This is a genomic window from Campylobacter estrildidarum (assembly GCF_005406205.1).
Taxonomy (GTDB): domain Bacteria; phylum Campylobacterota; class Campylobacteria; order Campylobacterales; family Campylobacteraceae; genus Campylobacter_D; species Campylobacter_D estrildidarum.
This window is the reverse complement of record NZ_NXLZ01000001.1, coordinates 115,344-173,014: the sequence shown is the minus strand read 5'-3', so window position 1 is coordinate 173,014 and position 57,671 is coordinate 115,344. Positions and strand designations below refer to the sequence as shown.

The window sequence follows — 57,671 nt, the reverse complement described above, 5'->3', positions numbered from 1 at the left end:
TTCTATACTTTCAAATTCTTTAGCGTTATTGAGTGATACTTTACATATGTTTTCTGATGTTTTTGCCTTAGGACTTAGTTTTTTTGCAATCATTGCTATTGAAAAATTTGAAGATAAACAAAAAACTTTTGGTTATTTTAGATTAGAAATTTTAGTTGCTTTTATCAATGCTTTGACGATTATTTTATCTGCAATTTTTATTATTTATGAAAGCATAGAAAAATTATTTTATCCTGTAGATATAGACGCAAAAACCATGATAATGGTTGCTATTTTAGGATTTTTAGTTAATGCTTTTAATGCTTTTTTGATGTTTAAAGGAGCAAATTTAGATAATGTCAATATCAAGTCTGCCTTTTTACATATGATGAGCGATTTGCTTGGATCTTTAGTTGTGATTGTTGGTGGAATTGTTGTTTATTACACTCAAATTGTTTATATTGATACAATTTTGGCTTTGATTTTATCTCTTTTACTTTTAAGATGGGCGATTAAGTTATTAAGAAAAAGTATTAATATTTTACTAGAAACCTCGCCTGTAGATGTAAAGAGTGTTGAAGAAATGATTTTGAAACACCATCAGGTGGGTAAAATTTTGGATTTACATATCGTAGAAATTACGAATAAAATGTTTGTAGCGACCTTACATATTGAGGTTGATATACAAAATTTATCAGAATTTGAAATTCTTTATCAAGATCTTTCAAACGAGCTTTTAAAGAATTTTAATATAGGACATATTACAATGCAACCAAGTGTAATAAAAAAGGAGAATTAATGAATTTTAAAGTAAACAATGTCAATTGTATAAATTGTGTAAATTTGATAAAAAATTCCTTACAAGATGAGTACGGTTTAATAGATATTGATTTGGAAAATAAAATTTTAAGTATTGATCTAAAAGAAGAACAATTAGAAAATTTTGAACATGATTTTAAAGAATTAGGATTTGAAATCGTAGAGCGTATATAAAAATGCAAGAATTTCGTGTAAAAATAGGAAAAATGACTTGTGTCAATTGTTCCAATGCTATAGAACGTGCTTGTAAAAAAATCGATGGCGTTGAAGATGCTAGTGTTTCTTATATTAATTCTAGTGGCATTTTTCTAATCCAAAAAGATGAAAAGCGTAAAGAAATTCTAGAAAAAATAAAAAAATTAGGTTTTGAAATTTTAGAAGACGAACAAAGCTTAGAAGAGTATAAAATAAAAAAACACATCGAGCTTAGAAAAAATTTACTTTTAAGTATAGTTTTAAGTGTTGTTGTGATGTATTTTGAAATGTTTAATCAAAGTTTTTTTTCTCAAAATATGCAAATGCTTTTAAGTTTTTTTGGAATTTTTTACTGCGGAAGAGATTTTTTTTCTCACGCTTTTTTAGGATTTAAAAATAAAAATTTAGATATGAATACTCTTATAGCTTTAGGAACTTTAAGTGCCTTTATATATTCTTGTTTGGAATATTTTAAAGTTTTTAATGGAGGATATTTATATTTTAGTGGTGCTATGATGATTATTTCTTTTGTGCTTTTAGGGAAATATCTTGAAAATAAGATTAAATTAAAGGCTGAAAATTACCAAAAAACTCTTGAAAAAATCGATACAAAAAAGGCAAGAATTTTACTTGAGAATGATGAAGTTGAAGAAATTTCTAGCGCTTTTGTTAAGGATGGAGATATTATTTTGGTTAAAGAAGGTGAAAGTATCGTTGTCGATGGGGTGATACTAAGTGGAAGTGCTGAAGTAGATATGAGTTTTTTAAATGGAGAATTTTTTCCTATTTTAAAAAAAGAAAACGATGAAGTGCAAGCTGGTGGTATTGTTTTGAATGGTATGCTAAAAATTAAAGCAAGTAAAAAAGCAATGGATAGTACCTTAGAACAAATAAAAAATCTTGTTTTTTATGCAGGAAATATTAAAACTCCATTGGAAACTTTAACTGATAAAATTTCTAAATATTTTGTAGCAAGTATCATTGCATTAGCTTTATTTGTATTTGTATTTTGGTTTTTTAAGGAGAATTTAAATACAGCTTTTTTACGCGCTTGTGCTGTACTTTTAATCTCTTGTCCTTGTGCTTTAGGACTTGCAACACCGATTGCATTGACAATAGCAAGTTCAAATGCAGCTAGAAATTTTATTTTACTTAAAAATCCTGCAGCCTTAGAAAAACTTAGTCAGATTAAACTTGCTTATTTTGATAAAACTGGAACACTGACTAAAGAAGAATTGGATATTATTAAACATAATTTAAGTCAAGAAGATTTTGAAAAATTATGTGAAATCGAGACTTTAAGTTCTCATCCTATTGCAAAAAGTTTGAGTAAAAATATCAAATCAAAATTAAAAGGCGAAGTTAATATTATTTCAGGCGAAGGTATTACTTATAAAGAAAACGATGATATGTATCTTATAGGAAGTCGGTATTTTTTAGATAGCAAAGGTGTAGATACTAAACAATGCGATCAATTTTTTAATCAATTTAAAAATTTAGGCAGTATCAAGGCGTATTTTGCAAAAAATTCTTATTGCCTAGGAGGAGTTTTGCTTGATAGTTCTTTAAAAGAGAATGCAAAAGAACTCATAGTAGGATTAAAAAAGCAGGGCATTAAAAGCATAATTTTAAGCGGAGATAATCAAGAAAGCGTTGAAAAAATAGCAAAAGAATTAAATGTAGATGGTTTTTATGCACAATTAAAACCAGAAGAAAAACTTCAAATTATTAAAAATTCCAAAGAATCTTTATTTGTAGGAGATGGCTTAAATGACGCAGCAGGATTATCGTTGGCGAGCGTGAGTATGAGTTTTTCAAAGGCTAATGAATTGGCTAAAAAAACTGGGGATTTTATTTTAATCAATGAAAATTTAGAAAATATTTTATACTCTTTTTCTCTTTCTAGAAAAATAAGAAAAATAATCAAATTAAATCTTTTTTGGGCTTTTATTTATAATACACTTTGCATTCCTATCGCAGCTGGTTTTATACCTTTTTTAACCTTGAGTCCTCATTTTGCAGCTTTGGCTATGTGTTTTAGCTCTATAACTGTAGTACTTAATTCTTTGAGACTTAGAAAAATCTAAATCTCAATTTCATTAACTGCACGATATGCTTGATCAATTGCTGAGTGCATATAAGCAGACCAGTACGAATCTGAATTGGCTATTACAATATTACCGAAAGGTTTTCTTGCTGTAAGTCTAGTTTTTTCTGCTTCTTTTGGATCATCATAAAGACTATTTTCTGTATAAGAATAGCAATGTCCCCAGCGATTTACAACAATAGCCAATATGTCTTTTTTGTGATTAAAACCTGCAGAACCTAACATTCCTTGAAGTTGATTTCTTATAATTTTTTCGTGTTCTTCAAAACTTATAGTAAATAATAAATTTCTGCCTACTCTAGCTCTATCTCTAGCATCGAGTCCTTCAAGATCAATACCTTGAATGTTTGCTAAAGCTAAAGGAGAGCAAACCATATGAACGCATATAGGCTTTTTTGGATCTCTTGGATGATGATAGCCACCCATATCTACTGGGTAATCAAGTTTTGTTCTAGCGTAAGGCATTTTTGGAGAATAAATTTCATGAACTCCAAGCTTCATAAAAGGCTCCCAATTGCTTATAATAACTTTAGTATGAAGTAAAGATGTTTTTACATTTTTACTTAAAGCTTCTTTTTGTTCTTTAGGTAAAGTAGGAATGATGTAAGGAATCATACTATTATAGTTAGCCATTACAACGTTTTTGGTTTTTACTCTGTATTTTTTTCCTTGATTGACATAGCTTACCAAAGCTCCATTTTTCGTATTTTCTACATTGATAACAGTGCTGTTTAATCGTAGGCGAACTTTATTTTTAGGGTTGTCAAGTTTTGAATAATCAAAATGAGCCAAGGTAACATCATCCATATTTTTGCCCTTTTTTGACACTTTAGGAATGAGTCTTCTTACCATCAATCTTGCAACTGTCGCATTTCCATCAGCACAATGATAAATATAAGGTTCTTCCATCTCAGCCAAAGCTTCTCCTTCGATAGGATCAAGTCCTAATTTATCAAAACCTGGCAAAAATGAAGCTCTAGCGTCTTCACAAGAAGTTGCATCTATGCCTAAGGCTAGGAAATCATCTGTCATGCCTTCGAAAAATGTTATTGCCTTTTCAGAAAGCTTTACTTTATCTTCTAGAAATTTTTTATAACTTGTTTTAGTTATATATTCTTCTTTTTCTTCTTTACTCATACCTTTAAGATAATCTTTATCGCTTTTAAAAAGCGTAATTAAATCTTTTTTATCTTTAGAATTTAGTGGAAAATCTTTGATAAAGTCTTCAATGCTTTTTCCGTTATTTTTGGATTCTGGAATATCATCGCAAATTACTTTTCTAGGATTTCCATTAACAACTTTATCTACACCGAAATTTTCTTTTGAAAAATATACACCTCTGCTGAGTTTTAAATCAGGATAAAAATTTACGTCAAAACGTTTTGCTAGATCGTCTATATTTACTCCAAGTGAATTTAAAAGTTTAACTACTTCTTTAGAGTAAAGCGCTTTTGGAGATTGAAAACTTTCACTACCTCCATAGCTTAAAATAGTTCCATCATCAAGTTTGATTTCGTTACGTCTAGCGTGACCTCCAAAATCATCGTGATTGTCAAGGATTAAAATTTTTTTGTCTTTTCCAAATTTTTCTTGATAAAAACAAGCTGCAGCTAATCCGCTAATTCCAGCTCCAACTATCACTAAATCATAATTTTCTTTAGGTTTTATACTGCTAAAATTAAATTTATCCCCATCTCTTAACATATGAGCGTATTGATAACTTTTATTATTGCTTCCTCGAAGTCCTAGCCATTGTGGAGGATAATATTCTTTCGTAAAGTCTTTTATTTTACTATCTTTGCCGTAGAGTAATTGTAATGGAGTCATACCTGCGACAATAGCTAGAGCCATTCCGTTGAGAAAATCTCTTCTTTGCATTTTGCTTCCTTATTTTTTGATAATATTTTTTAAAATACTATCAAAATAGGATTATATTAGTCTTAAATAATACTATTTTTGAATTTGAGGCTCTCCAAAACAATCTTTTAAAGCATTTTTAACATCTTCTTCAGGATCAAATTTTTTAGATCCTTGTTTGAGTTCGCTAAATGAAGAATTTAAATCTAGCTTTGAATTAGAAAGAGTACTGGGTTCTTGAGTTATGGATTGGAGTTTGCTTTCATCTATAGCAATTTCTTTTTGGACGGCAATTTTCGCATTTTGTCCCAATTTATTTTTTAAAAGTTCTTGTATGAGTTTAAAGCCTTTATTAAGCTGGGTACGATTTTCCCCTGTTGCATTAGAACTTATCGTTAAAATCTCATCTTCATAACTGATAAATCGAGTGCTTTTTTCAAAACATTCCCCAAGTTCATAATCTCTATCGTATATAGCTTCTAAAAGCAATTCATAGGCATTTTTTGCTTTTGGTTTTTCCTCAATTTTTTGTTCTAAAATCGGTGTGATTTTTGGTGCGACATTTTCTGTTTTTCTTTGATCGATTTCATTGATTTGTGTATCAATTTCTTTTAGATAACTTGCCTCCATCATCATAAAAGCCATCACACAAAGTGTAAAACTATCATCATCACAAACTATACTTTTTGCACGGGCTAAAATTCGGAAAAATCTTTCGTAGATTAAAGTTGAAAATTCAGTGCTTTTAGCAAAAAAACTTTCCTTAAGATAAAATAACATTTCATCTATAACACTAGAGGCTTCGTATTCTTTAAGTTCATCCAAAAATTCAAAAACTTTTTCTTTGTCTTTAGTCAAAATAGCATGATAAAATTCTTTGATTTTGTTTGGATCTAAAAAACCTAACATATCAGTGATTTTAAGCACGCTAATATCATTTTGACAAAAAATAATAGCTTGATCAAGCAAAGTCAGTGTATCTCTTAAAGAACCATTGCCACTTCTTGCAAGAAATTTCAAAGCTTCTTCTTCAAAATGAACATTTTCTTTGATGAGAATTTCTTTAAGATGGTTTTGAATTTCACTTTGCGGAATTTGCTTAAAGCGAAAATGTTGAGTTCTTGATAAAACAGTGGCTGGAAGTTTTAAAGGATCGGTAGTTGCAAGTATGAATTTTACATAGCTTGGCGGTTCTTCTAAGGTTTTTAAAAGAGCATTTGCAGCTTGAGGGGTAAGCATATGCACTTCATCGATAATGAAAATTTTAAAACGAGCCATAGAAGGAGCGTATTTAGTTTGTTCGATCAAAGCTTGTATATCTTCAAGCCCACGATTACTTGCTGCATCCATTTCTATAATATCGATGTGTTTTCCCTCTAAAGCCGCAATACATTGCTTACAAGTTCCACAAGGAGTATCGCTAGGTCCTTGATCACAAACTAAAGCCCGAGAAAAAATTCTAGCACTAGATGTTTTTCCACTACCTCTTAAACCTGAAAAAAGATAAGCATGGGCCAAGCGATTATTGTTGAGTGCATATTTTAAGCTGGTGCTAACAGTTTTTTGTCCTATAAGTTCATCAAAGGTTTTTGGTCTGTATTTAACAGCTAGCGCTTGAAGCATTTTTTTACTCATTCATTATAGATAAAAGCTCGACATTATCTTTAGTCTTTAACATTTTTGAATATAAAAATTTAAGAGCTTCAATGTCATCCATTTGAGAAATAGCAGAGCGTATCGCCCAAATTTTTTGAAGTTCAGCAACACCTTGTAAAAGTTCTTCTTTTCTTGTTCCTGATTTGATGATATTGATTGCAGGGTAAATTCTTCTATCAGAAATATTTCTATCAAGCACAATTTCACTATTTCCCGTTCCTTTAAATTCTTCAAAAATCACATCATCCATTCTTGAGCCCGTGTCGATTAGTGCTGTAGCTATGATGGTTAAAGATCCGCCATTTTCTATATTTCTAGCGGCACCAAAAAAGCGTTTTGGTTTATGCAGTGCGTTTGCATCCACACCACCACTTAAAACTTTTCCACTGCTAGGAGTTGCTGTATTGTAAGCTCTAGCAAGTCTTGTGATACTATCAAGTAAAATGATAACATCTTTACCTGTTTCAACCATTCTTTTTGCTTTTTCTATAACAAGTTCTGCAACGCGAACGTGGTTATAAGCAGGTAAGTCAAAAGTAGAGCTAAAAACCTCACCTTTAACACAACGTTGCATATCGGTTACTTCTTCTGGTCTTTCATCAACTAAAAGAACAATTAAATGCATTTCTGGATGATTTCTAGCAATTGCAGCTGCTAATTCTTTCATGAGTTCTGTTTTACCTGTTCTAGGTGGCGCTACGATAAGCCCACGTTGTCCTTTTCCTATAGGAGTAAAAAGATCTAAAACACGTCCTGTTAATTTCATAGCATCGTATTCAAGTTTGATTTTTTCAGTAGGGAAAATCGGGGTTAGATTGTCAAATAATGGCCTTTCTTTGGCTTCTTGTAAAGGCATATAATTGATCGCTTCGATTTTTAAAAGCGCGTAATATTTTTCTTGATCTTTAGGTTCTCTAACTTGCCCTGTGACGATATCGCCCACACGCAGTGCAAATTTACGAATTTGAGAATTAGAAACATAAGCATCATTAACACTATCACTTAAGTTAGAATCCATACCTCTTAAAAAGCCATAGCCTTCGCTTGAAATTTCTAAGATTCCTGTAAAAAGTATAAAACCACCTTTTTTAGTTTGTGCTTTTAAAATTTCAAAAATAAGCTCTTGGCGACGAAATTCGCGTGGATTTTCTATTTCGCATTCATTTGCGATTTTGACTAAATTTTCTAAATCAAGTAATTTCAAGTCTTCTATTTTATAACCCTCAACTGGAATATGGGTTCTTTGATGTTGTTTTTTTTCTTTTTCCATAAAACCTCGCAAGAAATTATGCAGTCATTTGCAGTAGTAAATTAAAATTGTGATTTTAATAAAAAAATACACTTTTTGTCAAATAATTTGCATTTATTTGTTTATAATTATAAAAAAATATTTTTTAAAGATTAATTATGAAATGTGAACATTGTAGATTAAGTTATCAAAAATCCCAAATGATTCTTTATAAAGATAAATTTTTTTGTTGTAAAGGCTGTGAGAGCGTTTGGAAAATCTTACATGAAACGGGCTTGGATGAATTTTATGAAAGATTAGGAGACCGATCTTTAAAACCTGTAAATTTAGAATTCTCAAATAAAAATTATGATGAATTTATCACTCAAACCAAAGAGGGTTTTAGTGAAATTTATCTTATGATACATGGTATTGAATGTGCAGCTTGTGTGTGGCTAAATGAAAAAATTTTGATTAAACAACAAGGAATTTTAGAACTAGATATCAATCATTTAAGTCATAAGGCAAGAATAGTTTTTGATGAAAAAAATATTTCTTTGAGTCAAATTTTAAATTTAATTGAAAGTATAGGTTATAAAGCAAGTGCGTATAATCCTGCTAAAAGTTCCAAAAAAGCTGATCTAATAAAAAGGGAGTTTTATTCTAAGCTTATAGTAGGCATTGCTTGTGTGATGAATATTATGTGGATTGCTGTAGCAAAATATGCTGGTTTTTTTAGCGGTATGGATAGAGATATAAAGGATATTTTGAATTTTTTTGAATTTGTTCTTTGCTCTCCTGTTCTTTTTTATACCGGATCTAATTTTTATAAAAGTGCTTTGAGATCTTTAAAACTCAAAAGCCTTAATATGGATACTTTAGTCATTAGCGGTGCTACTTTGGCTTATAGTTATTCTTTGTGGGCTATGTTTACAAGATCTTCCGAGGTTTATTTTGACTCGGTTGCGATGATTATTTGTTTTGTATTTATAGGAAAATATCTTGAAATGTTTAGTAAAAAACGTGCCTTAGATACTATAGACGGATTAAATGATTTTTTGCAAAATGAAGTTATGGTTTTTAATGGAAAAGATTTTAGTCCTAAAGAAGTGCAAAAAGTATGCATAGGAGATCGAATTTTACTTAAAAGCGGAGATAAAATTTTAATAGATGGAATTTGCAAAAAAGGAGAAGCAAGTGTAGATACTTCATCTTTGAGTGGAGAAAATGAGCCCTGCTTGATTGGAATAGGTGATGCTGTAAATTCGGCTTGTATTGTTCTAGATGGAAGTATAGAATATGAGGCGAGTAAAATTTATAATGATTCTAAATTGAGCCAAATTATAAAGCTTTTAGAATTTGCAAGTATGAAAAAAGCAAAACTTGAAAGTTTGGTTTCTCAAATTTCTTCTTATTTTTCTCGCGTGATTTTAAGTTTTGCTTTGATATGCTTTTTGGTGTGGTTTTTTTATTATAAGGCTGGAATTGAAATTTCTTTAATCAATGCCATTTCAGTTTTAATCATAGCTTGTCCTTGTGCTTTAGCTTTGGCTACTCCAGTTAGCAATCTTGTAGCACTTGGTAGAGCACTTAAAAAAGCGATTTTGTTTAAGAGTTCAAGTGTGGTTGAGGATCTTTCAAAATGCAATATCGTTGTATTTGATAAAACGGGAGTTTTAACCAAACCCAAATTAGAAGTGAAAGAATTTTTCTTGCATGAAAAATTAAATGTTAATGAAATTTATAGTTTTGTTTTGCTTTCAAATCATCCGATTTCAAAAAGTGTCGCACAATTTTTAAGTAAAAATAAAAACGCTAAACGTTTAAATTTGGATTTTAAAGAAGTGAGTAATATACAAGCAAAGGGCATCAAGGCCGTAATAAGCGATAAAGTTTTTTTAGGTGGAAATTTGAAATTTTTACAAGAAAATAACATAGCTTTTAATAAAGAATTTGATAATTCTCATTTTATTTTTGCCAAAAATGATGAGGTTTTAGCTTATTTCGAATTCTCAAGTGTTTTAAGAGATGGAGCTAAGGATTTGATCGCTTATCTTAAATCCATAAAAACTCAAGTGATGATTTTAAGTGGAGATCATAAAAAAGCAGTTGAAAAAATTGCTAATGAACTTGGAATTTTTGATTTTAAAGCCTCTTGCTTACCTCAAGAAAAAATGCAAATAGTAGAGCAATTAAGCAAAGACAAAAAGGTTTTGTTTGTAGGAGATGGGGTTAATGATGCTTTGGCGTTAAAATATGCTGCTGTTTCTGTAAGTTTGCGTGAAGGAAGTGATTTGGCAATCGAAAGTAGTGATATTTTGCTTTTAAAAAATGATTTAAATTCTTTAAAAAATGCTATACAAATTTCAAAAAATACCTATAAGATTATAAAACAAAATTTAATCTTTTCTTTATTTTATAATGCCTGTACTATACCTCTAGCTTTTTTGGGTTTAATTAACCCTTTATTCGCAGCGATTTCTATGTCTTTTAGTAGTATAATAGTAGTTTTAAATGCTTTAAGGATAAAAAATGAATAATGTAATTATAATGATGATAAGTGTTTCAATTCTTGGCTTTTGTGTGATTTTGGCTATTTTGCTTTGGGGGATAAAAACAAAACAATTTGATGATGATTATAAATTCATTACTTTAAACGATGATGAAGAGTCTTTACGCGATGCTATAGAACTTGAAAATCGCAAAAAAGAAGTACTAAAAGATAGAAAAAACTAAAGCTTTCATTGGAATTCTTAATGAAAGCTTTGCGAAATTATTTTAAAGTATCAATATATTTATCAACAGCTTCTAAATCCGCTTCACTTAATCCTTTTAATTGGATTTTCATGATGGCACCTTGGCCGAATTTATTTCTTGTACCTGCTTGGTATTCTTTAAGAGCTTGTGCTCTTTCTTCAAAACTTAAAGTTTTAAGAGCTGGAACTTTATTTAAATAAACTTTATCCGCTTTTGCTCCGTGACAAACTGCACATTTTTTAAATATAGTTGCACCATCAGCAGCGAAAGCTGATACACCAAGACATGCTAAAGCAGAAACTACTAACAATTTTTTCATTGACTTTCTCCTTAAATTGATTTAATGTCAAAGCCATTATATACCTTAATATTTTATAATTTCCTTAAATTAATATTATAAATAAATATATTTGATTCGGTTGTATCTATTTTTTAACTAAAATTTTGTTTAAAAAAGCTTGTATTTTCATAAAATATATTATAATGTTTTTTATGAAAAAAGCATTATTTTTAGACAGAGATGGCATTATAAATATCGATAAAAAATATGTTTATAAAATCGAAGATTTCGAATTTTGTGAAGGCATTTTTGATTTATGTTGTTATTTTTTGGAGAAGGATTATTTGCTTTTTATCATCACAAATCAATCAGGTATTGCAAGGGGATATTATAGCGAAGAGGATTTTTTTAAGCTTTGCGATTTTTTCTTGAAAGAATTTAAAAAAGAAAAAATTCATTTTTCTAAAATTTATCATTGCCCGCATTTGCAAGATTGTGATTGTAGAAAACCAAAGCCCGGTATGCTTTTAAAAGCCAAAAAAGAATTTGATATAGATATGGAAAATTCTGTATTTATAGGCGATAATTTAAGTGATATGCAAGCGGGTCTAAGTGCAAATGTAAAAACTTTGATTTTGGTTAGTCAAGAAAAAAAAGAAGGAAATTTTTTTAAACAATTTAAAAATTTAAAAGAAGTTTTAAACTTTTTTCAAGAAAGGAAACAACAATGAAAATAGCCATTACAGGTGGAGCAGGTTTTATAGGATCTGGACTTGCTTTAGAATTGCAAAAAGATCATGAAATTCTAATCATTGATAAAATGTCAAGCAATGAAGTTTTAGATAATGGAAATTTAGAGTGTTTTGGACATTTTAAAAATTTACTTGATTTTGATGGCGAGCTTTATGTTGGAGATATTAAGGATGAAAAAACCTTGCAAAAGATTAAAAGTTTCAAACCTGATGTAATTTTTCATAAGGCGGCTATTTCAGACACAACGGTTTATAATCAAAATAAAATTTTAACGACAAATTTAAATACTTTTAAAGATTTTATAGAATTGAGTATAGATATTAATGCAAAATTAATTTATGCAAGTTCTGCTTCAGTATATGGCAATGAACCAAGCCCTCAAAAAGTTGGGGTTGAAGATCCTAAAAATCCTTATGCATTTTCAAAACTAATGATGGATAAACTTGCAAGAAAGTATTATGACAAAGCTCATCTTGTTGGACTTAGATATTTTAATGTATATGGAAAAGGTGAATTTTATAAAAATAAAACCGCATCTATGGTAGTGCAGTTTGCCCATCAAATTTTGGCAGGAAAAAATCCTCGTTTGTTTGAAAAGAGTGATCAAATTTATAGAGATTTTGTATATATTAAGGACGCTATTGATGCGAATTTAGTTGCACTTGATTCTAAATGCGGGGTTTATAATGTAGGCAGCGGTGTGGCAAGGACTTTTCAAGATATAGTTGATATTTTACAAAAGGAACTAGGTACGAATTTACCTTGTGAGTATATCCCAAATCCTTACGTTAAAGCTTACCAATTCCATACTCAGGCTGAGCTTTCTAAGGATTGGGCTTATCAGCCAAAATTTAGTCTTGAAGATGGGATTAAAGATTATTTAGGTGAGATTAAACGTCTTTTTGAAAAGGAAGTGAATGCTTGAATTTTTAAGTCAGCAAAGACCTAAAATTCTTATTATCGGGGATTTTATGGTGGATAATTACACTTGGTGTGATTGTTCGCGTATCAGTCCTGAAGCTCCTGTTTTAGTAGTAAAAACTTTAAAGCAAGATCAAAGACTTGGTGGGGCTGCTAATGTTTATGCGAATTTACAAAGTTTAGGAGCGGATGTTTTTGCACTAGGTGTTATAGGAGATGATAAAAATAGCGAATTTTTAAAAGAGAATTTAAAGGGAGAATTTTTAATCCAAAAAGGACGCAAAACTCCATTTAAAAATCGTATTATGGCACACAATCAACAGGTTTTAAGGCTAGATGAAGAAGATGTAAGCGATATAGAGTTAGAAGATGAGCTTATCGCTTTATTTTGCAAATATATTGAAGATTTTCAAGCGGTAATTTTGAGTGATTATGCTAAAGGGGTTTTAACTCCTAAGGTATGTAAGGCATTTATACAAAAGGCTAATGAATTAAACATTCCTATTTTGATCGATCCTAAAGGGAGCGATTTTAGCAAATATAGCGGTGCAACTTTGCTTACTCCAAACAAAAAAGAAGCTTTAGAGGCGTTGAAATTTGAAAATTTAGATGGAGAAAATTTAGAAAAAGGCATTAAAAAATTAAAAGATGATTTTAGTTTAAAATATTCTATGATCACTCTTTCAGAAGCAGGAATTGCTGTTTATGATCAAAAATTACACATTGCACCAGCTAAGGCTTTAGAAGTATATGATGTTACTGGAGCTGGTGATAGTGTGATCGCGGTTTTAGCTTTTTGTTTGGCAAATAAAGTAGATATTATTAGAGCTTGTGAGATCGCAAATGAAGCAGCAGCAGTTGTTGTAAGCAAAGTGGGTAGTGTAAGTGTAAGTTTTGATGAGATAAAAAGTTTTAAAAGAAGCGATTTGGAGAAAAAAATTGTTTCTAAAAATGAACTTGTGAAAATTTTAAACGATAAAAATAAAAAAATTGTTTTTACTAATGGTTGTTTTGATATAGTTCATTTTGGACATATACAATACCTTCAAAAAGCTAAAAGACTAGGTGATATACTTATAGTTGGGCTAAATTCTGATGCGAGTGTGCGTCGGTTAAAGGGAAGTGAAAGACCTATAAATTCAGAATTTCAAAGAGCTTGTATGTTGGCAGCTTTTTATTTTGTGGATTTTGTCGTGATCTTTGATGAAGATACACCTTTAGAATTAATTTCTACAATAAAGCCTGATATTTTGGTTAAAGGTGCTGATTATGAAGGTAAGGAAGTTGTAGGTGCAAATCTTATTTCAAGGGTTGAATTGATTGAATTTGAAGAGGGATTTAGCACGAGTAAAATTATAGAAAAAATTAGGAAATAAAATGATTAGTTTAATAGAAAAAGAATGGCAAGAGCATCAAGAGGTGCTAAAAGCGAGTGAAGTTCTTAAAGGACAGATTGCAAAAGTGGGTGAGCTTATATGTAAATGCTTAAAGGAAAACGGAAAAATACTTATTTGTGGAAATGGCGGAAGTGCTGCAGATTCTCAGCATTTTGCTGCAGAACTTAGCGGTCGTTATAAAAAAGAACGCAAAGCTTTAGCGGGTATAGCTTTGACTACTGATACTTCAGCACTGAGTGCTATAGGAAATGATTATGGATTTGAGTTTGTATTCTCAAGACAGCTTGAGGCTTTAGCAAAGGAAAATGATATTTTAGTGGGAATATCAACAAGTGGAAATAGCCCTAATGTTTTAGAAGCTTTAAAAAAGGCAAAAGAGCTTAAATTGCTTTGCATAGGACTAAGTGGAAAAAAGGGTGGAAAGATGAATGAAATTTGCGATTATAATCTTGTTGTGCCAAGTAATGATGCAGCGAGAATTCAAGAAATGCACATTTTAATCATTCATGCGCTTTGTCAAATTATAGATGAGGAATTTAAATGAAAGCATTTATAATCAATTTAGAACGTTCCAAAGATAGAAAAGAACATATGCAAAATGAAATTAATAAGCTTTTTACGTATAATCCTGATTTAAAGGAAAAATTAGAGTTTATATTTTTCAAGGCTGTAGATGCAAAAAATAATGAACATTTAAAATTTAAAGAACATTTTCCTTGGTGGGCTTCTTGGATGCTAGGAAGAGAGCTAAGCAATGGAGAAAAAGCTTGTTTTGCTAGTCATTATAAATTATGGCAAGAATGTGTTAAGCTTAATGAGCCTATTATCATTTTAGAAGATGATGTGCGATTTAGCGATGAGTTTTTAAATAGGGGGGGGGTATTTAGATAATTTATTGCAAAGTCGTTATGAGTATGTAAAATTTTGTTATATTGCAGAAAGACCAACATTTGCTTTAGAAAATAATTTTTTACTCACCTTAGAAAGTGTTGGTGGAACGCAAGGATATTTTATCAGACCTAGTGCTGCTTTAAAATTTCTTACCTATTTAAAATTTTGGCTTAAGCCTATAGATAATCTTATAGATATGTATTATTACTCTAGAGTTCTCACTATAATTCATACGCCGTTTTTAATAAAATTTACTAATATACCTACCACTATAATAGAAAGAGATAAAAAAATCCATGTTTTTAAAAAAATAATAAGAGAAATTTTTAGATTTTTCTTAAGCATTTATAAAATAGTTTTTAATTTTTATATTAAGAAAAAAATGAAATTAAAATAGCTTTAAATAAAGCTATTTATTATCTTTTATGTATTGTATGAAAGGACTTAAATCATAATTTTTAATTTTTTCTTCCATAGTTTTAAAATAATTATCCATATTTTGTGGTGTTAAGATATGAGTTTGTTCTTTTATGGCATCAAGTTGCATAGAATTCATAATAGAATTATAATGTGCCGGATCCTTATAATTAGATATATTGTCAGCATAATCAAGATCATCAAAGCCAAAAATTTTGACATTAGGATAATTTTGCGTTTCTAAAATAAGCCATTTTAATACAGCTTGATATTTTGAAAATAAAATACTATCTTTATTGTAATATTCTTCATCAAGATATAAAACTCTATAAAGTAATCTCGAATATGTAGGAATGATTAAATAAAATTGAGTTTTAGGATGTGCTCGAATGATACCTAAAAGATAGGTTTTTATATATTGTTTATTTTTTTCTATATCTATATTAGTTTGCGGTAAAAAATTTTGCGCATTGAGTATCATATTTTTTAATTTTTCTTTCTCCTTTTTATCTTTATATTTCATCCAATTATGAAAACCTCCAAATAATTCTTTAGATTCTTGTTCCCAATTAAGCAGTTTATCTAAATTTACATCTCCAACGCATTCTTCTTTTTTGGAAAATCGCAATGCACATAGAATAAATTTTTTATTTAGATAGACTTTAAAATCATTATAAATATTATTATTGTATAAAAAATCAAAAGAATCTATAGGAGGATGATTGAACATTTTTAAGCTCGGATCATTTAAAGTAAAAGCATCAATAGTGTAAATAATTTGATGGATATCTTTTTTTTGAAATAAATAATTCAAAATAATTGCTCTTTCATTAAGATAACTTCCCCATACAGATAGATTTATCCATTTGTTACCGAGTTTTTCATCAGCCTCTTTCGCAGAAGTATTTTCTGTCATAGAGGTACCTATGATAACTGAATCAAAATTTTCATTATCTATAATGCCTTTAGCTGAAAGTCTGATATTGTTTAGGTAAGTTTTTTCTCTAAAATAGGGCTTGTGATAAAGCATCAACGGATCGTAAATATAAAGCAATGCAAAAAGAGCAAAAGAAAAAATAAAATTAAAAACTAAAACAATAAAAATCCATTTTTTATGACTCATTTTTTATCCTAAAAATTAAAGTATATAAATTCAATATAAGGTGTATAAATTAATGTCATTAAAGCCAAAAAAAGTAAAAGTGCTGCAAAAATAGCACTTTTATAGTTGATTTTTAAATTTTGTGTTTTTTGGATGCTATTTTTAAACATTAGACATATGATAAAAGAGATGATAAAAAAGCCAATAGTTTTGTCATTACCCCCTATAGTTTTTAAAACATCAGGTGCTTTATAAAATTTATGAGGTAGTTCTATCCAAACTATTCCAAACATTGATTTCAAAAGATTTATAGCTCCTGTTAAATTTTCACTTCTAAAGAAAATCCAAGCTATATTGATAAAATTAAAAGTAATGAACCAAGCTAAAAATTTATAAATTTTAAAGTTTATGAATTTTTTACCATCTATATAAAAGCTGTAAATTCTATGACTTACCATAGCAAATGCATGTAAGGTTCCCCAGATTACAAATCCCCAACCTGCTCCGTGCCATACTCCACTTATAAAAGCTACAATAAAAAGATTTCTTAAGTTGATAATTTTTCCAGCACGATTTCCACCTAATGGTATATAAAGATAATCTTTTAAAAATCTCCCTAAGGTCATATGCCATCTTCTCCAAAAATCGGCAATATTTAAGGCCTTATAGGGAGAGTTGAAATTTTGAGGAAGAATGATGCCAAAAAACAAAGCCAAACCTATAGCCATATCGCAATATCCGCTAAAATCGAAATAAAGCTGAAAAGTATAAGAAAGGCTAGTAGCCCAAGCTTCAAAAATATTTAAAAAACTTCCGTCTTGAACCACCTTAAATCCAGCATTTGCCCACACAGCAAAACTATCTGCTATAAAGATTTTTTTAAAAAATCCAATAGAAAAGATAAACAGGCCTTTAGACATAAGTTCCCAATTAACCAAAGAATTATTTTTATTTAAAAGAGAATGAAATTGAGGCATCATTTCTTTATGATGGACAATCGGACCTGCTATAAGTTGTGGAAAAAAACTAACAAATAAGCAATAATCGATAAAATCAATTTTTTTCTTGTCTGATAGATCTTCAATATTTACTTTTTTGTAACAATCCACCAAAAAGGCAATTTTTTGAAAAGTAAAAAATGAAATTCCTAAAGGTAATAAAATGTGAGGTAGCGGGATATTAAAGTCTAAATTGATAAGTTTTGAAAAAAGATTGAAATTTTCTAAGAAAAAGTCTGTATATTTAAAAACGCCTAATAAAATAAGATTGAATGTTATACCAAGGCAAAGTAGCGTATACCCCCCCCCCGCCATTATCTTTTCTTAAAATCCAACTTGCAAGGAAGTAATTTACAATAGTTGAAAAGGCTAGAATAAAAATGTATTCTACTTTGAAATAAGCATAAAAAAATAAACTTGCTAAAATCAAAAACACTTTAGAACTAGTATAAAATTTGTAAGCTTTTAAAATATAAAATCCTGTTAAGGCAATAGGTAAAAAAGCAAAAATAAATACATAGGAACTAAAAAGCATTGCCAATCCTTAAAAATAAAAAAACAATTATATAAAAAATCAAATTAAATTAAAACAAAATGTTTACTTTTTCTATAACCATTTCAGGTTTTAAATCTTTCATACATTTATGATGCTTTAAAGGACAGGTTTTTTGCATACAAGGCATACATTCTAAATTTAAATGCACCAATTTTGCATTAGGATTTTGCCAAGGCGAGGTTTGAGTAAATTTGGTAGGCCCAAAAATCGCTATAGTTTTTATTTTGTAAGCAGCTGCTATGTGCATAGGACCACTATCGTTTGTTATAAAAAGATCACAAAGAGTTATATTTTGACATAAGGTCTGAATGCTTGTTTTATTGCAAAGATTTTTAGCTTTAATGTTTGATTTTTTTAAAAGTTTTTCGATCTCATCACAAAGAATTTGCTCTCCATCACCTGCACCAAAAATTAAGATTTCGTGGCTTTTTGAAAATTCTTTTGCTACCTCGGCAAAATACCTAGCGTCCCAACGTTTAGCACTTCCAAAAGTAGCTCCTGGATTGATCCCTAGAATTTTTTTACCATTTTTAAGCATCAATAGGCGAGAAAATCTTGCTTTAATTGGAAGTTGTAGTTCTTTAGAATGAATTTTGAAATTAAAAGAATTTTCTATAAAATAAAGATATTTTAAAACTTGATGTTCTTCTTTAAATTTGCGTTTATCAAAAAAATATCTCTTTTTTGCTCTTAATATACTTAAAATGATTTTAGAAGATAGAGCCGATCTAAAAGAGATCGCAAAATCTACTTTAAATTCTTTGCGTAATTTTAAAGCTTGTTTGTAGCGTTTTTTTCTATCTTCTATAATGATTTTAGAATGAGAAAAATTTTTAAAAAGCTGGGTAGAGACAAAAGATCCATAAAGGATAAACTCAGCATTTTTAAAATATTCTTTTATGCCATACAAGGCCACTGAAGCCATTACAGCATCACCTAGCCAATTAGGAAGATGGATAAAAATTTTCATAAAAATCCTAAAAATTTAGATAAATTTTTTATAATTTTAACAAAAAATTAGGAAAAACATGCCAAAACTTAGCCTTATTATCCCTGTCTATAATGTGCAAAATTTTCTCTCAAGAGCTTTGCAAAGCTGTATCGATCAGACTTTTAAAGATATAGAAATTATAATTATTGATGATAAAAGTGAAGATGAAAGCTTGAAAATTGCCTTAGAGTTTGCTAAGAAAGATGAAAGAATAAAAATTTTTACAAATGAAAAAAACTTAGGCACTTTTGCGAGTCGAAATCAAGGAGTTTTAAGAGCAAGTACTGATTTTGTGATGTTTTTAGATGCAGATGATTTTTTACCTTTAAGAGCTTGTGAAATAGCTTTTTGTAATATACAACCTGAATTAGATCTACTTTGTTTTGATGCTTTTGTTCATAGGGTAAAAATAAAGCAATTTTATCACTTTAAACAAGATGAGATTTTTACCCAAAAACAATTTTTAGAATTTTTAACCAAGCAAAAACATTTTTGCTGGTCGGTTTGGGCAAAGGTTTTTAAAAAAGATTTGATTTTCAAAAGTTTTGAAAAAATTGATATGTTTGAAAGACTTTGTTATGGAGAAGATGTGCTTTTTTGTTATTTTTATTTTATGTTTTGTAAAAAAATAGCTGTTTTTAGAGAATGCCTTTATCATTATGAATTTAATGAAAATGGTAGGTATGAAAATAAAAATAAAGCAATTTTATGGCAAAATTATGAAGATAAAAAGAGAAGTTTTGAGATCTTAAAAACAATCAAAAATGATTTTTGTGAATTTAATGAAAAGCTTTTTTTGATTTTAGAAAAAGAAATCAAGGGTTTAGAGGGAAGATTGTAGATGAAACAAAAAATAGACAGTTTAAATGGCTTTAAGAATATAGTTTCAATAAAAAACCTTTTAAAGGATTTTAATGCCTAAAATCTCTATCATACTTCCAGCTTACAATGTAGAACCATATATAGAAAGGGCTTTGCAAAGTTGTATTAATCAAACTTTTAAAGATATAGAAATCGTTGTAGTTGATGATTGTGGTAAGGATAAGAGTATAGAAATTGCTAAAGAATATGCTAAAAAAGATGAAAGAATAAAAATTATTCATAATGAAAAAAACCTAGGCACTTTTGCAAGTAGAAATGTAGGTGTTTTAAATTCAAATTCAGAGTTTATAATGTTTTTAGATCCAGATGATTATTTAGAATTAAATGCATGTGAAGTTGGTGTTTATTCTTTCGAAAAGCAAATGAGCGATTTAGTGATCTTTAACTACAAAACACAAGAAGAAGATGGAAAGGTTCTTGATACTTGTTTTAGTATGCAAAATATTAATTTAAGCATAAATCAGTTTCTATCTTTATATATTTTTGAGAATTTAAATTCTGGAATTTTTAATTCTATGGTTAATAAAATTTATAACAAAGAACTTTATTTAGATTCATTGAGGCCATATTTACAGAATTATAAAAAAATTTCTATAGCAGAAGATGTATTGACAAATTTTTTGTATTTTGCAAATTTAAAAAATATTTATTTAATCAATGAAACTTTGTATTGTTACGCTTTCAATCCTTATTCTATTACAAGAGAAAAAAAAGATATTAAAAGAATACAAAATAGCGTAAATGTTTTAGCATATGTAGCAAATGAGATTGATGTAATTTCTCAAAAATTTAGTGAAGAATATTTTTATTTTTCTCAAATTGTTATATGTAATCTAAATATACATAAAATCGATTTAATCTATAAGTATTTAACAAAAAATTTTTTAAAAAAATTAATAATAAAGATTAAAAGAAAAAGAGTAAAAAATAAAAGAAAAATGTATATAAAATTAACTAAAGAAATTTTAAAATCAAAGGATTGTGATTGTATCATCTAGTTTTTAGTGCAGATGAAAATTATATAAAATATACATCAGTTTTGATAACCAGCATTATCTTAAATACAGATAAAAGTAAAAAATTTCAAGATTTTGATAAAAATTCAAATATAAAAAATGAAAAATATTTTTTTCATATATTAAGTAATTTTGTAAGTGACAAAACTAGAGAAAAACTTTTAAATTTGCAAAATGCTTTAAATGAAATTTTTCCATGCGAGATTATTATACACATAAAAAATGATGAAGATTTTGAAAAATTTCCTATTAGCGGTGCTGCACATAGTTTAAAACTACCTTATTATCGTTTAAAATTAAGTTCCATTTTTGATGAAAGTGTAAAAAAATGTCTTTATTTAGACTCTGATATGCTTTGTATGTGTGATATGAGAGAGCTTTTTTTGACTAATTTAGAAGGTAAAATTATCGCTGCAGTGGGTGATCCTGGTTCCAAGAGATCAAAGATAAAATATAAAGAAGATGGCAAGAAAAAAGCTTTTTATTTTGATGAAAATTATTTTAATTCAGGCTTATTACTAATCAATTTAGAAGAATATAAAAAGCATAGTATCGAGCAAAAATGTGAAGAACTAGCAAGTAAGTGCTATTATATAAAAGCAGCAGATCAAGACTTATTAAACGCTACGATAGAAACAAGATTAAGATATAAACTTGATTTTGCTTATAATTTTAACATCATCACTCTTCTTTATGCCATTTGCAAAGATGAGAAAAAAAATCGTCTTAATTATACAAGAGCGGAATTTAATGAGGCGCTTAAAAATCCAAAAATTCTTCATTATGGCGAAAAGCCTTGGAAATTTCTAAAATCTTATTTTGATTATAAGGATAAAAATATCAATGATTATTGGTGGGATATAGCAAGTAAAACACCTGTTTTTGGTGAAGAATTGCTTAGAGAAAAGCAAGATATTAAGGATTATTTGCTTTATACTGGTTTAGGATATGAGCTTTTAAAGAGTGTAAGAAAAATCAATTTTTTTAAAATTCATCATCTCATTAAAAATACAAACAAAGATCCATTATATACAGAACAGGCATCTAGGATAAATGATGATATTTTCGGACTTTGTTGTATGCTTGGGGAGAGTATTTTACACGCTAGAAAACATAAGAAAGATTTTTTTGGAGTTTATTTAAAAGCTTTAAAGATGATTTATAATTTTAAAAAATATCATTTTAAATCAAGAATTTAAAATTTTATTCCATTGTTGCATTACTTTTTCTTTGTTGAAATTTTCTTCAACTTTAGCTTTGGCATTTTTTCCAAATTCTTTTCTTAGATTTTCATCATCCATTAAAAGACAAAGTTTGTTAGCAAATTCGTTTAAATCTCCATCTTTAATCAAAAATCCGCTTTTTTCATTATCTATGATATCGCTTGGCCCTGTATTGATATCAAAAGCTATACTAGGAATTTGATAACTTGCACTTTCTATTAAAACCATACCAAAACCTTCCCAATGACTAGCCATTGCATAAATACTTGCTTTTAGATATTCTTTTTCAATTTCTTTGGTAAAAGGTTTTAATATAATGGAATTTTGAAGATTTTTTTCTTTTACTAAAGTTTTGATTTTTTCTTTTAACCCTCCATCGCCTATTAAGGTTAAAGTCCAATCCTTATAAGTGTTATTTTTTTGGACGATTTCCCAAATTTTTATCAGTCTTAAAAATCCTTTCTCATCATTACAGGTAAATCTTCCAACACTAAGAACATTTTTTTGAGAAAGATTGCTATTTTTTGATGAGATAAAAGGTAAAAAATTAGGGATGGTAAGAACATTTTTATGATGTTGTTTCCAAAGATGGATTTGTTTGTTTGAAAGCACAACTAAGGTATCAAAATAGTTATTTTTGTTTCTGTATTTTTTAAAATGCCGATGCACAAAATGAATGTATTTTGTATTTTTATTTTTAAAAAGAGGAAAATGAGGGCAATTATTATAAATCATAACATCTATATCTTTATATTTTCTCTTTAAAAGATAGCTTTCATGGTATTTATAAAATACCTTATAAAAAAGATTTTTTTTCATTTGTTTTTGTGACTTTAAATTTAAAAAATCAACTTTTATATTTTTGTCTAATTCATAGGCTATATTTTCATTTGCTTTATAAAAACTAAGTATTTTTACTTTGTAGCCATATTCTAAAAAAGCGTTAGCGAGATTAACCACAACGCGTTCAGCTCCCCCGCCTATAGTGATATCTCCGATAAGCAATAAAATATTCATTTTAGTCTTTCCAAGTTGTTTTTTGATTTTTTATAGTATCAAGATAAATTTCATGATTACTTTGCAACATATTTTTATTATTTTCTTGATGATAGATATGATAGGCTAGGGCATTAAATTTGATTCTTCTAAAAATTCCATTATTAAATAAAAATCTCGCAACAAATTCGCTATCTTCTCTACCCCAACCGATAAAATTTTCATTAAAGCCTTCTATAGCTTCAAAATCTTGTTTGTAAAAACTCATATTGCATGTTTTACTACCTTTAACTAGTTCTATTTTTTTAAAGATTTTTTTATCAATTTTTGAAAATTTATAAGTTATATTAGCCAAGAAATTATTTTTTTGATTTTTAAATCCTTTTTTGTTAAAAGCTAGTTTAAAATTTTGATTTTTTAAAATTTTATTGCTTTCATTTTCATTTAAAATAGTTCTAGATCCTTGCAAAATCAAACCTTTTTGGGAAAATTTTAAATGATCTTTTATGAAATCTTTTTCTAAGATCATATCCCCATCGATTAAAATGATATATTCGCAATGAGACGCTTCTATGGCATTGTTGCGACTTTTTGCTGCACGAAATCCCAAATCTTCTTGCCAAACGTGTTTTAATTTACAAGGAAAGTTTTTTTGATATTTTTTGATTAAATCTGCTGTATCATTCTTACTTCCATCATCGGCTATAATCACTTCATCAGGCGTTAAACTAAGGTGTTTAACACTATCTAATACTAGAGCTAATCTTTCTTTTTGGTTATAAGTTGTAATGATCAATGCGCAACTTTTTGGCTTTTCGTGTTGCAATTCATATAATTTCATATATTTGAAAAAAGCTCCTAAAGCATTGCAAACACTAATTATAAAGCCTTTATACCCGTAAATGAAACCTTTTTTGAAAAAATAATTTCTTATAAAAGTCCAAATTATTCTTAAGTTAGCTTTGCAAATACTGCTTTTTTTGTGTAAGTTTTGTTTAGCCCATAAGCTTGAGTAGTATTGCATTTTTTCAATTAAATGAGCTATATTGTTAAAAGCATAATGTTTAAGTCCATTTTTAAGATAAATTTTTTCTGTATTTTTAAAGATTTCTAGGCTTTCATGGACTAAATTTTGATTAAAGCAAGTATGTGTTTTATTAAAAACCCTATAAACAAAGTCAGGCCACCACCCACAAGCTTTGATCCATTCTTCTTGATAAAGATTTTTTCTTGGTAATGCAAGGATATTATTTGGTTTTAAATTTAGTTTTTTTAATTCTTCTATACATTCTTTTTCTAAAATTTCATCTGCATCTATACTTAAAACCCAATCATTTTTGGTATAACTTAAAGCAAGATTTTTTAAAGCCCCAAAACCAATAAATTTGCTTTTATAAATTTTTAAATTATTGTGTTTTAGTTGAAAATCTTGAGCTATTTTTATAGTGTTATCGGTGCTTTCATTATCAAGCAAGATAATTTCATCAAATTCTTTTAAAGAGTTAAGACAATTAAATAAAGTTTTTTCTGCGTTTTTAACGATAATAAAAACACTGATTTGTTTTAAATTCATTAAATATCCTTATAAATTGTCTCATTATAACTTGCAAAACGACGGTGAAAGAAAAAATACTCATCAGGTTTAAATTTAATCATCTCTTCGCAACACTTTGCTTGATAAAGTGTGAGTTCTTCAATACTTTTTTCCAAAGGATCTATAGTTTTAAAAAATCGGATATGGAAATTTTTATCTTTATCTTGATAAACAAAAGCTGGTAAAATCAAAGCTTTTGTTCTTTGCGCTAAAACACTAGCACCTATTTGAAAATTGACTTTTTTGCCAAAAAAATCAAGTTTCATGCTTTCACTATCTGTGCAATCTTGATCAGTGAGTATGCCTAATGCTTGTTTATTTTTAATCGCATTTAGCATTTTTCTTAAACCACCTTGTTTATCGATAAGCTCTATATTAAATTGAGTGCGATTCTTGGCTAAAATAGAGTCCATTTTTTGACTTTTTAGCTTCCTTCCTACTATGGAAATAGCTCCAAATTTAACAGCATAAGCGAGGCTTAAAAGTTCCCAATTTCCATAGTGTGCAGTGGTGAATATAATGCTTCTTTGATTTTTTATAGCCTCATTTAAAATTTCTTCATTTTCAATAACAATTTTATTTAGGATTTTTTCTTTATTTGTGTTTTGATTTTTAATACAATCTAATCCAAAATTAGCAAAATTGCGATAAATTTGAAAAGAAAGTTCATCTCTTTGTTGTTGATTTTTTTCAGGGAAGCAAATTTGAAGATTGACATCTATAATTTTTCTATGTTTTGAATTGATTTTAAAAACGATTTTTGCAACGATAAAAGCTAAAAAATCGAGAATAAAATCAGGCATAGTATGGACTAAAAATTTAAGCACATAATAAGCAAAAAGGTAAAGCCAGTCTTTATTTTTCATCGAGAATTTCCTTAGCCAAGCTTAAAATATCTTCTTCTTCTATACGCATAATACAATAATCACTTTTATCAATATGTTTTGCATTTGTGATCTTTTTGCCCGCATCTATAATTTTATTGATATCTGTTTTATAGGCATTTCTATAGCTTGGAGTAGCTCCAAATATAGTAATAGAAGGTCTATTTAAAGCAAAAGCAAGATGAGTTGGACCACTATCATTGCCAATAACTAAATCCATCATTTTAGTAAAAGCCATAAGCTCTTCTAAGTTAAATTTTGGGGCAAGTTCTATATTTTTTTCATCAATTGCACTTAGATTGACTACATCTTTAGCAAATTCGAATTCTTTAACATTTCCCCAAGCTAAGAAAATTTTAGTATCAGGAAATTCTTGTATGATGAGTTTGCAAAGTAGAGCAACTTTAGTTTTAGGGTAAATTTTATTTTCTACACTTGATCCAACATGTATAAGTATATTTTTTTTGTTTTCATCTAATTTTAGTTTTTTATGTAAAAGTTGTTTTAAATTTTCATCCACATAAAAAATATCTTTTTTAAAGTTAAGATCTTTTACATTAAAATCAGCATTAAGAGCAAAAGCACTAAGATCTAAGTAGCGAACAAAAACATTTTCATTATAGTCTATGCTTAATTTTTGATTGTAAAAATTATGTGCAAAACTTTCCTTTAAACTATTTTGATCAAAGCCAAAATTATTACGACTTAAAATTCTACTAACTACAGCTGATTTTACGAGTCCTTGTAAGTCAATAACAGCATCATAATGATTTTTTCTAGCTTTAATTAAGATTTTTAGGCTTTTTAAAAAATGTTTTTCTTTTAGAGGCAGAGCATAAAGCTTATCAATCAAAGGATGGTTTTTAAGTATACCTTTAAATTTTTCATCTACAAACCAATGAATTTCTATATCTTTTTTAAAATTTTTAATAAATTGTAGCACTACAGCACTTTGTATAATATCGCCTAAGGCGGATAAACGAACGATTGCTATTTTCATCAAAACCTAATATTGTAATTTTTTTGCTATGATTTTAACAAATAATTTTACAAAATAAGGTTAAATATGATTAAAAACGAGGGTTATATTTGTATTTTTGATTGCGAGAGCATACCAGATGCGGATTTAATACGTAAAACTTTGGCTTTTGAAGGAAGTGATTTGGAAGTAAGCTTAAAAGCTTTAGAATGGCAAAAAGAACAAAGTGGGAGTGAATTTTTACCCTTGCCTTATCATAAAATTGTCAGCATTTGTGCGGTAATTGCTGATAGTTTTGGTAGATTTATTAAAGTCAATAAAATAGATGGCGATAATGAAAAAGAAATGATCAATAATTTTTTTTCTTTTATCGAAAAATACGAACCAAAATTAGTCAGCTATAATGGAAAAAATTTTGATATGCCTTTGTTGGTTTTAAGGGCTTTAAAATATAATATTAAAGCAGCAAATTATCTTGATACGCAAAGCGATAAATGGAATAATTACAAAACGCGTTTTTCAGAACTTAAGCATTGTGATTTGCTAGAAAGTTTTGGAGGATTTAGAGGAATGAAACTCGATGTGCTTTGCGCTATGGCTGATTTACCAGGAAAATATGATGTGCATGGTGATGAGGTGATGAGTTTATACTATGAAGATAAGCTTGAAAAAATTCACGAGTATTGCGAAAGTGATGTTTTAAACACCTATATGCTTTTTTTAAAATACGAGCTAATCAAAGCAAATATTAACGATGAGGATTATGTCGGCTTTTTAGATACTATGAGTGAATTTTTAAAAACAAAAAAGGCTGATCGTTCTTATGTTGAAGTATTTTGCAAAGCGTGCGAAAATGAAATTTCTAAAATACAAATTTAATCATTAAAATAAATATATTAGAATTTAAAAAGTTAATTTTAGAAAGGAAAAATGATGAAAATTCTTATCAGCGGTGGTGCAGGATATATCGGTTCTCATACTTTGAGACAATTTTTAAAAACAGATCATGAGCTTTGCGTTTTAGATAATCTTTCTAAGGGATCAAAAATTGCAATTAATGATTTGCAAAGCATAAGAGATTTTAAATTTTTTGAATTAGATTTGAGTGATTTTAAAGAGGTGAAATCTTTATTTGAAAGGGAAAAATTTGATGCTATCGTTCATTTTGCAGCAAGTATTGAAGTTTTTGAAAGTATGCAAGATCCTTTAAAATATTATATGAATAATACGGTAAATACGACTAATTTAATTAAAACTTGTATAGAAACAGGTGTAAATAAATTTATCTTTTCTTCTACGGCTGCAACCTATGGAGAACCTCAAACTTCGGTTGTAAGTGAGAATAGTCCATTAGCGCCTATCAATCCTTATGGAAAAAGTAAATTGATGAGTGAATGGGTTTTAAAAGATGCAAATATGGCACATCCAGAGTTTAAATATTGTATTTTAAGATATTTTAATGTTGCGGGTGCTTGTATGGATTTTAATATAGGTCAACGTTATCCAAAAGCAACTTTACTCATAAAAGTAGCAGCAGAATGTGCAGCAAAAAAACGTGATAAAATGTTTATATTTGGCGATGATTATGACACAAAAGATGGAACTTGTATAAGGGATTATATCCATGTCGATGATATTTCAAGTGCGCATTTAGCTGCTTTAGAATACTTAGAAGAACACGAAAGTGATATTTTTAATGTAGGTTATGGACATGGTTTTAGTGTAAAAGAAGTCATTGAGTCTATGAAAAGAGTAACTGGAGTTGATTTTAAAGTAGAGCTTGCTCCGCGTAGAGCAGGTGATCCAAGTGTTTTAATTTCTGATGCACAAAAAATAAGAACTTTAACTTCTTGGCAGCCAAAATTTGATGATTTAGATCTCATTTGTAAGTCAGCATATGATTGGGAAAAGCAGTGTTAAAAAAATTATTTTTTATTTTAAGCAAAGAAGATAAAAGATTTTTATTTTCTTTGCTTTTTTTTTCAGTTTTTATTTCTTTTATAGAAAGTTTTGCAATTTCTTTAGTGATGCCCTTTGTCACTTTAGCGAGTGATTTTTCGTATTTTGATCGTAATCATTATCTAATAGAGATTAAAAATTACTTGGCCCTACCAACATTTAAAATCATTGTTTATTTTGGCTTTGCGTTGATTGTTTTTTATATTTTAAGGGCTTTTTTAAATAGTTATTATTTCCACTTGTTGGCTAAATTCTCTAAGGGAAGATATCATAATATTGCTTATAAAGTTTTTGCAAAATTTTTAAATATAAATTATGAAGATTTCACACAAAAAAATCAATCCGAAATTTTAAAATCTATCACAGGAGAAGTTTATAATCTAAGCACAATGATTTCTTCATTTTTACTGATGATGAGTGAAATTTTTGTTGTGATTTTGCTTTATGTTTTAATGCTTTTGATTAATTATAAAATTACCTTATTTTTAAGTATTTTTATGGTGATTAATGCTTTGATTTTAATAAAAATTTTAAGCCCAATTATTAAAAAAGCAGGGCTTAGACGTGAAGAAGCGATGAAAAATTTTTTTGAAATTTTAAATACAAATTTAAACAATTTCAAACTTATCAAATTAAAAACCAAAGAAGATGGAATTCTAAATCTTTTTAAGGCTCAAAGTGAAATTTTTGCCAAGGCAAATATCACTAATGAAAGTATGGGTGCCATTCCTAGAATTTATTTAGAAGGAGTGGGCTTTTGTGTCCTTGTTTTTATTGTTGTTTTTTTAGTTTTTAAAAATGAAAGTGATATTTCTAATATCTTAGCTACGATTTCTATTTTTGTTTTAGCACTTTATCGTCTGATGCCAAGCGCAAATCGTATTATTACAAGTTATCATGATTTGATTTACTACCGTTCTTCTTTGGATATTATTTATCAAATTTTTAAACAAGAAGAAGAAAATTTAGGTGATGAAGAAATTTCTTTCAAAAAAGAACTTAGACTTGAAAATTTAAGTTTTGGTTACAAGGGTAAAAAAAACCTTTTCAAGAGTTTAAATTTGGAAATAAAAAAAGGTGAAAAAATTGCTTTTATAGGAGAAAGTGGTTGTGGTAAGAGTACTTTAGTAGATATTATTTTAGGACTTTTAACTCCCAAAGAGGGAAAAGTTTTGATTGATGGGGTCGAATTAAATTCCAAAAACGCCAAAAAATATCGTCAAAAAATAGGTTATATTCCTCAAAATATCTATCTTTTTAATGATAGCATTGCTAAAAATATTAGCTTTGGAGATGAGATTGATGAAGAAAGGCTTTTTAGAGTGATTAAACAAGCAAATTTGGAGCATTTTATCAAACATCTTCCTGATGGAATTTGGACAAAAGTTGGAGATGGTGGAAGTAATTTAAGCGGGGGGCAAAAGCAACGTATAGCCATTGCTAGAGCTTTATATTTAGAACCTGAAATTTTAATTCTTGATGAAGCAACATCAGCGCTTGATATTAAAAGTGAAGCTAAGATTATGGATGAAATTTATAAAATTTCAAAAGATAAAACGATGATTATCATTGCTCATCGTCTTTCTACCATAACAAATTGTGATAGCATTTATCGTTTAGAATATGGTAAATTGATTAAGGAAGTTAAGTGAGGGTTACTTTTATTATAGCGACTTTAAACTCAGGTGGTGCAGAGCGTGTTTTGGTAACTTTGGCTAATGCACTTTGCAAAGAACATGAAGTGAGTATTATAAAATTTCATCAAGGGAATTCTTTTTACAAATTAGAAAATAATATTACTCTTAAAACCTTACCTGAGTTTAGATTTGATACAATCTATCACAAAATTGCAAGCCGTTTTAGAAAATTTTTTACTTTAAGAAAATTTTTAAATCAAACTCCAAGCGATGTATTTATTTCTTTTTTAGATACCACAAATATAGCTTGTATTATCGCTAAAATCGGGCTTAATACCCCACTAATTATCAGCGAGCATAGTAATCAAGCTTATTTAAAATCTAAAATTTGGAGATTTTTAAGGCGTTTGACTTATCCTTATTGTGATGCTTTAAGTGTTTTAGGTAGTAGCGATCAAATTTATTATCAAAAATTTGTAAAAAGGGTTAAGCTTTTGTTAAATCCTTGTCATTTTAGCTCTGAAATTTCATTAGAAACTTCTTTTGAAAAAGAAAATTTAATTCTTTTTGTGGGTCGTTTAGATGCAAATAAAAATCCTATGATGTTTTTAAAAGCAATCTCTAAATTAGATCAAAATATACAAAAAAGCTATCGTTTCGTTGTAGCAGGTGATGGAGAATTAAGACTAGTTCTTGAAAAAAAAGCTAAAGAGATGGATATAAAGGTAGAATTTTTAGGCAAAGTAGAAAATGTTAAAGAGCTTTATAAAAAAGCTAAGATACTTTGCCTTTGCTCTTTTGTCGAAGGCTTACCAACTGTGCTTATAGAAAGTTTGTATTTTAACGTGTGCCGAATTTCAACTTTGTATTATGATGGAGCTAGGGATTTAATCGAAGATAATAAAGATGGAATTTTAGTAGAATGTGACGACGCAGAAATGTTGGCAAAAAAGATTGAATTTGTTTTACAAAATGAAGATTTTAGATCTAGCTTGGTGAAAAATGCTAAAACAAGATGTATCAATTTTGATATCAATGAGATAAAAAAACAATGGTTAAAATTAATTGATGAGGTTATTTATGCCTAAAATTTCGATTATAGTTCCTACTTTTAAGCGTCCAAATTTGCTTAAAAAAGCCATTGAAAGCATACAAAGGCAAAATTATAAAGATATAGAGATCATCATTAGCGATGATCATTCCAACGATGAAACAAAAGATATAGTGCAAGAAATGCAAAAACAAGATGATCGCATAAAATATGTTTTAAATGATAAATATAAAGCAGGGCCTAATGGAAACAAAAACAATGGCTTAGATTATGCTAATGGAGAATTTATAAGTTTTTTGGATGATGATGACGAGCTTTTGCCTAGCGCCTTAGAAATTTTAATGCAAAAAATTAATGAGGGTTATTCTCATGTTATTGGAAATTGCTTGATTGAAAAAGAAGGAAAGCTAACTCAAGAATTTAGCGGAAGGGGCTTAGATAAAGATCAAGAACTTTACAAAAAAGATTTTTTGATGGGAAAATTTCACGGAGAGTTTTTTTCTATTTTTAAAAAATCTTTACTCGAAAATCAGCGTTTTAATGAAGAATTTTATGGAAATGAAGCAACACTTTGGATACACCTATACAAGGAAAAAACTTTTTATATTCACCAAGCCTTTCGAATTTATCGTTTAAATAGAAGCGATAGTGTAACTTTAGCGGCAAGTAAAAATGCTATTAGGGTTTATCTTGGTTATTTAGAACTTGCTAGAATTTTGGAAAATGAGTTAAATCAAACAGGAGATAAAGATTATAAAAATATGTGTGCAATTTATTATAAAATGGCGGCATATTATGCAAAACTTGGAGGAAAATTTAAAGAGCTTTATCGTTGTTTATTTAAAAGTTTGAGCATCAAGATAAATACACCTGCTTTAATATTACTCATTTTAAGTATAATTCCAAGTAGTATGATTAAAAAATTATCTAAAATACGGACGAGTTTATGCAAAAATTAGCAATTTTTATTTATTCTTTAGGAAGTGGTGGTGCTGAAAGAGTTGTGGCAACTTTACTTCCTATGTTAAATCTTAAATTTGAAGTGCATTTGATTTTAATGAATGAGAAAATTTCTTATGAAATACCAAAATGCAATATCCATTTTTTAGAACATTCCAAGCCTAGTGAAAATGCGATTTTAAAATTGATTAAACTTCCATTTTTGGCTTTAAAATATAAAAAAATGTGTAAAAATTTAAATATAAATACCGAATTTGTGTTTTTGAATCGTCCAAACTATATAGCTTTAATGGCAAGAATTTTTGGCAATAAAACTCGCCTAGTTATCAATGAATGCACTACTCCAAGCGTGATGTATAAAAAAAATAATTTTAATTCTTGGGCAAATAAATTTTTGATTTCTTTTTTATATCCAAAAGCGGATTTGATTTTGCCAAATTCTAAAGGAAATTTAGAGGATTTAGTGCAAAATTTTAAAATCCAAAAAGAACAATGTAAAATTTTATATAATGCTATAGATTTAGAAAATATAGAGCAAAAATCCAAAGAAGAAATTGCTTTAAAAGATAAATTTATTTTAAGTGTTGGAAGATTAGATGCTGGAAAAAATCACGCTTTGCTTATCCGTGCTTATGCAAGACTTAAAACAAATTTAAAACTTGTTATTTTAGGTGAGGGAATTTTAAAAAATGAATTAGAAAATTTGATAAAAGAGCTTGGATTAGAAAGTCAAGTTTTGCTTTTAGGTTTTGATAATAATCCTTATAAATATATGAGTAAATGCGAATTTTTTGCATTTGCTTCAGTGTTTGAAGGTTTTTCAAATGTTTTAATCGAAAGCTTAGCTTGTGGATGTGCTGTTGTTTGTACCGATCATAAAAGCGGAGCTAGAGAGCTTTTTGGAAATGATGAGTTTGGATTATTGGTTGAAGTTGATAATGAAAATTCTATGTTTAATGGTTTAAAAACGATGCTTGAAGATGAAAATTTAAGACAAGCTTATAAAAATAAAGCCAAAGGTAGAGCCCTTGATTTTGATAAGGTGAAAATTGCACGCAATACTTTGGAGCATTTAATAGGATAGGATATGTTAAAAAAAGAGTATTTTAAAAACCAAAATTTGATTTTATTGTTTTTTATGATTTTTAGTGCTTACATTTTTAGTGTCGTGTGTAGGTTTTATTGGGTTTTTTGGGCGAGTCAGTTTAATGAGTATTTTTTTAATAATCAACTTATGATAACTTCAAACGATGGCTATGCTTTTGCAGAAGGTGCAAGAGATATGATAGCAGGATTTCATCAGCCTAATGATTTATCTTATTTTAATTCCCCTTTATCTACGCTTACTTATTGGATTTATAAACTTAGTCCTTTTAGTTTTGAAACCATTATTTTATATATGAGTGTTTTTCTTTCTTCTTTGATTATTATACCTCTTGTTTTGATTGCTAATGAATATAAGCGTCCTTTAGCTGGTTTCGTAGCAGCACTACTTGCGAGTATAGCTAATAGCTATTATAATAGGACTATGGCAGGTTACTATGATACAGATATGCTTGTTATAGTTTTACCTCTTTTTATTTTATTTTTTATGATACGACTTGTTTTACGAAAAGATTTATTATCTTTCATATGTTTGCCTTTTATTGTCATGATTTATCTTTGGTGGTATCCTTCAAGTTATACCTTAAATGTTGCATTAATAGGGTGTTTTTTATTATATGCTCTTGTTTTTCATAGAAAAGAAACTATTTTTTATATGAGTATCATTTTAATGCTCATAACGCTTTCTAATATTGCTTGGTTTTATCAAAGTGCTATTATAGTGTTATTATTTTGTTTTTACGTTTTTAAAAATGAGTATTTTAAATTAAAATTTTTAATTATTTTGGGAATTTTAACTTTGATTTTTTTGATTTTAAGTGGCGGAGTTGATCCTATTCTCTATCAGCTTAAATTTTATATTTTTAGATCCGATGAAAGTTCAAATTTAACACAAGGTTTTGTTTATTTTAATGTTAATCAAACCATACAAGAAGTTGAAAGTATTGATTTGAGCGTTTTTATGAAAAGAATCAGTGCTAATGAGATTACATTTTGTGTTTCTATGATCGGTTTAGTTTGGCTTATAATCAATCATAAAAGTATGATTTTAACTTTACCTATGCTTTTTTTGGGTTTTTTAGCTTTAAAAGGTGGGCTTCGTTTTACTATCTATGCTGTGCCTATTTTGGCTCTTGGATTTGGTTTTTTGATTTGTTCTTTAAGAGAAATTAATTTAAAAAAATACGATTTAAAGGTAGTCAATACTATTACCGCTTTAGTTGTTTTTTTATCCTTAATCCCGACATTTTTTCATATTTATATTTATAAAGCACCAACGGTTTTTTCTCAAAATGAAGCAAAGCAACTAGATCAATTGAAAAAAATTGCAAATAGAGAAGATTATGTTGTGGCTTGGTGGGATTATGGTTATCCAATCCGTTATTATAGTGATGTTAAAACTTTAGTTGATGGGGGGAAACATTTAGGAAAAGATAACTTTTTTCCTTCGTTTGTTTTAACTAAAGATCAAATATCTGCAGCTAATATGGCAAGATTAAGTGTAGAATATACAGAAAAAAGTTTTTATGCTCCTAACGATAGTCTTTTAAAAAAAGATATTTTGCAAGCAATGATGAAAGATTATAATGAAAGTAATGTTGATTTATTTTTAAATTCTTTATCTAAGCCTGATTTTAAAATAAATATGCCTAAAACGCGAGATATTTATATTTATATGCCAGCTAGAATGTCTTTTATTTTCTCAACTATTGCAAGTTTTTCTTTGATCAATCTTGATACTGGAAAATTTAATCAACCATTTGTTTTTAGTGCAGCTTACCCTTTAAGTAATCAAAATGGAGAAATTTTATTAAGTAATGGAGTTTATTTGAGCGATGATTTTAGAAGTTTAAGGTTTGATAATGGTACTTCAGTAGATATTCATAGTTTTATAGAATTAAATTCTATACAGCAAAATGACTATAAAGAAATTCCAATTGACGAAAACGGACAATATTATCTTTTTTATATTAAAAATAGCACCATTCCGTATATACAATTTATATTAATGAACAAGGTTATGTTTGATAGTGCTTTTGTGCAAATGTTTTTTTTAGGAAATTATGATAAAAATTTATTTGATTTGGTGATTAACACCCAAGATGCCAAAGTGTTTAAACTAAAAAGATAGGACTTTATTTTAATGAAAATAGGTTTTTTATCCCATGCAGGAGCAAGTATATATCATTTTAGAATGCCGATTATCAAAGCCTTAATGGAGCAAAAATATGAGATTTTTATCATAGTCCCAAAAGATGAATACACACAAAAGCTTCAAGAGTTAAATTTAAATCTTATTATTTATGATTTTTCAAGATCCAGTTTAAATCCTTTTGTGGTTTTAAAAAATTTTTTTCATTTAAAAAATGTCTTAAAAAGTTTAAATTTAGATCTTATCCAATGTGCCGCACACAAAAGCAATACTTTTGGAATTATAGCTGCTAAATTAGCTAAAATTAAATGTATTTTTGGCTTAGTAGAAGGTCTTGGTTCTTTTTATATTGATAATAATTTAAAAAGCAAGATGGTAAGATGGAATATAAATTTATTGTATAAAATTTCTTTTAAGCTTGCAAATGGTTTCATTTTTGTTAATGAAAGCAACGCTTTTTTTATGAGAAATTTAGGACTTAAGCAAGAAAAAATTTTTATCATCAAATCAGTTGGTATCAATCTTAAAAAATTTTTTCCTATAAAAATAAATAACGAGTCAAAAAGAATTTTTTGGCAAAATTTAGATATAGAAAAAAAACCTATTGTTCTAATGATAGCAAGGGCTTTGTGGCACAAAGGGATTAAAGAATTTTATGAAAGTGCAGATTTGTTAAAAGAAAGAGCCAGTTTTGTTTTAGTTGGCGGAAGAGACGATAATCCTTCTTGTGCGAGTTTGGAATTTTTAAATTCAGGCTATGTGCATTATCTAGGATCAAGAAATGATATAGTGGAATTATTGCAAAATTGTGATATTTTTGTTCTACCAAGCTATAAAGAGGGGTTTCCTGTGAGTGTTTTAGAGGCTAAGGCTTGTGGCAAAGCTATTGTGGTAAGCGATTGCGAAGGATGTGTAGAGGCAATTTCAAACGCTTATGATGGGCTTTGGTTTCAAACGGGAGATGCTAAGGATTTGGCTGATAAAATTGAACTTTTATTAAACGATGAAAAGTTAAGGGATAATTTAGGCGCAAATGCAGCTAAAGATGCTTTACAATATGATGAAAATATTATAGCACAGCGTTATTTGGAAATTTATAAAAAGGCAATTGAAAATGTATAATCAGTTTTTGAAAAGAATTTTTGATTTTTATCTAGCTTTATTTTTGCTTGTATTGTTTTCACCAATTATTTTTATAACTGCCTTGCTTTTAAAACTAACTCAAGGAAGTGTTGTTTTTACTCAAGATAGACCAGGTTTAAATGAAAAAATTTTTAAAATTTATAAATTTAAAACAATGAGCGATGAAAGAGATGAAAATGGGGAACTTTTACCAGATGAAAAGCGTTTAAAGGCTTTTGGAAAACTTGTAAGATCTTTAAGTTTAGATGAACTTTTGCAACTTTTCAATGTTTTAAAAGGTGATATGAGTTTTGTTGGGCCTCGTCCTTTATTGGTGGAGTATTTGCCTCTTTATAATGAAAGACAAAAATTGCGTCATAGTGTTCGTCCAGGTATTACAGGATGGGCACAAATAAATGGTAGAAATGCGATTTCTTGGGAAAAGAAATTTGAACTTGATGTGTATTATGTAGAACACCTTTGTTTTTTATTTGATTTCAAAATTATGTTTTTAACGGCTTTAAAAGTTCTAAAAAGAAGTGGAGTGAGCAAAGAAGGACATGTTACAACAGAGAAATTCAATGGCAAGAACTGAAAAAATTTATATTTATGGTGCCGGCGGACATGGGCTAGTTTGTGAAGACGTTGCCTTAAGTTTAGGTTACAAGGAGTGTATTTTTTTAGATGATTTTAAAGCAAAGCCTTTTGATCCAAATTTAGAAAAATATGATTTTTTCATTGCCATAGGAAATAATCAATTAAGAAAAGATTTTTTTGAAAAAGTTTCTCAAAGCGGTTTTAAAATAGTCAATCTCATTCATCCAAGTGCGATCATTAGTCCTAGTGCCTTTATAGAAAAAGATGCTGGAATTTTAATTATGCCTTATGTTGTAGTCAATGCAAGAGTAAAAATTTCAAAAGGGGTTATTTTAAATACTTCAAGCGTGATCGAGCATGAATGCGAAATTGGAGAATTTTCACACATTAGTGTTGGGGCTAAGTGTGCAGGCAATGTAAAAATAGGAAAAAATTGTCTTTTAGGAATTAATTCTTGTGTTTTGCCAAATTTAAGCTTAGTCGATGATAGTATTTTAGGCGGAGGATCAACTTTGATTAAAAGCCAAAATGAAAAAGGTGTTTTTGCAGGAGTACCTGCAAAAAGGATGTAGATGAGAAAATTTCAAATAATATTAATAGATAGATAAAGTTTTTTTAAACTTTTATTTTTTTATAATGTAGAAAATAAAATATTTTAAATATATAGAAGATTTAAAAAGCGATAAAACAAGCTTTAAATTTTACAAAAAGAAATTCAATGTTTAATTCTTAGTAAATTATTTTAGATACAATGTATAGCATAATAAATCTCTTTATAAAGGATAAAAAATGAGATTTTTTCTTTCTCCTCCTCATATGAGTGGCAATGAATTAAAATATATTGAAGAAGTTTTTAAGAGCAATTATATTGCTCCTTTGGGTGAATTTGTCAATCGTTTTGAACAAAGTGTTAAAGAATATAGTAAAAGCGAGAATGCTTTAGCTCTTAATTCTGCCACTGCAGCTTTGCATTTAGCTTTGAGGGTTGCAGGAGTAGGACAAGATGACATAGTTTTAGCCTCATCCTTTACTTTTATAGCTTCAGTCGCACCTATTTGCTACCTTAAGGCCAAACCAGTTTTTATAGATTGTGATGAAACTTATAATCTTGATATTACACTTTTAAAGCGTGCTATCAAAGAGTGTGAAAAAAAACCAAAAGCTTTAATTTTAACTCATCTTTATGGAAATTCTGCAAAGATGGATGAGATTATGCAAATTTGTAATGAAAATAATATTATTTTAATCGAAGATGCGGCTGAAGCTTTGGGAAGCTTTTATAAAGAAAAAGCTTTAGGAACCTTTGGAGAATTTGGAGCTTATTCTTATAATGGTAATAAAATTATTACAACTTCGGGTGGCGGTATGCTTGTAGGTAAAGATGGAGCAAAGGTAGAAAAAGCGAGATTTTATAGTACTCAAGCAAGAGAAGATTGTTTGCATTATGAACATTTAGATTATGGATATAATTATCGCTTAAGCAATGTTTTAGGTGCTATTGGTTTAGCACAAATGGAAGTTTTAGAACAAAGGGTGCTTAAAAAAAGAGAAATTTATAATTGGTATAAAGAATTTTTAGGAGATAAATTAACTTTTTTAGATGAATTAAAAGATTCAAGAAGTAATCGTTGGTTAAGTACTGCTTTGATTGATTTTGATATTAAAGAGCTCAATTCATGCGAAAAAAATATAAATATTTCTCAAAAAAATATACCTTTACATCCTAAAATTTCTAAATTAATAGATGATTTAAAAAAAGAACAAATTGAAACTCGTCCGCTTTGGAAAGCTATGCATACTCAAGCAGTTTTTCAGGGTTGTAAAGCTTATGTCAATGGAAATAGTGAGCTATTTTTTGAAAAAGGAATATGTTTGCCAAGTGGAACAGCTATGGAGAAAAAAGATGTGAAAGAAATTTCAGAACTTATTCTTAAGAGTATAAAGGGATAATTATGGATTTTTATAAAAGTAGGAGATTGATCTTTTTTTTATGCTTTGATATTATTTTATTTTCTCTTTCTATATATTTAGCTTTTTCTTTGCGTTTTAGCGGAGATATTGCAAATATTTTCTATCAAGGTATGTTTAAAGCGGGAGTGATTTTACTTGTTTTAAAAATAGCTTTTTTGTTTATTTTTAGAATTTATAAAGTTGCTTGGAGATTTTTTTCCTTAAATGAAGCAAGAAAGATTTTCTTTGCTTTAGCTTTAGCTGAATTTTGTTTTTTGATAATCTTTTATTTTTTTAGCGATTTTTTTAATCCTTTTCCAAGAAGTGCAATAGGAATTGATTTTGTTATATCTTATATGTTTATTGGAACCTTAAGAATTAGCAAAAGGATGCTTGTGGATTTTAAATCTTCCAAAGCCGAGCGGGAAAATCCTTGTATCGTTATAGGAGCGACTTCTAAGGCTTTGCATTTATTAAAAGGTGCAAGAGAGGGGAGTTTAGGATTTTATCCTGTTGGGGTGATTGATGAGAGAAAAGAGCTTATAGGGACTTATTGTGACAAATTTATCGTTCAAGATAAAAGCAAAATCAAAGACTATGTTCAAGATGGTATTAAAACAGCTATTATTGCATTGAAGTTAGAGCAAGAATCTTTAAAAAAGCTTTTTGAAGAATTAATAGACTATGGCATTATAGATGTTAAAATATTTTCTTTTACTCAAAATAAAACTAGAGATATCAGTATAGAAGATCTTTTAGCTAGAAAGCCAAAAGATTTAGATGATGGCGCTGTAGCAGCATTTTTAAAAGATAAGGTTGTTTTAGTAAGCGGGGCAGGTGGAACTATAGGAAGTGAGCTTTGCAAACAATGTATTAAATTTGGTGCAAAACATCTTATAATGCTTGATCATAGCGAATTTAATCTTTATAAAATTAATGAAGAATTGCAAAATTTTAAAGATAAGATTACTCCTTTAATGATGAGCATTTTAGATCAAGATTCTATTGACAAGGCATTAAAAAAATATCAACCTGAGTTAATTTTACACGCTGCTGCTTATAAACATGTCCCACTTTGTGAGCAAAACCCTTATACTGCTGTAATTAATAATATAGTAGGAACAAAAATTTTAACCGATAGTGCTAAAACCAATGGTGTTAAGAAATTTGTGATGATCAGCACAGATAAAGCTGTGCGTCCAACAAGTGTTATGGGATGTACAAAAAGGGTTTGCGAGCTTTATACATTAAGTTCTTCAAGTTCTGATTTTGAAGTTGCCTGTGTGCGTTTTGGCAATGTATTAGGATCAAGTGGAAGTGTTATACCTAAATTTAGAGCTCAAATTGAGAAAGGTGAAGCTTTAACTTTGACACATCCTGATATCGTGCGTTATTTTATGCTTGTAAATGAGGCTGTGCAACTTGTCTTACAAGCTGGAGCTATTGCAAAAGGAGGAGAGCTTTTTGTATTGGATATGGGAAAACCTGTTAAGATTATAGATTTGGCTAAAAAAATGCTTTTGCTTTCAAATCGTCCCGATTTAGAAATTAAGATTGTAGGACTTAGAAAAGGGGAAAAGCTTTTTGAAGAGCTTTTAATCGATGAAAATGACGCTAAAACGAAGTATGAAAGTATTTTTGTAGTAAAAAATGAAAAAATTGATTTAGCTTTTTTAAATTCCCAAATTGAAATTCTTAAACAAAATAAAGATATAATTAAAGTTTTAAATGAAATCGTGCCTGAATTTAAGCACAATATCGAAGGTAATTAAATATGTTTATTAAAGATATACAAAAATTTGAAGATAATCGTTATAAAGCTAGAGCTTATATGACTTATATTTTAACAAGAAATTTACCCAATAAACTTCCTAATATTCACATCGAAAGTATACATGCTGCTTTGGATAAAATTGAACATGATATTTCGATTTTTGATGCTTTATATATACTTGATACTTCAGGAAAACAGATTGGAGATATTATTACTTTAAAAAAAGAATATGAAATTGGAGATGGGGAGGATAAGAGCTCAAAAGCTTATTTTTATAGAGCTGTTAATCTTAAGCGGTGTATTCTTAGCGATCCTTATCCTTCAAGCTTGAATAATGAATTGTGTGTAACTGCTTCAATGCCTATTTACGACGATAAGAATAATTTATTATTTGTAGTTTGTATTGATATTAGCTTGACAAATATTTTAAAAATGATAGAGTCTGGCTATTTTGAGACAGCTTTTATGCATTTTGGTCGCATAGTATATTTTTGTTTTGCGATAGTTTTATTTATCATCACTTGTTTTTTATTTCAAAAAGGCTTATCAAGTTTATTTTATTTTGAGAAAAGCGTTGAAATACAAATTATTTTTCAAAGTACTATAGCGATTACCTTAGCTTTGGCTATTTTTGATCTGACTAAAACTATTGTAGAAGAAGAAGTGTTAGGAAGAACTAAAAAGGAAGTAAATGGAATCCAAAAAACCATGGTGAGATTTTTAGGGTCTATTATTATTGCTTTAGCTATAGAAGCTTTGATGTTAGTTTTTAAACTCGTTTCAAGTGATTTATCACAAATGCTTTATGTATTTTATCTTATTGGAGGTATTAATCTTCTTTTAATAGGACTTAGTATTTATTTATTTACAGTAAAATATAAGAATAATTAAGGAAAAAAATGCTATAATTAATTTTTGGTAATTAAAAAAGTTTATAATAAAATAAAATTTTTGAAAGGACAAATTGTGAAATTGTTAGTTGTTGATGACAGTTCTACCATGAGAAGGATAATTAAGAATACCCTAACAAGACTCGGACATAATGATGTTCTTGAGGCTGAACATGGAGTTGAAGCTTGGGATTTACTTACTAAAAATGAAGATGTTCAAGTTTTGATTACTGATTGGAATATGCCAGAAATGAATGGTTTGGAACTTGTAAAAAAAGTTCGTGCTGAAAAAAAATATGAAGATATGCCTATCATTATGGTTACAACTGAGGGTGGAAAAGCCGAGGTAATTACAGCTTTAAAAGCAGGTGTTAATAATTACATTGTAAAGCCATTTACTCCTCAAGTGTTAAAAGAAAAGCTTGAAGATGTTTTAGGAACTGGGAGTGGAGAAATTCCTGCTGAATAGTTGCGTTAATTTTAAAAAATATTAAATGCAGAAATTTTATTATGAATTATTTTTTAAGGTAGATAAACAGTATAAAAATTTATTTCTCGATTTTATTTTTGATTTAGGAATAGAGGCAATAGAAGAAAAAAATAAAGGAATTTATATACGTTCAGATGAGAGTTTAGAAGAACTCTCTTGGGCTCTTGAGGTTTTTAATCAAAAACTGATGGAAAAATTTAATATAAAAGAAAATATCGTTTTTGATAAAACGATTGCAGAAAAAGAAAATAAAGATTGGATAGAAGAATATAAAAAAAATATTAAATCCGTTTTAATCGATAATGTTTATATTCATACGACTTGGGAAGAAGAAAAAAAAGGCTGTATAAATATAAAAATAAATCCCGCTTTAGCTTTTGGTTCGGGTCATCATGAAAGTACATATTCTTGCATAAAATTTTTACAAAAATTTGCAAAAAAAGATAAATTAGCTTTAGATTTAGGTTGTGGCAGCGGAATTTTAGGTATCACGATGTCAAAACTAGGATGCAAGGTTGAAATTTGTGATACCGATGAGTTGGCTATTTCGAGTTCCTTAGAAAATGCAAAATTAAATGATGTTTGTTTTAAAAATTCCTGGAAAGGTTCTATCGATAAGGCAAAACTTAATTACGATTTGATTGTAGCAAATATTATCGCAGATGTTATTTTGGTTTTAGAGAAAGATATTAAACAACATTTAAAAGAGAATGCTATACTTATATTATCTGGAATTTTAGATAAATATCAGATAAGAATTAAAGAAAAATTTCAAGATTTAGAGCTTATTGATGAATTAAAAATCAATGAATGGTGCTCTTTTGTATATAAAAATAAAAAGGAAAAGCAATGAATAATTCTTCAAACAATAAAGGCAATTCGCAGGGTAATAATAATTTCTTTAACAAGAATCCAATTTTTATTTTTGCAATTTTTGCCATTGTGATGATAGTTATTTTTAAAGGTTTATTTGATGGAAATACTTCTTTTAATGGGGTCCTAAGCGGAAGAGAAACCTATAAAAGTATTCCTTATTCTGAGCTCAAAAAGCTAATAGAAAGCGGTCAAATTAATCAAGTAAGTATAGGACAAACTACTATAAAAGCGGTATCAAGTATGCATAATACAGTTTATACAGCAAAAAAAGTAATTGATCCTGAGCTTGTAAGTTTACTCGATAGTAAAAATATTGCTTATGGGGCATATTCTGAAACAAATTGGTTTACAGATATTCTTTTTTCTTGGGTTTTGCCTGTTTTTATATTTTTTGGAATTTGGATGTTTTTAGCAAGTCGTATGCAAAAAAATATGGGTGGATCGATTTTGGGTATAGGAAGTTCTAAAAAATTAGTAAATTCTGAGAAGCCAAAAGTAAAATTTAATGATGTTGCAGGTGTAGAAGAAGCCAAAGAAGAAGTAAAAGAAATTGTCGATTTTTTAAAATATCCTGAAAGGTATATTAAACTTGGGGCTAAAATTCCGAAAGGATTGTTGTTAGTTGGACCTCCAGGAACTGGAAAAACTTTACTTGCTAAAGCGGTTGCTGGAGAAGCTGATGTTCCATTTTTTAGTGTTTCTGGATCTTCTTTTATAGAAATGTTTGTTGGAGTTGGCGCATCTCGCGTGAGGGATTTATTTGAAAACGCAAAAAAAGAAGCTCCTGCTATTGTGTTTATTGATGAGATTGATGCCATAGGTAAAAGCCGTGCGGCAAGTGGTATGATGGGTGGAAATGATGAAAGAGAACAAACCCTAAATCAACTCTTAGCGGAGATGGATGGTTTTGGAACAGAAAGTTCGCCTGTAATTGTTTTAGCAGCTACAAATCGTCCTGAAGTTTTAGATGCTGCACTTTTAAGACCAGGTAGATTTGATAGACAGGTATTAGTGGATAAGCCAGATTTTAAAGGTAGATGTGATATTTTAAAAGTACATATGAAAGATGTTAAGATTTCCTCTGAGGTAAAAGTTGAAGATATTGCAAGACTTACTGCTGGACTTGCTGGAGCTGATTTGGCAAATATAATTAATGAGGCTGCATTATTAGCAGGACGAGATTCTAAAAAACACGTGGAACAAAATGATCTTGTAGAAGCAGTTGAGAGAGCTATAGCAGGGCTTGAAAAGAAATCGCGTCGTATTAACGATAAAGAGAAAAAAATTGTTACTTATCATGAGTGCGGTCATGCTTTGATTGCCGAAACAACAAAAGGAGCCAAGCGTGTTAGTAAAGTATCTGTTATTCCTAGAGGTCTTGCAGCTCTTGGTTACACGCTCAATACACCTGAAGAGAATAAATTTTTAATGCAAAAACATGAATTAATTGCAGAAGTAGATGTTCTTTTAGGTGGTCGTGCAGCAGAAGAAGTTTTTATAGGTGAAATTTCTACAGGTGCAAGTAATGATTTAGAAAGAGCTACGGATATTATAAAAGCAATGATTTCTATGTATGGTATGAGTGAAATTGCTGGTTTAATGGTGCTTGAAAAACAAAGAAATACTTTTTTAAGTGGAGGACAAACTATAAAAGATTACTCTGAGAAAATGGCTGAATCTTTAGATGATTATGTGAAAAAAACTTTAGATGAACGCTATGAAGATGTAAAAAATACTCTTAATACCTACAAAGGTGCCATTGAGACTATGGTTACAGCGCTTTATGAGGAAGAAACTATAGAGGGTGTAAAAGTGCGTGAAATTATAAAAAATTTCGAGGATGAAAATAATCTTTCAAGTCGTTTGCAAGAAATTGATGAAAATAACAAAGAAGAATCTAAATGAAATATATCGCTAAAGAAGGTTATTTAAGTATAAGTTTAATTATAGGTTTGATTATAATTTTTTGGATATTAAATAGTTTTTCTTTTATACTTTTTTTTCTATTATTATTGTTTTTATTTATTTTTAGAAATCCAAATCGTAATCTAGATTGTAGTGACAATAAAGCTATTTTATCTCCTATAGATGGCAAAATTACTAAAATAGATAATATTTTTCATAAAGAACTAGGAGAAATTATAGAAATAAGCATTACTAATTCCTTTTATAATGTAGGAACTTTTTATGCTCCCTTTGCAATGAATATCAATGAGATTAAAATTAGGTACGGGCTTTTTTTAGATGATGAAATAGGAAAATTAAATTTTTTAAAAGAAAAAATTTATATAGATGCTACAACAAATTCATCTAAAATAATTTTGGAAATTTATGCCGGATCTTTAGGAAGAAAATTAAATCTTGGTTTTATTTCTCATGATTTAAAATCTGGAGATAAAATGGGTTTTTTGACAAATGGAATATTAAAATTAATTCTTCCAAAAAATATACGCATACAAGTAGGACTTGGAGATGAGGTGAGATCGGGATCTTTGTTGGGATATTTAATTTAAGGAGATTGTAATGAATACCAATAAGCCGCAGTTTGTTTATATTTTGCCAAATCTTTTTACAGCTGCTTCTGTTTTTTTAGGTGTGATTTCAATCATAAGTTCCATACAGGGTAATTTTTATAAAGCTCTAGTTTATATTATTTTTTCTTTAATTTGCGATGGACTTGATGGAAGAGTTGCTAGACTTACAAAAACCACTTCTAAATTCGGAGTAGAATTTGATTCTTTAGCTGATTTAGTAGCTTTTGGTGTTGCACCTGCTATGTTTTTTTATATGGCAATAGGATCTGAATACGGAAGATATGGTTCTTTGGTAGCAGCTTTTTTCGTAGTTTTTGGAGCAATACGCTTAGCAAGATTTAATGTTACAACAGGTACATATGAACCATCAGTTTTTATAGGACTACCTATACCAACAGCAGCTGTTGTAAGTGCTATTTGGACTTATAGTTACTATCATTATGATTTTTTAAAAATATATGGAGTTTATTTTTTAATCTTGCAAGCTGTTTTAGGCTTACTAATGGTAAGTAATATTCGTTATCCGAGTTTTAAGAAATTAGATTTTAATCGTTCAAGTGTTTTAAAAGTATTGATTATATTAATAATAATATTTTCTTTTTTATATCTTTATCCTCTTAGAAGTTTAATTACTTTAGCGAGTCTATATGTTCTTTATGGAATTATACGAGCTTTTTATACGATTATTTGTTCTAAATTTAAAAGAAATTAGGTATAAAAATTAGCAATGTTTTCACATTCTTCGTTGCTAAATCCAGCTTGTAATCTTGCATTGACATTGAGCTTTCTTCCAGCAAGAGAAAATTGATTGAATAATTTACAAATATCTAAAAAATTATATTGATTGTCGTTGGAGAATTTCCACCAATAATCTCCTTTTTTAACATGTTTGATTTCATCATGTAAAATAATGGCTAAAATTTCTTTCAATAAGGTTTTTGTAGGATGATTCGAGCTTTCTAATTTGGCTACTACAAAAGGATTTGCATCAAGACCTTTTGCTTCTAAACCACGATGAACTACCCCCATTCTAAAGTTCAAAGAATTTTGAGTCGCTTTTAGTGCAGCTTCTAAATTATCATGTACGCTAAAGTCTCCATATTTAAAACCAAGTTCTTTTAATACTGAATTTAAAAGCTTAAAATGTTTGATTTCTTCTTCAGCAACTTCCAACCAATCAATGTAAAATTGCTTTGGTAAATTTTTAAAACGATAACTTGCGTCTAAGGCTAAATTGATAGCACTAAATTCAATATGTGCTATAGAATGGATCATTTTAGCTAAAGAATGAGCGGAATTAACAAATTTTGGACGTCTGATTCTTGTTGGGTGAATGAATTTTAAATTAGAATTTATATTTTCTTTAAAAATACCGATTTGATCATGGTTAAAGACGATTTTTTTACTTTTGAAATTATCATAAAAATGAGAAAATTGATTAAATTTTTCTTCAATATTTTGTTCGTATAAAATTTTTTCTAGACTAGAAAAGAATTCTTGCTGCATTTTTATCCTAAGATTTTTATTTTTGATTATAATTAAAAAAAATAAATTTTTGTTATAATTTTCTTTTTGAAGATTTGGAAAGTGAAATGAAAAAGTTAAATGAAGAAGAAAAAAAAGTTATTTTATTAAAAGCGACTGAAGCTCCTTTTAGTGGAAAATATAATGATTTTTATGAAAAAGGAATTTATCTATGCAAACAATGTGGTTCTAAACTTTATAGATCGGAAGATAAATTTAAATCAGGATGCGGTTGGCCAAGCTTTGATGATGAAATTTTAGGATCTATAAAAAGAATTCCTGATCAAGATGGTATACGTACTGAAATTGTATGCGCAAATTGTGATGCTCATCTTGGTCATGTTTTTTTAGGGGAAGGTTTCACAAAGAAAAATGTTAGACATTGTGTAAATTCAATTTCTTTGGAGTTTGTAAAGGGTTAAAATGTTATCAGAATTGAGTTCTGAAATTTATTTAATGTTTTTTTCTAGCATAACCTTACTTGCTATTTTAAACCCATTTGGCAATTTAACGCAGTTTTTATCTATGAGTGATGGCCTGCCTTTAAATCTTAGAAAAAAATTATTTAGATATATACTTTATACAGCACTTATAATTATGCTTGTATTTTTATTTTTAGGTCCTTTGCTTATGAATTATATTTTTCGTATTTCTCTAGATGAGTTAAGGGTTTCTGGAGGATTGGTGTTAATGATTATGGCGATTAAGAATTTGCTTTTTTCTACAAAAATGATTATGAAAGATTTTAGTTTTTATCAAGAAATGAATGATAAAGAAATTTTACGCCAAAGCTTGATTCCTATGGCATTTCCTATGCTTGTTGGTCCAGGAGCTTTAGCAAGTGTGGTTGTTATATCTGAAGATTATGGCATAGATGTAGCTTTTGGAGGCATCATTATAGCTTTTATTTTTATGTTTGTACTTTTTCATTTTGCAGCAACTATTGAAAAAATAGTAGGAAAACTTATTTTGCATATTTTCTCTCGCATTGCTCAAGTGTTTATTGCAGCTATGGGTTTTAAGATGATTATAATTGGTTTTAATAATATTTTTAAATTAAATATAATATAACTGCGGTTTTTATTTTTCATAAATATATAAAAAAATTGGGAGGGGGGGGGGATTAAAATTATGTTTAATCAAAAAAATAATATTAAATTAATTGCAGAGCAGCTTGAAAAGAAATGTAATAGTCTTGAAGATATTTTAAGATCTATTAGTAATACTATGGCTGTAATTGAATCTAATGAAGATGGTATTATATTAGACGCAAATAGAAATTTTTTAGATACTATGAAATATTCTCTTAATGAAATCAAAGGTAAGCATCATAGTATGTTTTGTGATTTGGCGTATAGTAATTCTAAAGATTATCTTCAATTTTGGGAAGATTTAAGAGATGGTAAATTTCAATCAGATAAATATATAAGGTATGGTAAAAGTAATAAAAAGGTATATTTAGAAGCAAGTTATAATCCGGTAAGAAATGATGATGGAAAAATTTATAAGGTAATTAAATTTGCTACAGATATTAGTGAACAAGTAAAAAGAGATCAAGAAAAATTACGCCTTATTAGCGAGCTTGCAGAAGAGAATGATAAATTAACCCAAGAAGGCATAGTGTAATTGAAAATACTGTTTTAAATGTTCAAAATATTTCTAATATGATGTCACAAAATTCAAACCTTGTTTCATCTTTGAACCAGCAATCAGATGAAATTAAATCGATTATTCAAACAATTAGTGGATCAAACTAATTTACTCGCTTTAATAAATGCTGCTATAGAAGCTGCACGCGCAGAAGAACATGGACGAGGGTTTACTGTTGTGGCAGATGAGGTTAGAAATTTGGCTGAAAGAACGGAATGAAATTACTTCAACTATTAATTCTATTCGTAACATGACTTCTCAAGTTGTTGAAAGTATTAGAGATGGTTTAAAAGATGTAAGCTAAAGTGTTGAACTTGCAAAAGAAGCAAGAGAGTGTATGGAAAAAATTCGTAAAAGCTCTGCTGAAGTTACTAAAGCAATGTCATAAGTGCAGATTTACACTTATTGACTCTTAAATATCGTTAAATAAATTTTTAAATTCTTTAAATCCGCTCTTTTGATCACATTTTTCTTGTATTATGTCTAAAAATTGTTTTCTAGGAATATTTTTTGCACCCATAAAATCTAGATGTTTATTATAAATTTGACAATCTATAATAAAATCATAAGGTATTAACAATTCGCAAAGTTTTATCATAGCGATTTTAGAAACATTTTTTTTAAGACTAACCATACTTTCACCAAAGAAAACTTTTCCTATAATCAAGCCATAAATTCCACCTACAAATTCATTTTGATCGTAAAGCTCTAAAGTATGCACATATCCTTGTTTAAAAAGTTCATTATAAGCTTGTATAAAATCATCATCAATCCAACTTTGAAGACGTGCATTTTTGCAAGAAGCGATGAGTTTTAAAAAATCATAATCAAGCCTTATCTCATAAAGATTTAGAAATTTTTTCATATTTTTTTGTATATGAATTTCTTTAGGTTCTAATACACATCTAGGATCTGGACACCACCAAGTAACTGGGTTGCTTGTCCATGGAAAAAGCCCAAAACGATAAGCTTTTAAAATAAAATCTGCTTCTAATTTTGGACTTAAGAAAACAGGAGCGTCCTTAGGAGCTTTAAGAAGTTTAGAATATAAATTCGAGTTGTCCATTTTTTTTGAGTTTGATCTTAACTATTCCGCCTTTTTTAAGCTTTCCAAAAAGAATTTCATTGCTGATTTTTTCTCCAATTTCCTCGCAAATAATACGTTTGAGTAATCTTACGCCAAATTCTTTATTGTAAGCTTTTTTAGCTAGATAAATTTTAGTTTTTTCATCGGCAGTAATTTTAATATTTTTTAAATTTAAAGAAATTTCATCTAGTTCTTTTTGTACTATTTTTGATAATATTTCATCGTTTAAATCATTAAAATGCAGTATTTTATCTATTCTATTAATAAATTCAGGAGCAAAAAAATCTTTTATAGCTCGGTCGCTTTTAGTTTCGTTTTTGCTTAAAAAACCTAATTCATTGCTTTCTTTTAAGCCTAGGTTGGATGTCATTATAATAATAGTATTTTTAAAATCTATTTTAAGCCCACTATTATCCGTAAGTTCGGCGTTATCAAATATTTGCAAAAATGTATTGCTTAAATCAGGATGAGCCTTTTCTATTTCATCAAAAAGCACCAAGCTGAAAGGATTTTTCCGTATAGCATTACTTAAAAGACCGCCATTTTCATAGCCAACATAGCCAGCAGGAGAACCTATCAATTTGCTAAGAGCGTGTTTTTCAGCATATTCGCTCATATCAAAGCGTTCTAAATTAAGCCCTAAAAGTTCTGCTAAGGCTTTGCAAAGTTCTGTTTTTCCAACTCCACTAGAGCCTGTAAATAAAAATATTCCTCTTGGAGTATTAGAATTTTTAAATCCTGCAAAACTTTGTTTTAAGGTAGCTACTAATTTATCGATGATTTCATCTTGTCCAAAAATTTTTGTTTTTAGATTTTTATTTAAATTAATTAAAGCTTTATTCTGATCAAATTCAAACATTTTATGATGATGGGTCATCTTGGATAACACTTGCTCTAAATCTTTAATAGTTGCATTTTGTTTATTTTTCGGATTAAGTGCAAAAGAAGCCCCAAGTTCATCGATAAGATCTATAGCACTATCAGGTAAATATTTATCGTTAAAAAATTTTTTACCCCAAGCAACGGCTTGTTTTAAAATTTCATCATTTAATTTAATTTTGTGGAAATTTTCATATTTGGTTTTTAGTCCTTGTAAAATTTGAAAAGCTTCTTCTTGACTTGGTTCATCTACATTAATTTTGGCAAAGCGACGACTTAAAGGTTTATTTTTGTCAAAAGTATTTTTGTATTCCATATAAGTTGTGGCACCTATGCATTTTAAGCTACCATTACTGAGTGCAGGTTTTAATAAATTTGAAAAATCTGTATGCGATTCTCCAGTTGCACCTGCTCCAACTATAGTGTGAATTTCATCTATAAATAAAATTGCATTAGGAATTTTATTGAGTTCGTCTAAAATTTCTTTTATACGTTTTTCAAAATCTCCTCTGTATTTGGTTCCAGATAGTATTCCAGTCATATCTAAGCTAAAAATTTTAGCATTTTGTAAATTTTTAGGAACCTTTTTTTCTGTAATAGCAAGAGCAAGTCCTTCAATAATAGCTGTTTTACCAACTCCAGCTTCTCCGACTAAAATGGGATTGTTTTTTTTGCGACGAGATAAAATTTGCAATATTCTTTCAAGTTCAAATTTGCGACCAATTAATGGATCTATTTTTCCTTGTTCTGCTAAAAGCGTTAAATTGCTTGTATAAGATTTTAGAATTTCTGTTTGAGTATTTTGTTTAAGGTATTCCAATTTTTCTAAGCTAATGTCATATTTTTTTAACAAGTAGCTTGATATTGTTCTTTCATCATGTAAGAGTTTTTCTAAAAAATCGATAATTTTCATTTCATTATAGTTATTTGAAGCTAAAATTTCATCTAAAACAATAGAATTTACAGGAGTAATTTCTTGATTTATAACTTGATTATTTTTTGCTATATAGTTTTTAAGTTCATTTTCTAAAAGTTCCAAATCTTTTTCGGATAATTCTTTAAAAATTTCTTGAAAATCAGAACTAAGTTTTAATATAGCAAAAAGTAAATGTTCACAAGTTACGAATTCGTGTTTATTGATTAAACTTAAATGTTTAGCATTGTCTAGATATTTTTGTAAATTTTCTTGATATTTCATTCTTCTTCTACTCTAACTCTTAATGGAAAATTTGCTATTTTTGCTGCGTCAAAAACTTTTTTTTGCTTTGAGAGTGCTATTTCTTGAGTATAAATTCCGCATACTCCGCTACCATTTAAATGGACTTCAAGCATTATTTTACTTGCGGTTTCAAAATCGTGATAAAAAATATTCATTAAAACTTCTATTACAAAATCCATAGTTGTTACATCGTCATTTAAGAGTATAACTTTAAACATTTTTGGTTCTTGAAGTTTATTTTTTTCTAAAGTTTTAGTTTTTGGCATTATTTTTCTTTATAAATTCTATTTAAATCATTTTGGATTAACTCAGTTGGAATTTTTCCAAGATAAAAATTTGTAGGAGTATTATTGTTCCAATAATCACTAAGATTTTGATAAATTCCATTTTTCATAACAACTTTAAAAGGTAATTGTTCCATACTTTGGTAATTTATATCTTTTAAAATTTGAGCAATAATACGATTATTTTGAGAGCTATTGCTTAAAAAATAATAAGCTCCATAATCATTAGCAAATTTTTTTACAACATCATCACTAACATCTTCAAAATGTGTTAAACCTATGATAATAAATTTATTTGCATTATTTTTCCAAAGTTTACTAAGATTTAAAGCTTCTTCTTTGCAAGGGGCACAAAAAGTTCCAAAAAAATCAATCATCAAAACTTTATTTTCTTCTCCTTCAACGACAAATCCTTTATCTGTGCGAATGAGAGTTTTTGTTCCCCCATTGACACTATTTAAGATGATTTTATCTCCTTTATGGTATTCTTCAAACATATAATCATTTTGAATTTCTTCTTCGTGCGAACAAGCACTTATGAAAAAAATTATACTTGTGAAAAATAAAATTAAGATTTTTTTCATTTTAAAAATCCCCTGTTAATGTTTTTTAAAGCCGTCTTTGCTTCTAAATCGGCTTGTTTTTTCTTTAAGGTTTCGCGTTTATCGTGCAAATTTTTACCTTTAACCAAAGCTAAGGTCCCTTTAATTTTATTTTTTGCATTAAAATAAAGATCGAGCATAACAAGTGTATAACCTTCTATACTTACCTTTCCAAAAAGCTTATCGATTTGTTTTCTATGCATCAATAGTTTTCTAGCTCCTCTTTCTTCATGTTTATAAAAAGCATGGGTTGTGTTTAGTAGAGCGATATGAGCATTTAAAAGAAAAAGTTCTCCTTTGATGATACGAACAAAAGAATCCTTTAAATTCGCTCTTCCTGCACGCAATGCTACCACTTCGCTACCTTTAAGAACAATACCAGTTTCAAAACGTTCTATAATGCTATAGTTAAATAAAGCTTTTTTATTTCTAGCAATAATTTTCACCTATCAACCTTAAAAACACTACTTCCGCTTCCACTTAAAAAATAATTATTTTGTAAATAATTTGACATTTTAGGATATAAAGATACACAAGGAGTAAATAAATCATTAAGTTCTGTGTTTTTATATTCTTGAAGGAGTTCTTTGGTACTTAAATTTTCATATATTTTAGCTTGTTTAATATTAAGATTAAAATCACATTTTTTTTTATCAAACTCCTTATAAACTTTGCTTGTATTGCAAAAAATTTGTGGAAAAATCCAATTGATATTTGGAATTTCATCTTCAAAGACATTTATAATTTCTCCACAACCACTTACATTAGCAGACTTAAATCCACTTAAAAAAAAAGCAATATCACTTCCTAGCTTAGTGCTTAAAGCAATCAATTCTTGAATAGATAATTTTAAATTTAAAATTTCATTCATCATAACCAAAAAAGTAGCACAGTCGCTACTTCCTCCTCCAAGACCTGCCCCAGTTGGAATATTTTTTATGAGTTTTAAGCTTTTATTTTGAAACAATTCTTCAAGTTTTTTTTGGTAACCATAATCACATAATAAGCAATAAGCTTTTTTTATAATATTATCTTTGCAGCGAAAATCGCTAATGATCTCAAAACCTTCTTGAGTTTTTTCATCACTTAAGCAAAGCTCGTCATAAAATTCTTCAAGCAAGATAAAACGGGAGCTTAAAAGATGGTATTTTCGAGAATCTAAACCAATAAGTTTTAAAAAAATATTTGCCTTAGCGTATGCTTTCATCGGATTAATTTTTTACTTAAGTCATCCAGTCTTACGTCATTTTCTACAACAGAATGCAAATTTTCATTTTTAATTTGAGTCATTAATTCTTTTCTTAAAATCATCAATGACTTAGGCGCATCAATACCTATTTTTGCATAACCTTTTCCAGTTTGAACCACTTTAATTTCTATGCCTTCGCCGATAATAATACTTTCATTTTCTTTTCTTGATAATATTAACATTTTTCAACCTTATTTAAAAGATATTTTACCTTATTTTCCTTAATATTAATAATGCTAAAATATTTTTCATTTTCTATATAATAATTTCCACTATCTTGGTATTTAAGATCATCTAAGTTTAATTTAGAGCCATTTTCAAGTTTGCTTAAATCCCAAATAAAATTAGGTTTTAGATCAAGATATTCTAAAACATTTAATTTTTTTTCGTTATTGTAAACAAATTTTCCTTCTTTTATACGCTCTAATGAGCTTAAGGTAGCATTAATACCTAATTTTTTAGCAAAAAGCTCACAATAAGATCTAATATAAGCACCTTCACTCACACTCAATTCAAGTTTTAAAAAGGGGTGATTGTAGTGCAAAATTTTACAAGAAAAAATTTCCATTATGCAAGATTTTAATTTTACATTTTCTCCTTTTTTTGCAAACATATAAGCTCTTTGTCCATTAATTTTTTTAGCACTAAATTGAGGGGGAGTATAGCTAATAGAACCTAAAAGTTCATTTTTGATTTGTTCTAAGAATTCAAGACTGAAAGTATTAAGAATATTTATCTCTTGTATGTTTTTATTGTCAAGGCTTAAAGATTTTGCACCAAACCATAGGGTTGCTCGATAAATTTTTGGAGTTTTTTTTAAAAATTGAAAAAGTTTGGTGTATTGCCCAAAAGCGACTATTAGAACTCCTTTTGCAAAAGGATCAAGAGTTCCAGAGTATCCAGCTTTTTTAGTATTATATTTTTTTTTCAGTTGGTTTAAAAAATGATTAGAGCTTATTTCTGCGGGTTTAAAAGCAACAAAAATTCTATTCACACTACACCTTCTACAAAACTTGATAAAATGGTGCGTTCTATGCCGCCAAAATTGATCTTTAACCTTTCTTCTTTGCCATTTTTAATAACACCTGTAATTCTTCCTATACCAAAAATTTTATGTTTTACCAAATCTCCTTTTTGATAATTTGATGTATTTTTTTGAGAAATAAAATAAGGAGATTTATTTTGACTAAGTTTGCTTTCTTCTAAAAATCTACTAGGAAAAAGTTTAGTTCTTGATCCGCGATAAAATCTTGAGTTAGAAACGCTTAAATGAAGTTGCTTTTTTGCTCTTGTTATGGCAACATAAGCAAGGCGTCTTTCTTCTTCTATGTCTGAATTATCCACTGGAAAAAAACCTTCTTCAAGACCTATGATAAAAACATGATCAAATTCCAAACCTTTACTTGCGTGGATACTCATAATATAAACACAATTACCATCTAAATTATCTTGATCGCCTAAAAGCGAAATCTCATTTAAAAAATCATTCAATTTAAGATCTTCATCTTGTTTGATTTTATCATTAAGATTGGCATAAAATTCGCAAATATTAGCAACTCTATCTTCCGCATCGATTTGCTCTTTATAAAAATCTTTCAATTTAATTTTTTCTTCAAATTGACCAATAAGTTGTTTTAAATTTTTACATTCCAATAATTCATGGATAATGTGGATAAATTTTTGTATTTCACGATTTGTTTTTTTTGAGCTGATAATATTGGGATTGCATAATGCCTCAAAAAGAGAAATTTTTTCTTTTTTGGCATATTCTTCAAATTTTTTAACGCTGCTTTCTCCTATACTTCTTTTTGGACGATTGATAATGCGTTTTAGTGAAAAATCATCATTGGTATGAGCAAGAAAGCGTAAATAAGCGATTAAATCTTTAATTTCTAATCTTTCATAAAAACGCATACCGCTAAGCAATTTATAGGCAATTTTTTCACGCATGAAAGCTTCTTCGATAGCGCGCGAGAGTGCATTAACTCGAAACAAAATAGCGATTTCATTTGCAGGGGTATTGTTACTAAGCAATTCTTTGATTTTTTTACAGATGCTATTGCTTTCTTTTTTTTCATCATCACTATAAAGTAGTTTTATTTCTTCTCCGTGATCTTTAGTGCAAACTAAAGTTTTGCCTAATCTTTTTTTATTGTGTTCAATTAAGATATTTGCAGCATTTAAAATCGATCCCACGGAGCGATAATTTTGTTCTAATTTCACTAGTTTGACGTTATTAAATTGGCTTTGAAAATTTAAAATATTTTCTATTTTAGCGCCCCTCCATCCATAAATACTTTGATCATCATCTCCCACAACGCAAATATTTTCATGGGAGCTGCAAAGTTTTTTTAAAATTTTATACTGCAAAGTATTGGTATCTTGGTATTCGTCAACTGTGATATATTGATAAATATTGCTTTGAGTTTTGGCAAATTCTAAATCATTTTCCAAAATTTGATAGGATAAAAGTAATAAATCATCAAAATCAACAAAATTATATTTTACAAGATAATCTTGATATTTTTGATAATATTTCGCATAAATTTTATTTGAATTTTCTATAGTTTTTAAATCTTTTAAAATTTCATCAGGATTTTTAGCCATATTTTTACAAGTGGAGATAAAATGTAAAATAGTAGAGATATTTTCTTTGGAATCATCAACCATTTCTTTTAAAATTTTTTTTGCATCATCGCTATCTATAACAATAAAATCATTTTTTCGGTTAAGTTTTTCAATATGCATTCTTAAAAACATAAGTCCAAATTTATGAAAAGTGCATAATAAGGGATTAGCATTACTATTTATCAAAGATAGAGCACGTGATTTCATTACACTTGCAGCTTTATTGGTAAAAGTAAGAGTGAGTGTATTTGAAGGTGAAATTCCTACTTCTTTGATAAGATAAGCAAGGCGAGTCGTGATGGTTTTGGTTTTGCCACTACCTGCACCTGCTAAAATCAGCATAGCTCCATCAATATGAGAAGCTGCTTCTTTTTGACTGGGATTTAAATCTTTAAATAAATTCATTTTTTAAAAATATCTAAATTTTTTGGATTTTTAAAAAAAATATTTTTAGATTTTTGCAATTTTTCTTTTTCATTTTTACGTTTATAAAAGCTAAAATTAACAAAGATAACACTATTTTCTACTTGGATTTGAGTGATGGCTCCAAGATCAACTTTAACATAGCTGTCAAAATTATCAGGACCAAATCCAGCGTGAAATTGTATGAAATCTTTTTCCAATTCTATAGAGCTAAAAGTATATCCTCCCAAAACAAAAAGAGCATAAGGATTTTTTTTTACATCTAAATTAGGCGGCAAAATAGGATTAAAATCTACAAATTGTGTATTGGTTACTATAGAAAATTCTATATTATTTTGGATTAAATTTTGAAGTACTTTATAGCAGTTTTCTTGCATGAGTCTTATAAAATTTCCATTTTCTAAAATTTTCTCTATCATAATTTTATAGCTCCATAAATTCATCAATAATTTTTTCAATTTCAATTATACCAATTTTCCAAAAATCTTCACTTTCTATATCAAAACCAAACATTGATACGAGCTCTTTTGGACTTACGCTTCCGCCAAGTGA

56 protein-coding genes and 3 pseudogenes (2 of these 59 cut by a window edge) are annotated in these 57,671 nt (G+C 28.5%); 35 read left to right on the top strand and 24 right to left on the bottom strand.

Translation table 11 applies throughout. The features are described 5' to 3' along the window. The 3 genes in view from CQA69_RS00830 to CQA69_RS00820 are tightly spaced (at most 2 nt apart) and all read left to right on the top strand, a layout consistent with a single transcriptional unit that may run on beyond the window. Positions 1-778, top strand: the 3' portion of a protein-coding gene (locus CQA69_RS00830) for a cation diffusion facilitator family transporter (RefSeq protein WP_137619946.1). 164 nt of this gene lie to the left of the window's left edge; the window shows 778 of its 942 coding nt (coding positions 165-942); its start codon lies off the left edge, out of view; it ends in the stop codon at positions 776-778. After that, positions 778-972: a heavy metal transport/detoxification protein gene (locus CQA69_RS00825; protein WP_137619945.1), complete on the top strand. Its 195-nt coding sequence runs from the start codon at positions 778-780 to the stop codon at positions 970-972. Before CQA69_RS00830 ends, CQA69_RS00825 begins: the two co-directional genes overlap by 1 nt. Before the next feature lie 2 nt (positions 973-974). Then, complete coding sequence (locus tag CQA69_RS00820) at positions 975-3,080, top strand: heavy metal translocating P-type ATPase (protein WP_137619944.1); 2,106 nt, start codon at positions 975-977, stop codon at positions 3,078-3,080. Here the strand turns inward: CQA69_RS00820 and CQA69_RS00815 are convergent. From CQA69_RS00815 to rho, 3 genes are all read right to left on the bottom strand, one after another. Next, positions 3,077-4,978 carry an NAD(P)/FAD-dependent oxidoreductase gene (locus CQA69_RS00815; RefSeq protein ID WP_137619943.1) on the bottom strand — a complete coding sequence of 634 codons (1,902 nt, stop codon included), beginning with the start codon at positions 4,976-4,978 and terminating at the stop codon, positions 3,077-3,079. The genes CQA69_RS00820 and CQA69_RS00815 overlap by 4 nt on opposite strands. 72 nt (positions 4,979-5,050) lie before the next feature. After that, on the bottom strand, positions 5,051-6,580 hold the full coding sequence (locus tag CQA69_RS00810) for a DNA polymerase III subunit gamma/tau (protein ID WP_137619942.1): 1,530 nt from the start codon (positions 6,578-6,580) through the stop codon (positions 5,051-5,053). A 4-nt stretch (positions 6,581-6,584) separates the two neighbouring features. Next, positions 6,585-7,883: a transcription termination factor Rho gene (gene rho / locus CQA69_RS00805; RefSeq protein ID WP_137619941.1), complete on the bottom strand. Its 1,299-nt coding sequence runs from the start codon at positions 7,881-7,883 to the stop codon at positions 6,585-6,587. Positions 7,884-8,020: 137 nt separating this feature from the next. On the opposite strand from rho, the gene CQA69_RS00800 reads away from it, so the two are divergent. Next, the gene (locus CQA69_RS00800; RefSeq protein WP_137619940.1) at positions 8,021-10,381 is read left to right on the top strand and encodes a heavy metal translocating P-type ATPase; all 2,361 of its coding nucleotides are present in this window, start codon (positions 8,021-8,023) and stop codon (positions 10,379-10,381) included. Beyond that, entirely contained in the window at positions 10,374-10,577 is a 204-nt protein-coding gene (locus CQA69_RS00795) for a cbb3-type cytochrome oxidase assembly protein (protein WP_137619939.1), read from the top strand. The genes CQA69_RS00800 and CQA69_RS00795 overlap by 8 nt, the downstream gene beginning before the upstream one ends. A 37-nt stretch (positions 10,578-10,614) precedes the next feature. Here the strand turns inward: CQA69_RS00795 and CQA69_RS00790 are convergent, their stop codons facing one another. Then, the gene (locus CQA69_RS00790) at positions 10,615-10,917 is read right to left on the bottom strand and encodes a c-type cytochrome (protein WP_137619938.1); all 303 of its coding nucleotides are present in this window, start codon (positions 10,915-10,917) and stop codon (positions 10,615-10,617) included. A 139-nt stretch (positions 10,918-11,056) separates the two neighbouring features. Here CQA69_RS00790 and CQA69_RS00785 point away from each other — a divergent pair. The 5 genes and pseudogenes from CQA69_RS00785 to CQA69_RS00765 all read left to right on the top strand — a co-directional run bounded on the left by CQA69_RS00785 (position 11,057) and on the right by CQA69_RS00765 (position 15,237). Continuing rightward, positions 11,057-11,609 (top strand): annotated as a pseudogene (locus tag CQA69_RS00785) (D-glycero-alpha-D-manno-heptose-1,7-bisphosphate 7-phosphatase). Then, positions 11,606-12,556, top strand: a complete 951-nt coding sequence (gene rfaD, locus CQA69_RS00780) for an ADP-glyceromanno-heptose 6-epimerase (RefSeq protein WP_137619936.1) — start codon at positions 11,606-11,608, stop codon at positions 12,554-12,556. Before CQA69_RS00785 ends, rfaD begins: the two are co-directional and overlap by 4 nt. Continuing rightward, positions 12,549-13,928, top strand: coding sequence for a D-glycero-beta-D-manno-heptose-7-phosphate kinase (gene rfaE1, locus CQA69_RS00775; protein WP_137619935.1), 1,380 nt, complete (start codon positions 12,549-12,551; stop codon positions 13,926-13,928). Before rfaD ends, rfaE1 begins: the two co-directional genes overlap by 8 nt. Position 13,929: 1 nt before the next feature. Beyond that, entirely contained in the window at positions 13,930-14,493 is a 564-nt protein-coding gene (gene gmhA, locus CQA69_RS00770) for a D-sedoheptulose 7-phosphate isomerase (RefSeq protein WP_137619934.1), read from the top strand. After that, positions 14,490-15,237: pseudogene (locus CQA69_RS00765) on the top strand (glycosyltransferase family 25 protein). The gene gmhA and the pseudogene CQA69_RS00765 overlap by 4 nt, the downstream one beginning before the upstream one ends. Positions 15,238-15,249: 12 nt before the next feature. Here CQA69_RS00765 and CQA69_RS00760 read toward each other — a convergent pair. The 4 genes from CQA69_RS00760 to waaF are packed head-to-tail and all read right to left on the bottom strand — an operon-like array spanning position 15,250 to position 18,883. Next, positions 15,250-16,380 carry a hypothetical protein gene (locus CQA69_RS00760; RefSeq protein ID WP_171000281.1) on the bottom strand — a complete coding sequence of 377 codons (1,131 nt, stop codon included), beginning with the start codon at positions 16,378-16,380 and terminating at the stop codon, positions 15,250-15,252. 8 nt (positions 16,381-16,388) lie between these two features. Continuing rightward, complete coding sequence (locus CQA69_RS00755; RefSeq protein ID WP_246023091.1) at positions 16,389-17,672, bottom strand: MBOAT family O-acyltransferase; 1,284 nt, start codon at positions 17,670-17,672, stop codon at positions 16,389-16,391. After that, positions 17,602-17,892, bottom strand: a complete 291-nt coding sequence (locus tag CQA69_RS09055; protein WP_246023090.1) for a hypothetical protein — start codon at positions 17,890-17,892, stop codon at positions 17,602-17,604. Before CQA69_RS09055 ends, CQA69_RS00755 begins: the two co-directional genes overlap by 71 nt. Before the next feature lie 49 nt (positions 17,893-17,941). Next, a complete protein-coding gene (gene waaF, locus CQA69_RS00750; RefSeq protein ID WP_137619933.1) occupies positions 17,942-18,883 on the bottom strand; it encodes a lipopolysaccharide heptosyltransferase II in 942 nt (313 codons plus the stop codon). A 58-nt stretch (positions 18,884-18,941) separates the two neighbouring features. Here waaF and CQA69_RS00745 point away from each other — a divergent pair, with 58 nt between their 5' ends. The 3 genes from CQA69_RS00745 (at position 18,942) to CQA69_RS00735 (ending at position 22,001) form a co-directional block, all read left to right on the top strand. Further along, complete coding sequence (locus tag CQA69_RS00745; protein ID WP_137619932.1) at positions 18,942-19,745, top strand: glycosyltransferase family 2 protein; 804 nt, start codon at positions 18,942-18,944, stop codon at positions 19,743-19,745. Between the two features lie 73 nt (positions 19,746-19,818). Further along, positions 19,819-20,784 carry a glycosyltransferase family 2 protein gene (locus CQA69_RS00740; protein WP_137619931.1) on the top strand — a complete coding sequence of 322 codons (966 nt, stop codon included), beginning with the start codon at positions 19,819-19,821 and terminating at the stop codon, positions 20,782-20,784. Next, entirely contained in the window at positions 20,772-22,001 is a 1,230-nt protein-coding gene (locus CQA69_RS00735) for a glycosyltransferase family 8 protein (protein WP_137619930.1), read from the top strand. The genes CQA69_RS00740 and CQA69_RS00735 overlap by 13 nt, the downstream gene beginning before the upstream one ends. Here CQA69_RS00735 and CQA69_RS00730 read toward each other — a convergent pair. From CQA69_RS00730 to waaC, 4 genes are read right to left on the bottom strand one after another with little or no spacing between them, the layout of a single operon-like run. Then, on the bottom strand, positions 21,990-23,042 hold the full coding sequence (locus tag CQA69_RS00730) for a glycosyltransferase family 4 protein (RefSeq protein WP_137619929.1): 1,053 nt from the start codon (positions 23,040-23,042) through the stop codon (positions 21,990-21,992). The genes CQA69_RS00735 and CQA69_RS00730 overlap by 12 nt on opposite strands. Before the next feature lies 1 nt (position 23,043). Next, complete coding sequence (locus CQA69_RS00725) at positions 23,044-24,594, bottom strand: glycosyltransferase family 2 protein (protein WP_137619928.1); 1,551 nt, start codon at positions 24,592-24,594, stop codon at positions 23,044-23,046. Next, a complete protein-coding gene (locus CQA69_RS00720) occupies positions 24,594-25,481 on the bottom strand; it encodes a lipid A biosynthesis lauroyl acyltransferase (protein ID WP_137619927.1) in 888 nt (295 codons plus the stop codon). Before CQA69_RS00720 ends, CQA69_RS00725 begins: the two co-directional genes overlap by 1 nt. After that, entirely contained in the window at positions 25,471-26,499 is a 1,029-nt protein-coding gene (gene waaC, locus CQA69_RS00715; RefSeq protein WP_137619926.1) for a lipopolysaccharide heptosyltransferase I, read from the bottom strand. The genes CQA69_RS00720 and waaC overlap by 11 nt, the downstream gene beginning before the upstream one ends. 66 nt (positions 26,500-26,565) lie before the next feature. Here waaC and CQA69_RS00710 point away from each other — a divergent pair, with 66 nt between their 5' ends. From CQA69_RS00710 to pssA, 18 genes are all read left to right on the top strand, one after another. Next, a complete protein-coding gene (locus CQA69_RS00710) occupies positions 26,566-27,357 on the top strand; it encodes a 3'-5' exonuclease (RefSeq protein ID WP_137619925.1) in 792 nt (263 codons plus the stop codon). A gap of 54 nt (positions 27,358-27,411) precedes the next feature. Next, positions 27,412-28,398, top strand: a complete 987-nt coding sequence (gene galE / locus CQA69_RS00705) for a UDP-glucose 4-epimerase GalE (RefSeq protein WP_137619924.1) — start codon at positions 27,412-27,414, stop codon at positions 28,396-28,398. Then, positions 28,392-30,089 (top strand): BC-type lipopolysaccharide transporter PglK, encoded by a 1,698-nt coding sequence (gene pglK, locus CQA69_RS00700; protein ID WP_137619923.1) that lies wholly within the window; start codon positions 28,392-28,394, stop codon positions 30,087-30,089. The genes galE and pglK overlap by 7 nt, the downstream gene beginning before the upstream one ends. Beyond that, positions 30,086-31,162: a GalNAc-alpha-(1->4)-GalNAc-alpha-(1->3)-diNAcBac-PP-undecaprenol alpha-1,4-N-acetyl-D-galactosaminyltransferase gene (gene pglH / locus CQA69_RS00695; protein WP_137619922.1), complete on the top strand. Its 1,077-nt coding sequence runs from the start codon at positions 30,086-30,088 to the stop codon at positions 31,160-31,162. The genes pglK and pglH overlap by 4 nt, the downstream gene beginning before the upstream one ends. Next, the gene (pglI, locus tag CQA69_RS00690; RefSeq protein ID WP_137619921.1) at positions 31,155-32,084 is read left to right on the top strand and encodes a GalNAc(5)-diNAcBac-PP-undecaprenol beta-1,3-glucosyltransferase; all 930 of its coding nucleotides are present in this window, start codon (positions 31,155-31,157) and stop codon (positions 32,082-32,084) included. Before pglH ends, pglI begins: the two co-directional genes overlap by 8 nt. Continuing rightward, entirely contained in the window at positions 32,072-33,169 is a 1,098-nt protein-coding gene (pglJ, locus tag CQA69_RS00685; protein ID WP_137619920.1) for an N-acetylgalactosamine-N,N'-diacetylbacillosaminyl-diphospho-undecaprenol 4-alpha-N-acetylgalactosaminyltransferase, read from the top strand. The genes pglI and pglJ overlap by 13 nt, the downstream gene beginning before the upstream one ends. 3 nt (positions 33,170-33,172) lie before the next feature. After that, positions 33,173-35,320, top strand: a complete 2,148-nt coding sequence (gene pglB / locus CQA69_RS00680; protein WP_137619919.1) for an undecaprenyl-diphosphooligosaccharide--protein glycotransferase — start codon at positions 33,173-33,175, stop codon at positions 35,318-35,320. Between the two features lie 12 nt (positions 35,321-35,332). Continuing rightward, the gene (locus CQA69_RS00675; protein ID WP_137619918.1) at positions 35,333-36,463 is read left to right on the top strand and encodes a glycosyltransferase family 4 protein; all 1,131 of its coding nucleotides are present in this window, start codon (positions 35,333-35,335) and stop codon (positions 36,461-36,463) included. Then, the gene (gene pglC / locus CQA69_RS00670) at positions 36,456-37,058 is read left to right on the top strand and encodes an undecaprenyl phosphate N,N'-diacetylbacillosamine 1-phosphate transferase (RefSeq protein ID WP_137619917.1); all 603 of its coding nucleotides are present in this window, start codon (positions 36,456-36,458) and stop codon (positions 37,056-37,058) included. The genes CQA69_RS00675 and pglC overlap by 8 nt, the downstream gene beginning before the upstream one ends. After that, positions 37,045-37,632, top strand: coding sequence for a UDP-N-acetylbacillosamine N-acetyltransferase (pglD, locus tag CQA69_RS00665; RefSeq protein ID WP_137619916.1), 588 nt, complete (start codon positions 37,045-37,047; stop codon positions 37,630-37,632). The genes pglC and pglD overlap by 14 nt, the downstream gene beginning before the upstream one ends. A 217-nt stretch (positions 37,633-37,849) precedes the next feature. Continuing rightward, positions 37,850-39,010 (top strand): UDP-N-acetylbacillosamine transaminase, encoded by a 1,161-nt coding sequence (pglE, locus tag CQA69_RS00660; RefSeq protein WP_137619915.1) that lies wholly within the window; start codon positions 37,850-37,852, stop codon positions 39,008-39,010. A gap of 2 nt (positions 39,011-39,012) precedes the next feature. Next, entirely contained in the window at positions 39,013-40,782 is a 1,770-nt protein-coding gene (gene pglF, locus CQA69_RS00655) for a UDP-N-acetylglucosamine 4,6-dehydratase (configuration-retaining) (RefSeq protein WP_137619914.1), read from the top strand. A 2-nt stretch (positions 40,783-40,784) separates the two neighbouring features. Continuing rightward, positions 40,785-41,675 (top strand): PDC sensor domain-containing protein, encoded by an 891-nt coding sequence (locus tag CQA69_RS00650; protein ID WP_137619913.1) that lies wholly within the window; start codon positions 40,785-40,787, stop codon positions 41,673-41,675. Between the two features lie 75 nt (positions 41,676-41,750). Beyond that, positions 41,751-42,143 (top strand): chemotaxis response regulator CheY, encoded by a 393-nt coding sequence (locus CQA69_RS00645; protein WP_137619912.1) that lies wholly within the window; start codon positions 41,751-41,753, stop codon positions 42,141-42,143. A 25-nt stretch (positions 42,144-42,168) separates the two neighbouring features. Next, the gene (locus tag CQA69_RS00640) at positions 42,169-43,017 is read left to right on the top strand and encodes a 50S ribosomal protein L11 methyltransferase (protein ID WP_137619911.1); all 849 of its coding nucleotides are present in this window, start codon (positions 42,169-42,171) and stop codon (positions 43,015-43,017) included. After that, on the top strand, positions 43,014-44,945 hold the full coding sequence (gene ftsH, locus CQA69_RS00635; protein WP_137619910.1) for an ATP-dependent zinc metalloprotease FtsH: 1,932 nt from the start codon (positions 43,014-43,016) through the stop codon (positions 44,943-44,945). The genes CQA69_RS00640 and ftsH overlap by 4 nt, the downstream gene beginning before the upstream one ends. Next, positions 44,942-45,553, top strand: coding sequence for a phosphatidylserine decarboxylase (locus CQA69_RS00630; RefSeq protein ID WP_137619909.1), 612 nt, complete (start codon positions 44,942-44,944; stop codon positions 45,551-45,553). Before ftsH ends, CQA69_RS00630 begins: the two co-directional genes overlap by 4 nt. A 10-nt stretch (positions 45,554-45,563) precedes the next feature. Beyond that, positions 45,564-46,286, top strand: coding sequence for a CDP-diacylglycerol--serine O-phosphatidyltransferase (gene pssA, locus CQA69_RS00625; RefSeq protein WP_137619908.1), 723 nt, complete (start codon positions 45,564-45,566; stop codon positions 46,284-46,286). Here the strand turns inward: pssA and CQA69_RS00620 are convergent. Next, on the bottom strand, positions 46,283-47,080 hold the full coding sequence (locus tag CQA69_RS00620) for a ferritin-like domain-containing protein (RefSeq protein WP_137619907.1): 798 nt from the start codon (positions 47,078-47,080) through the stop codon (positions 46,283-46,285). The two genes, pssA and CQA69_RS00620, sit on opposite strands and share 4 nt — an antisense overlap. A gap of 86 nt (positions 47,081-47,166) precedes the next feature. On the opposite strand from CQA69_RS00620, the gene CQA69_RS00615 reads away from it, so the two are divergent. From CQA69_RS00615 to CQA69_RS09345, 4 genes and pseudogenes are all read left to right on the top strand, one after another. Next, positions 47,167-47,520 carry a methionine-R-sulfoxide reductase gene (locus tag CQA69_RS00615; RefSeq protein WP_137619906.1) on the top strand — a complete coding sequence of 118 codons (354 nt, stop codon included), beginning with the start codon at positions 47,167-47,169 and terminating at the stop codon, positions 47,518-47,520. A gap of 13 nt (positions 47,521-47,533) precedes the next feature. Continuing rightward, positions 47,534-48,169, top strand: coding sequence for a MarC family protein (locus CQA69_RS00610; protein WP_137620029.1), 636 nt, complete (start codon positions 47,534-47,536; stop codon positions 48,167-48,169). Positions 48,170-48,229: 60 nt separating this feature from the next. Next, positions 48,230-48,724: a PAS domain-containing protein gene (locus CQA69_RS09350; protein WP_407924060.1), complete on the top strand. Its 495-nt coding sequence runs from the start codon at positions 48,230-48,232 to the stop codon at positions 48,722-48,724. Positions 48,725-48,804: 80 nt separating this feature from the next. Then, positions 48,805-48,968 (top strand): annotated as a pseudogene (locus CQA69_RS09345) (methyl-accepting chemotaxis protein); the annotation flags it as partial. Between the two features lie 192 nt (positions 48,969-49,160). On the opposite strand, the gene aat reads toward CQA69_RS09345, so the two are convergent. The 11 genes in view from aat to CQA69_RS00550 are tightly spaced (at most 4 nt apart) and all read right to left on the bottom strand, a layout consistent with a single transcriptional unit that may run on beyond the window. Next, positions 49,161-49,814 (bottom strand): leucyl/phenylalanyl-tRNA--protein transferase, encoded by a 654-nt coding sequence (aat, locus tag CQA69_RS00600; protein WP_137619905.1) that lies wholly within the window; start codon positions 49,812-49,814, stop codon positions 49,161-49,163. Continuing rightward, on the bottom strand, positions 49,789-51,912 hold the full coding sequence (locus CQA69_RS00595) for an AAA family ATPase (RefSeq protein WP_137619904.1): 2,124 nt from the start codon (positions 51,910-51,912) through the stop codon (positions 49,789-49,791). The genes aat and CQA69_RS00595 overlap by 26 nt, the downstream gene beginning before the upstream one ends. Further along, entirely contained in the window at positions 51,909-52,199 is a 291-nt protein-coding gene (locus tag CQA69_RS00590; RefSeq protein WP_137619903.1) for an ATP-dependent Clp protease adaptor ClpS, read from the bottom strand. Before CQA69_RS00590 ends, CQA69_RS00595 begins: the two co-directional genes overlap by 4 nt. Continuing rightward, the gene (locus tag CQA69_RS00585) at positions 52,199-52,801 is read right to left on the bottom strand and encodes a TlpA disulfide reductase family protein (protein ID WP_137619902.1); all 603 of its coding nucleotides are present in this window, start codon (positions 52,799-52,801) and stop codon (positions 52,199-52,201) included. Before CQA69_RS00585 ends, CQA69_RS00590 begins: the two co-directional genes overlap by 1 nt. Then, positions 52,798-53,265 (bottom strand): SsrA-binding protein SmpB, encoded by a 468-nt coding sequence (smpB, locus tag CQA69_RS00580; RefSeq protein ID WP_137619901.1) that lies wholly within the window; start codon positions 53,263-53,265, stop codon positions 52,798-52,800. The genes CQA69_RS00585 and smpB overlap by 4 nt, the downstream gene beginning before the upstream one ends. Beyond that, positions 53,262-54,026: a 4-(cytidine 5'-diphospho)-2-C-methyl-D-erythritol kinase gene (locus tag CQA69_RS00575; protein WP_137619900.1), complete on the bottom strand. Its 765-nt coding sequence runs from the start codon at positions 54,024-54,026 to the stop codon at positions 53,262-53,264. Before CQA69_RS00575 ends, smpB begins: the two co-directional genes overlap by 4 nt. Beyond that, positions 54,023-54,250, bottom strand: coding sequence for a carbon storage regulator CsrA (gene csrA, locus CQA69_RS00570; RefSeq protein ID WP_137619899.1), 228 nt, complete (start codon positions 54,248-54,250; stop codon positions 54,023-54,025). Before csrA ends, CQA69_RS00575 begins: the two co-directional genes overlap by 4 nt. Next, complete coding sequence (truB, locus tag CQA69_RS00565; RefSeq protein ID WP_137619898.1) at positions 54,244-55,062, bottom strand: tRNA pseudouridine(55) synthase TruB; 819 nt, start codon at positions 55,060-55,062, stop codon at positions 54,244-54,246. Before truB ends, csrA begins: the two co-directional genes overlap by 7 nt. Further along, the gene (locus CQA69_RS00560) at positions 55,059-57,101 is read right to left on the bottom strand and encodes an ATP-dependent helicase (RefSeq protein ID WP_137619897.1); all 2,043 of its coding nucleotides are present in this window, start codon (positions 57,099-57,101) and stop codon (positions 55,059-55,061) included. Before CQA69_RS00560 ends, truB begins: the two co-directional genes overlap by 4 nt. Then, positions 57,098-57,538, bottom strand: a complete 441-nt coding sequence (locus CQA69_RS00555) for a hypothetical protein (RefSeq protein ID WP_137619896.1) — start codon at positions 57,536-57,538, stop codon at positions 57,098-57,100. The genes CQA69_RS00560 and CQA69_RS00555 overlap by 4 nt, the downstream gene beginning before the upstream one ends. Positions 57,539-57,542: 4 nt before the next feature. Then, positions 57,543-57,671, bottom strand: the final stretch of a protein-coding gene (locus tag CQA69_RS00550) for a M3 family oligoendopeptidase (protein WP_137619895.1). 1,584 nt of this gene lie beyond the right edge of the window; 129 of the gene's 1,713 nt are visible here — the last part of the coding sequence; the start codon falls outside the window, past its right edge; it ends in the stop codon at positions 57,543-57,545.

Bases quoted from the DNA above. Each gene is read 5' to 3' on its own strand.
- waaC (WP_137619926.1), bottom strand. From the start codon at position 26,499: ATGAAAATAGCAATCGTTCGTTTATCCGCCTTAGGCGATATTATACAA.
- CQA69_RS00585 (WP_137619902.1), bottom strand. From the start codon at position 52,801: ATGAAAAAAATCTTAATTTTATTTTTCACAAGTATAATTTTTTTCATA.
- gmhA (WP_137619934.1), top strand. From the start codon at position 13,930: ATGATTAGTTTAATAGAAAAAGAATGGCAAGAGCATCAAGAGGTGCTA.
- CQA69_RS00810 (WP_137619942.1), bottom strand. From the start codon at position 6,580: ATGCTTCAAGCGCTAGCTGTTAAATACAGACCAAAAACCTTTGATGAA.
- CQA69_RS00820 (WP_137619944.1), top strand. From the start codon at position 975: ATGCAAGAATTTCGTGTAAAAATAGGAAAAATGACTTGTGTCAATTGT.
- CQA69_RS00575 (WP_137619900.1), bottom strand. From the start codon at position 54,026: ATGAAAGCATACGCTAAGGCAAATATTTTTTTAAAACTTATTGGTTTA.
- CQA69_RS00640 (WP_137619911.1), top strand. From the start codon at position 42,169: ATGCAGAAATTTTATTATGAATTATTTTTTAAGGTAGATAAACAGTAT.
- pglF (WP_137619914.1), top strand. From the start codon at position 39,013: ATGGATTTTTATAAAAGTAGGAGATTGATCTTTTTTTTATGCTTTGAT.
- waaF (WP_137619933.1), bottom strand. From the start codon at position 18,883: ATGAAAATTTTTATCCATCTTCCTAATTGGCTAGGTGATGCTGTAATG.
- CQA69_RS00795 (WP_137619939.1), top strand. From the start codon at position 10,374: ATGAATAATGTAATTATAATGATGATAAGTGTTTCAATTCTTGGCTTT.
- CQA69_RS00630 (WP_137619909.1), top strand. From the start codon at position 44,942: ATGAAATATATCGCTAAAGAAGGTTATTTAAGTATAAGTTTAATTATA.
- CQA69_RS00595 (WP_137619904.1), bottom strand. From the start codon at position 51,912: ATGAAATATCAAGAAAATTTACAAAAATATCTAGACAATGCTAAACAT.
- CQA69_RS00755 (WP_246023091.1), bottom strand. From the start codon at position 17,672: ATGGCGGGGGGGGGGTATACGCTACTTTGCCTTGGTATAACATTCAAT.
- aat (WP_137619905.1), bottom strand. From the start codon at position 49,814: ATGGACAACTCGAATTTATATTCTAAACTTCTTAAAGCTCCTAAGGAC.
- CQA69_RS00815 (WP_137619943.1), bottom strand. From the start codon at position 4,978: ATGCAAAGAAGAGATTTTCTCAACGGAATGGCTCTAGCTATTGTCGCA.
- CQA69_RS00710 (WP_137619925.1), top strand. From the start codon at position 26,566: ATGATTAAAAACGAGGGTTATATTTGTATTTTTGATTGCGAGAGCATA.
- CQA69_RS00790 (WP_137619938.1), bottom strand. From the start codon at position 10,917: ATGAAAAAATTGTTAGTAGTTTCTGCTTTAGCATGTCTTGGTGTATCA.
- CQA69_RS00800 (WP_137619940.1), top strand. From the start codon at position 8,021: ATGAAATGTGAACATTGTAGATTAAGTTATCAAAAATCCCAAATGATT.
- CQA69_RS00730 (WP_137619929.1), bottom strand. From the start codon at position 23,042: ATGAATATTTTATTGCTTATCGGAGATATCACTATAGGCGGGGGAGCT.
- CQA69_RS00725 (WP_137619928.1), bottom strand. From the start codon at position 24,594: ATGAATTTAAAACAAATCAGTGTTTTTATTATCGTTAAAAACGCAGAA.
- ftsH (WP_137619910.1), top strand. From the start codon at position 43,014: ATGAATAATTCTTCAAACAATAAAGGCAATTCGCAGGGTAATAATAAT.
- rfaD (WP_137619936.1), top strand. From the start codon at position 11,606: ATGAAAATAGCCATTACAGGTGGAGCAGGTTTTATAGGATCTGGACTT.
- rfaE1 (WP_137619935.1), top strand. From the start codon at position 12,549: ATGCTTGAATTTTTAAGTCAGCAAAGACCTAAAATTCTTATTATCGGG.
- CQA69_RS00560 (WP_137619897.1), bottom strand. From the start codon at position 57,101: ATGAATTTATTTAAAGATTTAAATCCCAGTCAAAAAGAAGCAGCTTCT.
- pglJ (WP_137619920.1), top strand. From the start codon at position 32,072: ATGCAAAAATTAGCAATTTTTATTTATTCTTTAGGAAGTGGTGGTGCT.
- rho (WP_137619941.1), bottom strand. From the start codon at position 7,883: ATGGAAAAAGAAAAAAAACAACATCAAAGAACCCATATTCCAGTTGAG.
- CQA69_RS00760 (WP_171000281.1), bottom strand. From the start codon at position 16,380: ATGAGTCATAAAAAATGGATTTTTATTGTTTTAGTTTTTAATTTTATT.
- pglE (WP_137619915.1), top strand. From the start codon at position 37,850: ATGAGATTTTTTCTTTCTCCTCCTCATATGAGTGGCAATGAATTAAAA.
- CQA69_RS00720 (WP_137619927.1), bottom strand. From the start codon at position 25,481: ATGAAAAATAAAGACTGGCTTTACCTTTTTGCTTATTATGTGCTTAAA.
- csrA (WP_137619899.1), bottom strand. From the start codon at position 54,250: ATGTTAATATTATCAAGAAAAGAAAATGAAAGTATTATTATCGGCGAA.
- pglB (WP_137619919.1), top strand. From the start codon at position 33,173: ATGTTAAAAAAAGAGTATTTTAAAAACCAAAATTTGATTTTATTGTTT.
- CQA69_RS09350 (WP_407924060.1), top strand. From the start codon at position 48,230: ATGTTTAATCAAAAAAATAATATTAAATTAATTGCAGAGCAGCTTGAA.
- CQA69_RS00590 (WP_137619903.1), bottom strand. From the start codon at position 52,199: ATGCCAAAAACTAAAACTTTAGAAAAAAATAAACTTCAAGAACCAAAA.
- CQA69_RS09055 (WP_246023090.1), bottom strand. From the start codon at position 17,892: ATGCTTTTTAGTTCCTATGTATTTATTTTTGCTTTTTTACCTATTGCC.
- pssA (WP_137619908.1), top strand. From the start codon at position 45,564: ATGAATACCAATAAGCCGCAGTTTGTTTATATTTTGCCAAATCTTTTT.
- pglI (WP_137619921.1), top strand. From the start codon at position 31,155: ATGCCTAAAATTTCGATTATAGTTCCTACTTTTAAGCGTCCAAATTTG.
- galE (WP_137619924.1), top strand. From the start codon at position 27,412: ATGAAAATTCTTATCAGCGGTGGTGCAGGATATATCGGTTCTCATACT.
- CQA69_RS00825 (WP_137619945.1), top strand. From the start codon at position 778: ATGAATTTTAAAGTAAACAATGTCAATTGTATAAATTGTGTAAATTTG.
- CQA69_RS00620 (WP_137619907.1), bottom strand. From the start codon at position 47,080: ATGCAGCAAGAATTCTTTTCTAGTCTAGAAAAAATTTTATACGAACAA.
- CQA69_RS00615 (WP_137619906.1), top strand. From the start codon at position 47,167: ATGAAAAAGTTAAATGAAGAAGAAAAAAAAGTTATTTTATTAAAAGCG.
- CQA69_RS00745 (WP_137619932.1), top strand. From the start codon at position 18,942: ATGCCAAAACTTAGCCTTATTATCCCTGTCTATAATGTGCAAAATTTT.
- CQA69_RS00650 (WP_137619913.1), top strand. From the start codon at position 40,785: ATGTTTATTAAAGATATACAAAAATTTGAAGATAATCGTTATAAAGCT.
- CQA69_RS00675 (WP_137619918.1), top strand. From the start codon at position 35,333: ATGAAAATAGGTTTTTTATCCCATGCAGGAGCAAGTATATATCATTTT.
- CQA69_RS00740 (WP_137619931.1), top strand. From the start codon at position 19,819: ATGCCTAAAATCTCTATCATACTTCCAGCTTACAATGTAGAACCATAT.
- pglD (WP_137619916.1), top strand. From the start codon at position 37,045: ATGGCAAGAACTGAAAAAATTTATATTTATGGTGCCGGCGGACATGGG.
- CQA69_RS00555 (WP_137619896.1), bottom strand. From the start codon at position 57,538: ATGATAGAGAAAATTTTAGAAAATGGAAATTTTATAAGACTCATGCAA.
- pglC (WP_137619917.1), top strand. From the start codon at position 36,456: ATGTATAATCAGTTTTTGAAAAGAATTTTTGATTTTTATCTAGCTTTA.